General features: G+C 70.8%; 51 protein-coding genes and 6 pseudogenes (1 of these 57 cut by a window edge). 29 read left to right on the plus strand and 28 right to left on the minus strand.

What is annotated here, in order from left to right; translation table 11 throughout:
- Nucleotides 1–363 carry the end of a PAS domain-containing sensor histidine kinase gene (locus ABZ453_RS25800; RefSeq protein ID WP_133044755.1) on the plus strand. 1,104 nt of this gene lie to the left of the window's left edge, so only the last 363 of its 1,467 coding nucleotides appear in the window; its start codon lies off the left edge, out of view; the stop codon is at nt 361–363.
- 189 nt (nt 364–552) lie between these two features.
- Here the strand turns inward: ABZ453_RS25800 and ABZ453_RS25805 are convergent, their stop codons facing one another.
- Nucleotides 553–810, minus strand: coding sequence for a WhiB family transcriptional regulator (locus ABZ453_RS25805; protein WP_006142322.1), 258 nt, complete (start codon nt 808–810; stop codon nt 553–555).
- 320 nt (nt 811–1,130) lie between these two features.
- Entirely contained in the window at nt 1,131–2,099 is a 969-nt protein-coding gene (locus tag ABZ453_RS25810; RefSeq protein ID WP_359018130.1) for a diacylglycerol kinase family protein, read from the minus strand.
- A 171-nt stretch (nt 2,100–2,270) separates the two neighbouring features.
- Between ABZ453_RS25810 and ABZ453_RS25815 the strand changes: the two genes are divergently transcribed.
- Nucleotides 2,271–2,720, plus strand: coding sequence for a hypothetical protein (locus ABZ453_RS25815; protein ID WP_359018259.1), 450 nt, complete (start codon nt 2,271–2,273; stop codon nt 2,718–2,720).
- Between the two features lie 8 nt (nt 2,721–2,728).
- Here ABZ453_RS25815 and ABZ453_RS25820 read toward each other — a convergent pair whose 3' ends face one another.
- From ABZ453_RS25820 to ABZ453_RS25830, 3 genes are all read right to left on the minus strand, one after another.
- On the minus strand, nt 2,729–3,856 hold the full coding sequence (locus tag ABZ453_RS25820) for an RNA polymerase sigma factor SigF (protein WP_359018132.1): 1,128 nt from the start codon (nt 3,854–3,856) through the stop codon (nt 2,729–2,731).
- 17 nt (nt 3,857–3,873) lie between these two features.
- Nucleotides 3,874–4,287 (minus strand): anti-sigma regulatory factor, encoded by a 414-nt coding sequence (locus ABZ453_RS25825; RefSeq protein ID WP_004925829.1) that lies wholly within the window; start codon nt 4,285–4,287, stop codon nt 3,874–3,876.
- A gap of 259 nt (nt 4,288–4,546) precedes the next feature.
- A complete protein-coding gene (locus ABZ453_RS25830) occupies nt 4,547–4,807 on the minus strand; it encodes a UBP-type zinc finger domain-containing protein (protein ID WP_359018134.1) in 261 nt (86 codons plus the stop codon).
- Nucleotides 4,808–4,869: 62 nt separating this feature from the next.
- On the opposite strand from ABZ453_RS25830, the gene ABZ453_RS25835 reads away from it, so the two are divergent.
- Complete coding sequence (locus ABZ453_RS25835) at nt 4,870–6,465, plus strand: Na+/H+ antiporter (RefSeq protein WP_359018136.1); 1,596 nt, start codon at nt 4,870–4,872, stop codon at nt 6,463–6,465.
- Nucleotides 6,466–6,472: 7 nt separating this feature from the next.
- Here the strand turns inward: ABZ453_RS25835 and ABZ453_RS25840 are convergent, their stop codons facing one another.
- Nucleotides 6,473–7,366 (minus strand): pyridoxal-phosphate dependent enzyme, encoded by an 894-nt coding sequence (locus ABZ453_RS25840; protein WP_359018138.1) that lies wholly within the window; start codon nt 7,364–7,366, stop codon nt 6,473–6,475.
- 22 nt (nt 7,367–7,388) lie between these two features.
- Nucleotides 7,389–7,979 carry an N-acetylmuramoyl-L-alanine amidase gene (locus ABZ453_RS25845; protein ID WP_359018140.1) on the minus strand — a complete coding sequence of 197 codons (591 nt, stop codon included), beginning with the start codon at nt 7,977–7,979 and terminating at the stop codon, nt 7,389–7,391.
- A gap of 299 nt (nt 7,980–8,278) precedes the next feature.
- Here ABZ453_RS25845 and ABZ453_RS25850 point away from each other — a divergent pair, with 299 nt between their 5' ends.
- The 3 genes from ABZ453_RS25850 (at nt 8,279) to ABZ453_RS25860 (ending at nt 11,688) form a co-directional block, all read left to right on the plus strand.
- Nucleotides 8,279–9,685: a family 2B encapsulin nanocompartment shell protein gene (locus tag ABZ453_RS25850; RefSeq protein ID WP_359018142.1), complete on the plus strand. Its 1,407-nt coding sequence runs from the start codon at nt 8,279–8,281 to the stop codon at nt 9,683–9,685.
- Between the two features lie 113 nt (nt 9,686–9,798).
- On the plus strand, nt 9,799–10,896 hold the full coding sequence (locus tag ABZ453_RS25855; RefSeq protein ID WP_359018144.1) for a family 2 encapsulin nanocompartment cargo protein polyprenyl transferase: 1,098 nt from the start codon (nt 9,799–9,801) through the stop codon (nt 10,894–10,896).
- 189 nt (nt 10,897–11,085) lie between these two features.
- A complete protein-coding gene (locus tag ABZ453_RS25860; RefSeq protein ID WP_359018146.1) occupies nt 11,086–11,688 on the plus strand; it encodes a GNAT family N-acetyltransferase in 603 nt (200 codons plus the stop codon).
- Between the two features lies 1 nt (nt 11,689).
- Here the strand turns inward: ABZ453_RS25860 and ABZ453_RS25865 are convergent.
- A pseudogene (locus ABZ453_RS25865) lies at nt 11,690–11,904 on the minus strand (TetR/AcrR family transcriptional regulator); the annotation flags it as partial.
- 105 nt (nt 11,905–12,009) lie between these two features.
- Between ABZ453_RS25865 and ABZ453_RS25870 the strand changes: the two are divergent.
- The 5 genes from ABZ453_RS25870 to ABZ453_RS25890 all read left to right on the plus strand — a co-directional run bounded on the left by ABZ453_RS25870 (nt 12,010) and on the right by ABZ453_RS25890 (nt 14,539).
- Entirely contained in the window at nt 12,010–12,204 is a 195-nt protein-coding gene (locus ABZ453_RS25870) for a hypothetical protein (RefSeq protein ID WP_359018148.1), read from the plus strand.
- Nucleotides 12,205–12,349: 145 nt separating this feature from the next.
- A complete protein-coding gene (locus ABZ453_RS25875) occupies nt 12,350–12,763 on the plus strand; it encodes a YciI family protein (RefSeq protein WP_359018150.1) in 414 nt (137 codons plus the stop codon).
- 6 nt (nt 12,764–12,769) lie between these two features.
- Complete coding sequence (locus ABZ453_RS25880; RefSeq protein ID WP_359018152.1) at nt 12,770–13,975, plus strand: sigma-70 family RNA polymerase sigma factor; 1,206 nt, start codon at nt 12,770–12,772, stop codon at nt 13,973–13,975.
- 10 nt (nt 13,976–13,985) lie between these two features.
- The gene (locus ABZ453_RS25885; RefSeq protein ID WP_359018154.1) at nt 13,986–14,300 is read left to right on the plus strand and encodes a DUF952 domain-containing protein; all 315 of its coding nucleotides are present in this window, start codon (nt 13,986–13,988) and stop codon (nt 14,298–14,300) included.
- Nucleotides 14,297–14,539 carry a hypothetical protein gene (locus tag ABZ453_RS25890; protein ID WP_359018156.1) on the plus strand — a complete coding sequence of 81 codons (243 nt, stop codon included), beginning with the start codon at nt 14,297–14,299 and terminating at the stop codon, nt 14,537–14,539. Before ABZ453_RS25885 ends, ABZ453_RS25890 begins: the two co-directional genes overlap by 4 nt.
- Nucleotides 14,540–14,543: 4 nt before the next feature.
- On the opposite strand, the gene ABZ453_RS25895 is transcribed toward ABZ453_RS25890, so the two are convergent.
- Genes ABZ453_RS25895 through ABZ453_RS25905 form a run of 3 tightly spaced genes read right to left on the minus strand, consistent with a single transcriptional unit; the run spans nt 14,544 to nt 16,120 of the window.
- Nucleotides 14,544–15,290, minus strand: coding sequence for a VOC family protein (locus ABZ453_RS25895; RefSeq protein ID WP_359018158.1), 747 nt, complete (start codon nt 15,288–15,290; stop codon nt 14,544–14,546).
- A complete protein-coding gene (locus ABZ453_RS25900) occupies nt 15,287–15,700 on the minus strand; it encodes a VOC family protein (protein ID WP_133044583.1) in 414 nt (137 codons plus the stop codon). The genes ABZ453_RS25895 and ABZ453_RS25900 overlap by 4 nt, the downstream gene beginning before the upstream one ends.
- A 27-nt stretch (nt 15,701–15,727) precedes the next feature.
- On the minus strand, nt 15,728–16,120 hold the full coding sequence (locus tag ABZ453_RS25905) for a helix-turn-helix transcriptional regulator (protein ID WP_359018261.1): 393 nt from the start codon (nt 16,118–16,120) through the stop codon (nt 15,728–15,730).
- 102 nt (nt 16,121–16,222) lie between these two features.
- Here ABZ453_RS25905 and ABZ453_RS25910 point away from each other — a divergent pair, with 102 nt between their 5' ends.
- Genes ABZ453_RS25910 through ppk2 form a run of 3 tightly spaced genes read left to right on the plus strand, consistent with a single transcriptional unit; the run spans nt 16,223 to nt 18,568 of the window.
- On the plus strand, nt 16,223–17,377 hold the full coding sequence (locus ABZ453_RS25910; RefSeq protein WP_359018161.1) for an inorganic phosphate transporter: 1,155 nt from the start codon (nt 16,223–16,225) through the stop codon (nt 17,375–17,377).
- Nucleotides 17,378–17,393: 16 nt separating this feature from the next.
- Nucleotides 17,394–17,627 (plus strand): hypothetical protein, encoded by a 234-nt coding sequence (locus tag ABZ453_RS25915; protein WP_356772988.1) that lies wholly within the window; start codon nt 17,394–17,396, stop codon nt 17,625–17,627.
- 38 nt (nt 17,628–17,665) lie between these two features.
- A complete protein-coding gene (gene ppk2 / locus ABZ453_RS25920) occupies nt 17,666–18,568 on the plus strand; it encodes a polyphosphate kinase 2 (RefSeq protein ID WP_359018163.1) in 903 nt (300 codons plus the stop codon).
- A gap of 199 nt (nt 18,569–18,767) precedes the next feature.
- On the opposite strand, the gene ABZ453_RS25925 is transcribed toward ppk2, so the two are convergent.
- A complete protein-coding gene (locus tag ABZ453_RS25925; protein WP_133049689.1) occupies nt 18,768–18,968 on the minus strand; it encodes a type II toxin-antitoxin system VapB family antitoxin in 201 nt (66 codons plus the stop codon).
- Between the two features lie 103 nt (nt 18,969–19,071).
- Here ABZ453_RS25925 and ABZ453_RS25930 point away from each other — a divergent pair.
- Nucleotides 19,072–19,284 (plus strand): annotated as a pseudogene (locus tag ABZ453_RS25930) (transposase family protein); the annotation flags it as partial.
- Between the two features lie 13 nt (nt 19,285–19,297).
- Here ABZ453_RS25930 and ABZ453_RS25935 read toward each other — a convergent pair.
- Complete coding sequence (locus tag ABZ453_RS25935) at nt 19,298–20,911, minus strand: IS256 family transposase (protein WP_359018166.1); 1,614 nt, start codon at nt 20,909–20,911, stop codon at nt 19,298–19,300.
- 112 nt (nt 20,912–21,023) lie between these two features.
- Between ABZ453_RS25935 and ABZ453_RS25940 the strand changes: the two are divergent.
- A pseudogene (locus tag ABZ453_RS25940) lies at nt 21,024–21,257 on the plus strand (IS5/IS1182 family transposase); the annotation flags it as partial.
- A 183-nt stretch (nt 21,258–21,440) separates the two neighbouring features.
- Here ABZ453_RS25940 and ABZ453_RS25945 read toward each other — a convergent pair.
- The 3 genes and pseudogenes from ABZ453_RS25945 to ABZ453_RS25955 form a co-directional block, all read right to left on the minus strand.
- Entirely contained in the window at nt 21,441–21,899 is a 459-nt protein-coding gene (locus ABZ453_RS25945) for a hypothetical protein (protein ID WP_359018168.1), read from the minus strand.
- Nucleotides 21,900–21,919: 20 nt separating this feature from the next.
- On the minus strand, nt 21,920–22,717 hold the full coding sequence (locus tag ABZ453_RS25950) for a hypothetical protein (protein ID WP_359018170.1): 798 nt from the start codon (nt 22,715–22,717) through the stop codon (nt 21,920–21,922).
- Nucleotides 22,718–23,084: 367 nt separating this feature from the next.
- A pseudogene (locus tag ABZ453_RS25955) lies at nt 23,085–23,654 on the minus strand (tetratricopeptide repeat protein); the annotation flags it as partial.
- A gap of 10 nt (nt 23,655–23,664) precedes the next feature.
- Between ABZ453_RS25955 and ABZ453_RS25960 the strand changes: the two are divergent.
- Nucleotides 23,665–24,070 (plus strand): annotated as a pseudogene (locus ABZ453_RS25960) (tyrosine-type recombinase/integrase); the annotation flags it as partial.
- A 7-nt stretch (nt 24,071–24,077) separates the two neighbouring features.
- Here the strand turns inward: ABZ453_RS25960 and sodN are convergent.
- A complete protein-coding gene (gene sodN, locus ABZ453_RS25965; RefSeq protein WP_004983535.1) occupies nt 24,078–24,473 on the minus strand; it encodes a superoxide dismutase, Ni in 396 nt (131 codons plus the stop codon).
- 145 nt (nt 24,474–24,618) lie between these two features.
- On the opposite strand from sodN, the gene sodX reads away from it, so the two are divergent.
- Nucleotides 24,619–25,050: a nickel-type superoxide dismutase maturation protease gene (gene sodX, locus ABZ453_RS25970; RefSeq protein ID WP_359018263.1), complete on the plus strand. Its 432-nt coding sequence runs from the start codon at nt 24,619–24,621 to the stop codon at nt 25,048–25,050.
- Here sodX and ABZ453_RS25975 read toward each other — a convergent pair.
- Nucleotides 24,936–25,583, minus strand: coding sequence for a CGNR zinc finger domain-containing protein (locus ABZ453_RS25975; protein WP_359018171.1), 648 nt, complete (start codon nt 25,581–25,583; stop codon nt 24,936–24,938). The genes sodX and ABZ453_RS25975 overlap by 115 nt on opposite strands.
- Before the next feature lie 113 nt (nt 25,584–25,696).
- Here ABZ453_RS25975 and ABZ453_RS25980 point away from each other — a divergent pair, with 113 nt between their 5' ends.
- A complete protein-coding gene (locus ABZ453_RS25980; protein WP_359018173.1) occupies nt 25,697–26,470 on the plus strand; it encodes a methyltransferase domain-containing protein in 774 nt (257 codons plus the stop codon).
- A gap of 70 nt (nt 26,471–26,540) precedes the next feature.
- Here the strand turns inward: ABZ453_RS25980 and ABZ453_RS25985 are convergent, their stop codons facing one another.
- From ABZ453_RS25985 to ABZ453_RS25995, 3 genes are read right to left on the minus strand one after another with little or no spacing between them, the layout of a single operon-like run.
- Nucleotides 26,541–27,293, minus strand: coding sequence for an amino acid ABC transporter ATP-binding protein (locus ABZ453_RS25985; RefSeq protein ID WP_165954883.1), 753 nt, complete (start codon nt 27,291–27,293; stop codon nt 26,541–26,543).
- Between the two features lie 50 nt (nt 27,294–27,343).
- The gene (locus tag ABZ453_RS25990) at nt 27,344–28,279 is read right to left on the minus strand and encodes an amino acid ABC transporter permease (protein ID WP_359018175.1); all 936 of its coding nucleotides are present in this window, start codon (nt 28,277–28,279) and stop codon (nt 27,344–27,346) included.
- 32 nt (nt 28,280–28,311) lie between these two features.
- Nucleotides 28,312–29,277, minus strand: coding sequence for an ABC transporter substrate-binding protein (locus ABZ453_RS25995; RefSeq protein ID WP_359018177.1), 966 nt, complete (start codon nt 29,275–29,277; stop codon nt 28,312–28,314).
- Nucleotides 29,278–29,848: 571 nt separating this feature from the next.
- Between ABZ453_RS25995 and ABZ453_RS26000 the strand changes: the two genes are divergently transcribed.
- The 4 genes from ABZ453_RS26000 (at nt 29,849) to ABZ453_RS26015 (ending at nt 33,098) form a co-directional block, all read left to right on the plus strand.
- Nucleotides 29,849–31,072 (plus strand): NADP-dependent malic enzyme, encoded by a 1,224-nt coding sequence (locus ABZ453_RS26000; RefSeq protein WP_356772976.1) that lies wholly within the window; start codon nt 29,849–29,851, stop codon nt 31,070–31,072.
- 172 nt (nt 31,073–31,244) lie between these two features.
- Nucleotides 31,245–32,210 carry a zinc-binding dehydrogenase gene (locus ABZ453_RS26005; protein ID WP_133044595.1) on the plus strand — a complete coding sequence of 322 codons (966 nt, stop codon included), beginning with the start codon at nt 31,245–31,247 and terminating at the stop codon, nt 32,208–32,210.
- 106 nt (nt 32,211–32,316) lie between these two features.
- The gene (locus tag ABZ453_RS26010) at nt 32,317–32,526 is read left to right on the plus strand and encodes an HTH domain-containing protein (RefSeq protein WP_016437953.1); all 210 of its coding nucleotides are present in this window, start codon (nt 32,317–32,319) and stop codon (nt 32,524–32,526) included.
- Complete coding sequence (locus ABZ453_RS26015) at nt 32,526–33,098, plus strand: Clp protease N-terminal domain-containing protein (protein ID WP_359018181.1); 573 nt, start codon at nt 32,526–32,528, stop codon at nt 33,096–33,098. Before ABZ453_RS26010 ends, ABZ453_RS26015 begins: the two co-directional genes overlap by 1 nt.
- Nucleotides 33,099–33,267: 169 nt before the next feature.
- Here the strand turns inward: ABZ453_RS26015 and ABZ453_RS26020 are convergent, their stop codons facing one another.
- Nucleotides 33,268–34,326, minus strand: a complete 1,059-nt coding sequence (locus ABZ453_RS26020) for a helix-turn-helix transcriptional regulator (protein ID WP_359018183.1) — start codon at nt 34,324–34,326, stop codon at nt 33,268–33,270.
- 1 nt (nt 34,327) lies between these two features.
- Nucleotides 34,328–35,356: a DUF4097 family beta strand repeat-containing protein gene (locus tag ABZ453_RS26025; RefSeq protein WP_359018185.1), complete on the minus strand. Its 1,029-nt coding sequence runs from the start codon at nt 35,354–35,356 to the stop codon at nt 34,328–34,330.
- A 206-nt stretch (nt 35,357–35,562) separates the two neighbouring features.
- Here ABZ453_RS26025 and ABZ453_RS26030 point away from each other — a divergent pair.
- Nucleotides 35,563–36,461: pseudogene (locus tag ABZ453_RS26030) on the plus strand (hypothetical protein).
- A 521-nt stretch (nt 36,462–36,982) separates the two neighbouring features.
- On the opposite strand, the gene ABZ453_RS26035 reads toward ABZ453_RS26030, so the two are convergent.
- The 5 genes from ABZ453_RS26035 to ABZ453_RS26055 all read right to left on the minus strand — a co-directional run bounded on the left by ABZ453_RS26035 (nt 36,983) and on the right by ABZ453_RS26055 (nt 43,858).
- The gene (locus ABZ453_RS26035; protein ID WP_003992906.1) at nt 36,983–37,162 is read right to left on the minus strand and encodes a DUF6104 family protein; all 180 of its coding nucleotides are present in this window, start codon (nt 37,160–37,162) and stop codon (nt 36,983–36,985) included.
- Between the two features lie 95 nt (nt 37,163–37,257).
- On the minus strand, nt 37,258–40,899 hold the full coding sequence (locus ABZ453_RS26040; protein ID WP_359018187.1) for a multifunctional oxoglutarate decarboxylase/oxoglutarate dehydrogenase thiamine pyrophosphate-binding subunit/dihydrolipoyllysine-residue succinyltransferase subunit: 3,642 nt from the start codon (nt 40,897–40,899) through the stop codon (nt 37,258–37,260).
- Between the two features lie 291 nt (nt 40,900–41,190).
- Entirely contained in the window at nt 41,191–42,303 is a 1,113-nt protein-coding gene (locus ABZ453_RS26045) for an ATP-binding protein (protein ID WP_358594026.1), read from the minus strand.
- Entirely contained in the window at nt 42,300–43,037 is a 738-nt protein-coding gene (locus ABZ453_RS26050; protein WP_058923261.1) for a response regulator transcription factor, read from the minus strand. The genes ABZ453_RS26045 and ABZ453_RS26050 overlap by 4 nt, the downstream gene beginning before the upstream one ends.
- 143 nt (nt 43,038–43,180) lie before the next feature.
- Nucleotides 43,181–43,858 (minus strand): spermidine synthase, encoded by a 678-nt coding sequence (locus ABZ453_RS26055; protein ID WP_359018190.1) that lies wholly within the window; start codon nt 43,856–43,858, stop codon nt 43,181–43,183.
- 107 nt (nt 43,859–43,965) lie between these two features.
- Between ABZ453_RS26055 and ABZ453_RS26060 the strand changes: the two genes are divergently transcribed.
- The 5 genes from ABZ453_RS26060 (at nt 43,966) to lon (ending at nt 52,335) form a co-directional block, all read left to right on the plus strand.
- A complete protein-coding gene (locus ABZ453_RS26060; protein WP_359018192.1) occupies nt 43,966–47,964 on the plus strand; it encodes an AAA family ATPase in 3,999 nt (1,332 codons plus the stop codon).
- A gap of 76 nt (nt 47,965–48,040) precedes the next feature.
- Entirely contained in the window at nt 48,041–48,415 is a 375-nt protein-coding gene (locus ABZ453_RS26065; protein ID WP_359018194.1) for a hypothetical protein, read from the plus strand.
- Nucleotides 48,412–48,825: a hypothetical protein gene (locus ABZ453_RS26070; RefSeq protein ID WP_359018196.1), complete on the plus strand. Its 414-nt coding sequence runs from the start codon at nt 48,412–48,414 to the stop codon at nt 48,823–48,825. The genes ABZ453_RS26065 and ABZ453_RS26070 overlap by 4 nt, the downstream gene beginning before the upstream one ends.
- A gap of 141 nt (nt 48,826–48,966) precedes the next feature.
- Nucleotides 48,967–49,758 carry a rhomboid-like protein gene (locus ABZ453_RS26075; RefSeq protein WP_359018198.1) on the plus strand — a complete coding sequence of 264 codons (792 nt, stop codon included), beginning with the start codon at nt 48,967–48,969 and terminating at the stop codon, nt 49,756–49,758.
- A gap of 162 nt (nt 49,759–49,920) precedes the next feature.
- Nucleotides 49,921–52,335 carry an endopeptidase La gene (lon, locus tag ABZ453_RS26080; protein WP_359018200.1) on the plus strand — a complete coding sequence of 805 codons (2,415 nt, stop codon included), beginning with the start codon at nt 49,921–49,923 and terminating at the stop codon, nt 52,333–52,335.
- Nucleotides 52,336–52,617: the final 282 nt, after the last annotated feature.

Below are 52,617 nucleotides of genomic sequence, written 5' to 3' on the forward strand. Positions count from 1 at the left end.
ACCGGCCGGCGCAGCGGCCGCTTCGGCATCCTGGACGCCGAGGTCGCCACCCCGCTGTCGATGGTTCTCACCGAAGTCCTGCAGAACGCCCTCGAACACGGCTTCCGCGAGGGGGAGACCGGCACGGTCGAGGTCTCCGCCGTCCGTGGCGGCACCACCAAGGAGGCCCGCCTCCTGGTCACCGTCCAGGACGACGGCGTCGGCCTGCCCGAGGGCTTCGACCCGCACACCGCCGGCAATCTCGGCCTGCAGATCGTACGGACCCTGGTGGAGGGCGAGTTGGGCGGTACGTTCGACATGGTGCCGGCGCCGGAGCGGGGAACCCGGGTGATCTTCGACGTACCGGTGCGGGCGCACAAGTAGTCCGCGGAGGTGAGCGGCGAGCGGCGAGCACAGCAAAAAGCCCCGGATCCGGGGGGATCCAGGGCCAGTCGCTCGTTGCTGCTCTATTGCTAGGCGCACCGGGGATACTGCGCGCTGCGGCTCGGGGGCGGGAGAAGCGCACTCGCTGTGCGCGCCGCCAAGCTCAGGCTGTTTGCGGGGCGGGTGTTGTCAGGCGGAGGCCTGACGGGCCCGGTTGCGGGCGGCGCGGCGCTTCATGGCGCGGCGCTCGTCCTCGCTGAGACCACCCCAGACGCCGGAGTCCTGACCGGACTCGAGCGCCCACTGCAGACACTGATCCATGACGGGGCAGCGACGGCAGACGGCCTTGGCTTCCTCGATCTGCAGCAGCGCAGGACCGGTGTTGCCGATGGGGAAGAAGAGCTCGGGGTCTTCCTCGCGGCAAACGGCGTTGTGACGCCAGTCCATGGCTGCTACCTCTCCTTGGTATTACGTGCAGGTTGCTTGTGAATGTGAACGCTTTCACGAATCCCTCAACAAGTGAAGGGCCGACCGCCGAGTCTTCCCCGGCGTGGACCTGAGATTGAAGAGGGGTTCCGGTGATCTGTGGATGCCGGTGTTGCGGGCTGTCCCGATCGCCACGTAGAGACTCGCAAACCTCAGCGGCGGATACAACCCCTTCCGGAAAGTTTTTTTTGATTCCTCGGTGTCGACTAGGTCACAGCCGTACTTCCATGGGGTGGACCCTGGCCTAAACGTTCGAGTGAAAGGACTTTAGCCCCTTCTGCTCACACAATCACACGCAGTGCACGGCGTACGCCTGTGAACGTCACGCTCGTACGCAGTCCGAGGTGGTCGCCGTCCATCTGGAGGGGGAGAGGCGCCTTCGAATGCAAGGTGAACCCGTCCAGGTCGTGCAGGGACACGACGTGCTTTCCATGGGGTCCCCGCTCGGGGGACGAAGTGAGCAACTGCGTGGCATACCGGGCAGCCGAGACCGTGGACATGCGGCTGACGCCGAGTACGTCGAGCCCGGTATCGAACGAAGCCTTAGGCGACGCGTACACCGGACGATTGCCCAGATAGGTCCAGGGCGAGGTGTTGCAGATTATGGACATCACCAGATCGGTCACCGGTTCCTCGCCGGACCGCTCCAGCGTGATGGTGCCGTGCCGCCGGTGCGGCTCCTGCAGGAACTGACGGGCGACCTGGCGCAGATAAAGGGCGTGGGTGGACTTCTTGCCGAGTTCGCGCTGCTGCTCCACCCGCCCGACCACGCCGGCGTCGAAACCGAGCCCCGCGCAGAAGGTGAACCAGCGCGCCGGCACCGCCTCGTCCTCGGTCCCCGGCGTCCCCGTGGCGAGACCCATGCCGACCGCGCGCTCGCTGCCCTGGTGCAGGGCGTCCAGCACGGCGCCCGTCGCCTCGACGGCGTCGTTGGGCAGGCCCAGGGCGCGGGCGAAGACATTGGTGGAGCCGCCCGGGACCACGGCGAGGCGGGGCAGACCGTCCGGATGGGGGCCGGCGTGCAACAAACCGTTGACGACCTCGTTGACCGTGCCGTCGCCGCCGAGGGCCACCACGAGGTCGATGTCGTCGCTGTCGGCTGCCTGCCGGGCCAGGTCGCGTGCGTGGCCGCGGTACTCGGTGGTGACCGCCTCGAGCTTCATCTCGCTCGCCAGTGCGTGGATCAACACATCGCGTCTGCGTGCGCTGGTGGTGGTTGCCGCCGGGTTGACCACGAGGAGTGCACGCATGAGTTGCAGCGTACCTACTGCCTGGTACTGGGCACAGCGCGAGGTAGGGATCAGGTAAGAGGAGGGGGCGTGAGTCTCGCCACCCGGGGCCGGCTCAACCTCGCCGAGAGGGCCTGCGTCCCCCGCGCCCGCCCCCGCGCCGACCGGCCTCCCCAGGGCTACCCTTCAGGGGTGACCAGTAAGAAGACCCCCGCCACCGAGGAAGACACCGGCCCCCGCCCGCGGCGCCTGACGTACGCCGCCGCCCTCGCCGGGCTGGAAGGGCTCGCGCTGGCCGTCGGGGGCGTCTGGATGCTCGTGGAGGGCCTCGTGGGCGCCCCGGACGACCGGGGCTCCGCCGTCACCGGCGGCGTCACCCTGCTCGTCCTCGCGCTGCTGCCCCTGCTGGCCACGCGCGGACTGCTGGCGTGCAGGAGCTGGAGCCGGGGTCCGGCCGTGATCACCCAGGTCATGGCGCTGCCGGTGGCCTACAACCTGCTGCAGGCCGACAGCGTGGCGATCCCCGCCGGGATCGCGCTGGCGGTCGTCGCCGTCGTCGCCCTGGTGCTGCTGGTCAACCCGGTGACGACCCAGGCCCTCGGGATCAAGGGTCCGGGCCGCGCCCAGGACGGCAAGCAGTAGGCGTACGGCTACTCCTCCACCAGCAGCTTCTCCCGCAGCTGGGCCAGGGTGCGGGCCAGCAGGCGGGAGACGTGCATCTGGGAGATGCCGACCTCCTGCGCGATCTGCGACTGGGTCATGTTCCCGAAGAAGCGCAGCAGCAGGATCCGCTTCTCCCGCGGCGGCAGGTCCTCCAGCAGCGGCTTGAGCGACTCGCGGTACTCCACGCCCTCCAGCGCCTCGTCCTCGGCGCCCAGGGTGTCCGCGACCGCCGGGGACTCGTCGTCGGTGTCGGGGACGTCCAGGGACAGCGTGGAGTAGGCGTTGGCCGACTCCAGGCCCTCCAGGACCTCCTCCTCCGAGATCGCCAGCTTCTCGGCGAGCTCGTGCACGGTCGGGGAGCGGCCGTGCTGCTGGGACAGCTCCGCGGTGGCCGTGGTGAGCGCCAGGCGCAGCTCCTGCAGGCGCCGCGGCACCCGCACCGCCCAGCCCTTGTCGCGGAAGTGGCGCTTGATCTCGCCGACGACCGTCGGGGTCGCGTAGGTCGAGAACTCCACTCCGCGGTCGGGGTCGAAGCGGTCGACGGACTTGATCAGACCGATGGTGGCGACCTGGGTGAGGTCGTCGAGCGGCTCGCCGCGGTTGCGGAAGCGGCGCGCGAGGTGTTCGACCAGCGGCAGGTGCATACGGACCAGTTTGTTGCGCAGCTCCGCGTACTCCGGGCTGCCGTCCTTCAGCCCGCGCAGTTCGACGAACATCGCGCGCGCTCCGCTGCGGTCCTGTGCGTCGTGCTGCGTGGCCTGCTGCACGCTCTGCGCGTCCTGCTGCTCGTCTCGCTCGTGCTCGCTCATCGTCCCGCCCGTTGTCCTTCGCCCAGCCCTCGCCTGCGGCGGGGCCGGGGTGATCCCGTTCGGCCCGTCCGCAGGGGTGCCAGGCGCGGCGCCTTCCCGATCCCGCCGGCCGTCGTCGTCCAGGAAGCCGGTCGCCGCCGCGGGGCCGGCGCCCTCCTCCGGATGCGGCCGGGCCTGCTCGGGGATGCCGCCCATGCCCGCCGGGACCTCGATGCCGGCCCTGTCGCCGACGGGCTCCCCCGTGTGACGGGACCCGCCTGTGCCCTCGGCCGGCAGCTCCCGTGTGCCGCGCTCTTCGTCACGCACCGGCCCGTCCCCTGTCCTCACGCCGGCCCGGGTCCCGCGCCGCGCTGTTTGTAGAGGCTGATCGAAACGGTTTTGTCCTCGTCCACGGCGGAGGAGACCTTGCCCGCGAGAGCGGACAGCACGGTCCAGGCGAAGGTGTCCCGCGAGGGGGCGTGACCGTCCGTGGTCGGGGCCGAGACGGTGACCTCGAGAGAGTCGTCGACGAGCCGGAAGACACAGCTGAGCACCGAGCCGGGCACGGCCTGCTGCAGCAGGATCGCGCAGGCCTCGTCAACCGCGATGCGCAGGTCCTCGATCTCGTCGAGGGTGAAGTCCAAACGGGCCGCGAGGCCGGCCGTGGCCGTACGCAGCACCGACAGGTAGGCACCCGCGGCCGGCAGCCGGACTTCCACGAAGTCCTGGGTCGCGGGCTCGCCTGCGATCTGGGACACCCTCACCTCCATGGTGGTACAAGCTTTACGGGGCCGAGGGTCGCCCCCCGGGGTAACGCGATGTGTGGTTCAGCGGTGACGCTATCGCGCTCTCAACTTTCCTGTCCCCAGGACCCCGACCCCTTGCCGTCACTCACAGTAAAACTGTGGACACGCTCCGTGTCTAGGGGTCTGCGGCTCCCAATGGGAAGAAGGCGCGCCGGGTTGACGTACCCAGACGTCAGACGGTCGAACCGTCCTGGAACCCTGGCGTCCAGGGTCACACAAGTACGTGGTCGACGAAGCACCAACGCCAGTTCTCACCGGGCTCGAACGTGCGCATGATCGGGTGGCCGGAGTCCTTGTGGTGCTCCGTCGCGTGCCGGTTCGGCGACGAGTCGCAGCAGCCGACGTGGCCGCAGGTGAGGCACAGCCGCAGCTGCACCGGGTGCGTGCCGTCGCGCAGACACTCCAGGCACGTCTCGCTGAGCGGACCGGGTTGCGGGAGCGGCAGCGCTTCGGCGTGCGTGCACTGTTTCATGATTGCCAGATTACGACGCCCGTGCGGAGGGCCGCGCGGAAAAACGAGGGTGGGCGAGGACGATGGACGTGATGCCACTGCTGTTGCTGGTGGCGGGCAGCACCGCGGTCGCCGCGGCCGCGCGCCGCACTCCGGTGCCGGCGCCGCTGTGGCTGGTGGCGGTGGGGCTGATTGTGTCGTACGTGCCCGGGGTGCCCGACTACACGCTCGATCCGGACATCGTGCTCCCGCTGGTGCTGCCGCCGCTGCTGCACAAGGAGGCGGTCGAGAGCTCGTACCTCGACCTGCGGAGGAACGTGCGGCCGGTGGCGCTGCTGTCGGTGGGGTACGTGCTGTTCGCCACGTTCGCCGTCGGCTGGGTCGCCTATCTCGTCGTACCGGGGCTGCCGCTGCCCGCGGCGCTGGTGCTGGGGGCGGTCGTGGCACCGACGGACGCGGTCGCGGCGGCCGCGGTCGCCCGGCGGGTCGGGCTGCCCTCCCGGATCACCACGATCCTGCAGGGCGAGTCCCTGCTGAACGACGCGACCGCGATCACCGCCTACCGGGTGGCCGTCGCGGCCGCCGTCGGCGAGGGCGCCTCCTGGATCGGCGGGATCGGAGAGTTCCTGCTGGCCGCGGTCGGCGGTGTGGTGGTCGGACTGGTGCTGATGGCGCCGATCCACTGGCTGCGCACGCATGTGAAGGAGGCGCTGCTGCAGAACACCATGTCGCTGCTCATCCCCTTCGTCGCCTACGCCGTCGCCGAACAGGTGCACGCCTCCGGTGTGCTCGCGGTCGTGGTCGTCGCCCTCTACATCGGGCACCGCGCGTGGGAGGTCGACTTCGCCACCCGGCTCCAGGAGGAGGCGGTGTGGAAGGTGGTCGCGTTCGTGCTCGAGTCGGCGGTCTTCGCGCTCATCGGGCTGCAGCTGCCGGTCGTGCTCAAGGGCCTCGGGGACTACCGGGGCGTCGACGCCGCCTGGTACGCGCTCGCCGTCTTCCTGGTGGTCGTCCTGACCCGGTTCGTCTGGGTGTATCCGGGGACCTTCGTGCCCCGCATACTGTCCTCGCGGATTAGGGAACGCGAGGACAACCCCACCTGGAGAGGCCCGATCGTCACCTCATGGGCCGCGATGCGCGGTGTCGTCTCACTGGCCATCGCCTTCTCGATCCCGCTCACCGTGCACGACGGCGGCCCCTTCCCGCAGCGCAACCTCATCCTCTTCCTGACCTTCACGACGGTCATCGGGACCCTGGTGGTGCAGGGCCTCACCCTGGCCCCGCTGATCCGCCTGGTGCGGTTCCCCGCCAAGGACGCGCAGGCCGAGACCCTCGCCGAGGCCAACGCACAGGCCCAGGCCTCCCGGGTCGCCGAGCAGCGCCTGGACGAACTGCTCACCGACGAGCGCAACACCCTCCCGCCGCCCCTCGCCGACCGCCTCCGCCAGGTCCTGGAGCAGCGCCGCAACGCCGTCTGGGAGCGCCTGGGGCAGACCAACCCGGTCACCGGTGAGTCCGTCGACGACACCTACCGCCGCCTGTCGAGGGAGATGATCGGCGCCGAACGCGCGATGTTCGTACGGCTGCGCGACGGCCGCTACATCGACGACGAGATGCTGCGCACCCTGCTGCGGCGCCTTGACCTGGAGGAGGCGGCGGCCTACCGGGAGACGGCGTAGACGGACGCTACGGGAGGGGCCGCCCGGTGATCACGGCCGCGATCGTCGTCCCGCGCGGGAACGCCCCCTCCTCCGCCAGGGCGACAAGTCCATGGAGCAACTTGGCGACATACAGGCGCTCCACCGCCACGCCATGACGTTCCTCGAAGTCCTCGGCGAAGGTGTCGAGTTCGGTGGGCACGCGCGCGTAGCCGCCGAAGTGGAAGCGTTCGTCCAGGGTCCAGTCGCCGCGGGGGCCGCCGAAGGACCGCTGCTGGAGGGCTCTTATGTCGGCGGTGAGGAAGCCGCCTTTGACGACGGGTATGCCGAGGGCGCGTTGGGCGGGGAACAGGCCTGCGGCCAGGCCCGCCAGGGTGCCGCCGGTGCCGCAGGCCAGGGCGACCACGTCCGCCTGCCCGCGCAGCTCCTCGCCCAGGACCCGGCAGCCTCGCACCGCCTCCGCGTTGCTGCCGCCCTCCGGGACCACGTACGCGTCCTCCGCGCCCGCCGCGCGCAGCATGCGCGCGAGGACGTCCGGTTCGGTCTTGCGGCGGTACGTCGACCGGTCGACGAAGTGCAGCCGCATGCCGTCGGCCGCGCACCGGGCGAGCGAGGCGTTGAGGGGCCGGGTGGCCAGTTCCTGCCCGCGGACCACGCCGACGGTGGGCAGCCCGAGGAGCCGCCCGGCGGCCGCCGTGGCCCGCAGGTGGTTGGAGTAGGCCCCGCCGAAGGTGACGAGCGGCCGGCCGCCGCAGGCCTCGATGTTCGGCACGAGCTTGCGCCACTTGTTGCCGATCAGCTCCGGGTGGATGAGGTCGTCCCGCTTGAGGAGAAGGCGCAGACCACGGCGGTCGAAACGGGGGTCCGACAGCTCCTGTAGAGGGGAAGGGAGGCGTGGTCGCAGGGTGTCGAGGCCGGTCACGGCTCCATTGTGGCCCGGTGCGTCACTTCAGGCGGTCCCGGATGCGCTCGCGCAGCCACGCCATCGTGAAGCCGCGCGGGTCCACTTTGCCCGGCTGCCACTCCAGATGGCCGATCACCGAGCGTTCCGTCCAGCCGTGGTGCCGGCACACCGCTGCCGCCGCCTTCTCCACGGCATCCAGCTGGGCCGGGGGCCAGGGATCGTGCCCGTCGCCGAGGTTCTCGCACTCGAAGCCGTAGAAGTGGCGGTTGCCGTCGGTGTTCGCCTCGTTGTCGGGCGGCAGCGCCTTCTCGGCGATCACCGCGCGCAGCACGTCGTCGTCGCCCAGGCCCGCGTGGTTGGCGCGGCCGTAACCGACGAGGTGGACCGTGCCGTCCTTGGTGATGACCCCATGGCAGAGGGGGCCGGGCAGGCCGGCGTAGCCGTCGCGGCAGAGCTCGACCGTGTGCTCGCTGCCGCTGGTGGCCGTGTGGTGGATCACCACCCCGTGCACCGGGCCCCACGGACCCTTGTGATTGCGGTTGTGATGTTCCCAGTCGCCGACCTCGACGACGGTGAGGCCCTCCGCCACTAGCCCTGCCAGAAAGGCGCCCGCGGACATGGGTGAGGCCATGACCGCCTCCTTCGTGCATGCCGTGCCGACGACCGCCCGACGCGACCGCCCGTGCCAGGTCCTCTTACCTGAAGTGAGTACGCGATTACACATGGCGCTTGCGGCCGCGGTACGGATCCGGCCATTCCGGGCGTCGGGCCGCTGGACGAAAGCCTCCTTTGTGCCCACCGATCCGAAGATCCAACCCCGCTCTTTCGTGTAATAGCACCGCCACGCTCCGTGATGGAAGGCTGGTCCGTGCAGATCGCAATGCGGCGGCTCCGACCGTGCCGCCGCATGACCGGGAGGGCAATTCTCATATGTCGGTAGGCGAAGAGGTCCGTTCGGAACAGGGCAAGCCGCAGCAGAGTCTCGCCACGGCCGCCGCGCGGAACCTGGCCACCACGACCAAGTCCGCACCCCAGATGCAGGAGATCAGCTCCCGCTGGCTGCTGCGCATGCTGCCCTGGGTCAACGTCCAGGGCGGCACGTACCGGGTGAACCGGCGCCTGACGTACGCGGTGGGGGACGGCCGCATCACGTTCGTGAAGACCGGCGACCGGGTGGAGGTCATCCCGGCGGAGCTGGGCGAACTGCCGGCGCTGCGCGACTACGAGGACGACGAGGTGCTCTCGGAGCTGGCCCAGCGCTGCCGGCAGCAGGAGTTCGCGCCGGGCTCGGTGATCGCCTCCTTCGGCGGCGCGACCGACGAGGTCCATCTGCTGGCGCACGGCAGGGTGGAGAAGGTCGGCACAGGCCCCTACGGCGACGACGCGGTCCTCGGCGTGCTCGCCGACGGCGCCTACTTCGGCGACGCGGCACTGCTCCGCCCGGACGCCATCTGGGAGTGCACGGTCCGCGCGGCCACCGCGTGCACGGTACTGACCCTCTCCCGGCAGGACGTCGAACAGGTCGCGGAGCGCTCCGACTCCCTGCGCGAGCACCTCCAGCACGTGCGCTCGATCCCCGAGCAGCACACCAACAAGTACGGCGAGAAGGCAGTCGACCTCGCCGCCGGCCACAGCGGCGAACCGGACATCCCGCACACCTTCGTCGACTACGAGGCCAGGCCCCGCGAGTACGAACTGAGCATCGCCCAGACCGTGCTGCGCATCCACTCGCGCGTCGCCGACCTCTACAACCAGCCGATGAACCAGACCGAGCAGCAACTGCGGCTCACCGTCGAGGCGTTGAAGGAGCGCCAGGAGCACGAGCTGATCAACAACCGCGAGTTCGGGCTGCTGCACAACTGCGAGTACGACCAGCGGCTCCAGCCGCACGACGGTGTGCCCAGCCCCGACGACCTGGACGAGCTGCTCAGCCGGCGGCGCGGCACCAAGCTGCTGCTCGCCCACCCGCGCGCGATCTCCGCGATCGGCCGCGAGCTCAACAAGCGCGGGCTCGTCCCCGAGACCATCGAGGTGGCCGGCAACCGCATCCCGACCTGGCGGGGCGTGCCGATCTACCCCTGCAACAAGATCCCGGTCACCGAGGCCCGTACGTCCTCGATCATCGCCATGCGCACGGGCGAGGCCGAACAGGGCGTGATCGGGCTGCAGCAGGCGGGCATCCCGGACGAGATCGAGCCGAGCCTGTCCGTCCGGTTCATGGGCATCAACGAACAGGCGATCATCAAGTACCTCGTGACGGCGTACTACTCGGCCGCGGTCCTGGTGCCGGACGCGCTCGGGGTCCTGGAGAACATCGAGATCGGCCGCTGGAGGTGACGTTTCTCCATCCGGGAGCCGTGTCCCCGCAGCCCGGCCGGGGTAGATCCCGGTCGTACGCGATCGGCCCGAGCGGAAGCACCACCGTCCGCGGACTGACCGAGGGGGACCCCATGGCCGAGTTCCTGACGGAGGCGAAGCGGCACCCCGCCTGGCGAAGGGAGGGCCTCGAGGGCGGGGGAGGGTTCGACGGGGCCGAGGCGACGGCGATCCTGGAGCGCGCCCGGGCGGCCGTCGACCCCGCCCTGCGCGGTGCCATCGACTCCCTGCCCGGCGCCCTGCGGCGGATCGCGCTCTACCACTTCGGCTGGGAGCACGCCGACGGGACACCGGCGGCGGGCAACGCGGGCAAGGCGATACGCCCCGCGCTCGTCCTCACCGCGGCCGCCGCGCTCGGCGGACCGGGGGCGGACACGGCGGCGGTGCGAGCGGCCGCGGCGGTGGAGCTGGTGCACAACTTCACGCTGCTGCACGACGACGTGATGGACCGCGACACCACCCGTCGTCACCGGCCCACCGCCTGGACCGTGTTCGGCGACGCCGACGCGATCCTCGCCGGGGACGCCCTGCAGGCGCTGGCCCTCGGGCTGCTCGCCGAGGACCCGCACCCGGCGTCCGGGGCGGCCGCGGCCCGGCTCGCGGCCTGTGTCGTTCAGCTGTGCGCCGGGCAGCAGGCGGACACGGCGATGGAGCGGCGCCACCCCGGCGAGGTCACCCTCAAGGAGGTGCTGACCATGGCCGAGGCCAAGACGGGCGCGCTACTGGGGTGCGCCTGCGCACTGGGCGCGCTGTACGCGGGCGCGGCGCAGGAGGACGTCGAGGCGCTGGACGCGTTCGGCCGGCAGGCCGGGCTCGCCTTCCAGCTCATCGACGACGTGATCGGCATATGGGGCGACCCGAGCCGCACCGGCAAGCCGGCCGGCGCCGATCTCGCGGCCCGTAAGAAGTCCCTCCCGGTGGTCGCCGCGCTCACCTCGGGCACCCCGGCGGCGGCCGAACTGGTTGAGCTGTACGGGGGGCCGTACGAGAAGGAGGACCTGGAGCGGACCGTGCTCGCCGTCGAGCGGGCCGGTGGCCGGGACTGGGCGCAGGTCCAGGCGGCCGACCGGATGGCCCGCGCGGTGCAGGAGCTGTCCCGCGCGATCCCCGATCCGGACGCGGCGGGCGGACTGCTCACGCTGGCGGAGTTCGTGACCCGGCGCAACAGCTGAGCCCGGCGCCCACCCAGACCCCGGAGCCCACCGGGGCGACCGCGCGGCTCCTGACCCCGCACGGCCGCCGAGGCTCCGGCGAAGGCGGGTCCCGCACATCCCCACGGTGTGCGGGCCCCGCCGCTTCGTACGTTCCGGATAGGCTCAACCCCCGTACGTTCGAGGTCGGTTGAGACGAGGGGACGGCAGATGGGTGTGGTGATCCGGGCGGCGGGCGCGGACGATCGCGAGACGGTCGTACGGCTGCTGGACGAGGCGTTCCAGGACGATCCGGTCAGCAACTGGGTCTTCCCCGGCGCGGAGCACCGCCGTGCGCGGCACCCCGGGCTGATGGCCGCCTTCACCGACCTGGTCCTCGCCGAGGGCCGCGTCGACCTCACCGAGGACGCCGCCGCCTGCGCGCTCTGGCTGCCGATGCCCGCCGATCCGCACGCCGAGGACTCCGACGAGGACGGCCCCGCCCAGCTCCGTGCCGCCGTCGACCCGGACAACGAGCGCGTCGAGCTGATCGGCCGGCTCACCCAGGACATCCACCCCACGGGCCGCGCCCACGAATACCTGTGGATGATCGGCGTCACCCCGAAGCGGCAGGGCGAGGGCCTCGGCACGGCCCTCATCCAGCACGTCCTCGACCGCTGCGACCGCGAGGGTCTGCCCGCCTACCTGGAGGCCAGCAGCGACCGCAGCCGCGCCCTGTACGCACGCCTCGGCTTCGAACCCGCCGGCGAACCCCTGGCCCTCCCCGACGGCCCCCACATGTGGCCGATGTGGCGCGAACCAGGGGCCTCCTGAGCACGATCCGCCGCACCAGCCCGTCCGGCACCCGCACCCCGGGCAGTGTGCCGTCCAGGACCCCCGGCAGCGTGAGGTGCTCCAGGATCAGGCCGAGCACGGCGAGCCAGAGCACGGCGGCGGTCTCGTCACCCCCGGGTGGCCCGGCGTCCTGGCTTCCAGGCGCATCTCCAGCAGAGCCGGACAGCCCGTGCGGTCGGCGGTCACCCGTTCCAGTCCTCGCGGCCGGTGAAGTAGCCGGAGGCGGTTCCCACCGGCTTCGGTGGCGGCGTGCTCGTCCGTACCTGCGCGCGCGAGCGGTGAGCGGCCTAACCTGAGGGCATGGACGGCTCAGAACACGTCTGTCCCCGGTGTGGGCAGCCCGTGGAGACGGTGGTCGGGCGCCACAAGACACTCGGCGCCTGGGTCCCGGTCTGGGGGCCGGGCCCGTGCCGCAATGCCGAGTGCGATGCGTATGTTCCCCGGAGCGGCGAGCGGAGCGGCGAACGGGAGCGTCCGGCCGCGGGGGAGTCCTGAGGACCGCGCCCAGACCATGCACCGACCGGACGGGGATCCCCGTAAAGGAATTTCATCCGGCCCCGTGTCGAGAAGTCCGGCCCGGCTCCGACGTCCCCCGTGAGAGCCGCCCCCCTCGGGCGGCCCGAGCCGAAGGAGCAGAGTCATGAAGTACCTGGTCATGGTGCAGTGCACGCAGGCTGACTACGAGGGCATGCGCGGCAAGGCCAACGCCACCTCCCCGGCCTGGAGCCAGGAGGACGTCCAGGCGATGTACGCCTTCATGGGCGCCCTCAACGACGACCTCGCCGAGACCGGCGAGATGATCGACGGACAGGGCCTGGTCGAGCCGGCCAGGACCCGGCTGGTCGGCCCGGGCGACGACGGGAAGCCGGTGATCACCGACGGGCCATACGGCGAGACCAAGGAACTGCTGGCCGGCTACTGGGTCCTCGACTGCGCGAGCCTGGAGCGGGTCACCGAGATCGCCGAGCGCGTCCTCGAGTGCCCCCAGCCCGCCGGGGCCCGCAGGTACCCCGTGGTGATCCGGCCCATCGACAGCGGTTCCGCGGACGTCTGAGCCGCCGTGCGTCCCACCGCCGAGACCGAGGACCTGCTGCGGCTGCACGCGCCGCAGGTCCTCGGCGCGCTGGTCAGACGGTACGGCCACTTCGCCGCCGCCGAGGACGCCGTGCAGGAGGCGCTGCTCGCCGCGGCCGGGCAGTGGCCTTCGGCGGGGATTCCGGACAACCCGCGCGGCTGGCTCATCAAGGTGGCCTCGCGGCGGCTGACGGACGCCCTGCGCTCGGAGGAGGCGCGGCGGGCGCGGGAGGAACGGGCGGTGGCGCTGACCGCGCCGCTGGCGACCGGCCCGGACCGCGGGCCCCGCGAGGACGACACCCTCAGCCTGCTCTTCCTGTGCTGCCACCCGGACCTGACCCCGCCCGCCCAGATCGCGCTCACCCTGCGCGCGGTCGGCGGCCTCACGACGGCGGAGATCGCCCGTGCGTATCTCGTGCCCGAGGCGACCATGGCGCAGCGGATCAGCCGGGCCAAGCAGAAGGTGCGGGGCGTGCGGTTCGGGCGGCCGGAGAACTGGGCGAAGCGGCTCCCCGCCGTGCTGCACACCCTGTACCTCATCTTCAACGAGGGTTACACCGCCACCTCCGGCACCAGCCTGCAACGCCGGGACCTGGCCGGCGAGGCGATCCGGCTGACCCGCACCGTCCACCGGCTCCTGCCCGACGACGGCGAGGTGGCCGGCCTGCTGGCGCTGATGCTGCTCACCGACGCCCGGCGCGACGCCCGTACCGGACCGCACGGCGAACTGATCCCGCTCGACGAGCAGGACCGCGACCGCTGGGACAAGGCCGCGATCGAGGAGGGCGTGGCGCTGGTGACGCGGGCGCTGTCCCGGGGGCCGGCGGGCCCCTACGGGCTCCGGGCCGCCATCGCCGCCGTGCACGACGAGGCGCCGTCCGCGCGGGCCACCGACTGGCGGGAGATTCTCGGGCTGTACGAGGTGCTGGTCCGCCAGGTCCCGGGCCCCGTCGAACGCCTCAACCGCGCCGTCGCCCTCGCGATGGTCGACGGACCCGAGGCGGGCCTCGCGGAACTGGCCCTGCTGGAGCCGGGGTTGGGGCACCGCCTGGACGCCGTGCGCGGGCACCTCCTGGAGCGGGCCGGAGCGTACGACGGGGCCCGGGCCGCCTACGAATCGGCCGCCGCGGCCACCCTGAGCCTTCCCGAGCAGCGTTATCTGCAGGGGCGGGCCGCACGTCTGAGGCCGTAGCGTGACCCCCATGACCGACCACATCCTGCACCTCACCGAACGTTCCCTGTGGGAAGCCGCCCGCGCGAAGGGCACGTACGAGATCTCGACGCGCGGCCGGACCCTTCAGGAGGAGGGCTTCATCCACTTCTCCACCCGCGCCCAACTCCCGGGCACCGCCCGCTTCTTCGACGGTCTGGACGACCTGGTGGTCCTGGTCGTGGACCCGGAGCGGCTCGGCATACCGGTGAAGTACGAGGCCCCCGAGCCCGGCGGCGAGGAGTTCCCGCACGTGTACGGACCGATCCCGGTGGACGCCGTGGTGGCCGTGGAGCCGTGGACGTGAGCGACTTAGCGCGGCGGAGGGTGTGGCGCTGGGCCGTGGCGATGTGGCTGGGCGCGGTCGTCGTCGGGGGCGGTCTCACGCTGTGGCTGCGGGAGTCCGAGGAACCCGCGCCGTCGGCGGGATGGGAGCGGAGCAGTCCGACGCCGTCGCTTCCGGAGGGTTGGCGCAGCCAGTGCCCGACCCCCACACCCGACGCCGAAGGCCACGCGGCCGTCCTGTGCTTCATCCGCACGCGCTAGGCAGCTAGGGCACGGCCGGCAGTCCGCCCGTCTCCGGATCGCGGCCCGTCAGGCAGTAGGCTCCGCCCGCTGGGTCGCGCAGCACCGTCCAGCCGGAGCCGTGCGCGACGAACTCCGCGCCCAGACGCTCGTGTTCGGCGCGCGTCCCATCGATGTCGGCGCAGGCCAGGTCCAGGTGGGCGGTGGTCGGGCGTTCCTCGCCGAGCCGCTGGAGGAGGATCCGGACCGGCAGGCCGGGCGGCGGCTTGACCACGTGGAACTCGGGGCGTGAGCCGCGCACGGACTCCCAGTCCGCCAAGAGGGCGCTCCAGAAGGCGACTTCGGCGTCGAACGCGGACGGCGCGAGGTCCAGGCACACCTGATCGAGGCGGCTGCCGCGCACGACCGGCGGACGGATCGACTCACCGCTCCAGGGCACGGTGCAGAACAACTGCCCGGCGGGCGAGCGCAGTACGGCCCAGGTGCCGTGATCGGCGACCAACTCCGCCCGCAGCCGCAGCGCCGCTCCGATGAAGTCCCGTACGTCCTCCACCGGGAAGTCCAGATGGGCGCCGCCCGGCCCCGAGGCGACCGCCTGCGCCTTCACACAGGCGTCGGCCCCGTCGTGCAGGAGGGTGGTGAACTCCTTGTCGTCACCGCGAAGTCCGGACAGCCGCGTACCCGTGACAGCCGTCCAGAAGGCGCAGGCGGCGGCGAAGGTCCCGGCCGGGCGGTCGATGAAGGCGTACGTCCACCGGACCCGTCCGCTCACCCCTTGCGCTCCATGAACCGCAGCATGTTGCCCGCCGGGTCCCGGAACGCGCAGTCGCGCACCCCGTACGGCATGTCCATCGGTTCCTGGATCACCTCGGCACCGGATTCCTGGACGCGGGCGAAGAGGGCGTCGCAGTCCTCGGTGGTGAAGTTGACCCCGCGCAGCACGCCCTTGGCCAGCAGCTGCTCCATCGCGTCCCGGTCGGCGGGGGAGAGGTCGGGGTTCGCCGCCGGCGGCTCCAGCACGATCGACACGTCCGGCTGCAGCGGCGACCCTACGGTCACCCAGCGCATGCCCTCGTACTTGACGTCATTGCGGACCTCCAGGCCCAGGACGTCGCAGTAGAACTCCATCGCCTTGTCGTGATCGTCGACCGCGATGAAACACGTGTTGAGTTTGAGGTCCATTCTTCCAACCTAAGGTCAGTACGGCCGCTACGTCCTGGTCGGGCGGGTGTACACCCGTGCGACACATGGCGGGATCTCCGCGCTCTCCTCGTGCGAGCGGGCCCGGTAGGCGCTCGGCGACTCGCCCACGAGTTCCGTGAAACGGGAGCTGAAGGAGCCGAGGGAGGTGCAGCCGACCGCGAAGCAGACCTCCGTGACCGTGAGGTCGCCCCGGCGCAGCAGGGTTTTGGCGCGTTCGACCCGGCGGGTCATGAGGTAGCTGTAGGGGGTCTCGCCGTAGGCCTCGCGGAACAGCCGCTGGAAGTGGCCGGGCGACATCAGGGCGGTTCGGGCGAGGGCGGGCACGTCGAGGGGTTCGGCGTACTCGCGGTCCATGCGGTCGCGGGCCTTGCGCAGACGTACCAGGTCCTCACGGTTCACCACGTCAGCATCGCACGATCCTCACCGGTCGGGCGCCTGTACCTGGAGCGCACTTTGCCTTGAGTTCGTCTGCTGTACGAAAGCCCTTGCTCCCATGGAGACATGGACCACATCACGTTCCTCGTGGCGGTCGTCATCGTCACGGCCCTGGCCTTCGACTTCACCAACGGATTCCACGACACCGCGAATGCGATGGCCACCTCCATCGCGACCGGCGCGCTCAAGCCGAAAGTGGCGGTGCTGGTGAGCGGGGTCCTCAACATCGTGGGGGCCTTCCTGTCCACGGAGGTCGCCAAGACGATCTCCGGAGGCATAGTCGACGACACCCTCGTCAGTCCAGGGATGATCTTCGCCGGGCTGGTCGGGGCGATCCTGTGGAACCTGCTGACCTGGCTGGTCGGGCTGCCCTCCAGCTCCTCGCACGCCCTGTTCGGCGGGCTGATCGGGGCCGTGTGGGTCGGCGCCGGCTCCCACGGCGTGCACTTCGACAAGGTTGTCGAGAAGATCCTCATCCCGGCCGTCGCCTCGCCGGTCGTGGCGGGCGTCGCCGCCCTGATCGCCACCTACCTCGCGTACAAGCTCACCGCCCGCGCCCGGAAGGAGTCCGTGACCAAGGGCTTCCGGCTCGGCCAGATCGCCTCCGCCTCCCTCGTCTCCCTCGCGCACGGCACCAACGACGCGCAGAAGACGATGGGCGTCATCACCCTGACCCTGATCTCCGCCGGCGCCCTCGGTCACGACGCCGGCCCGCCGGTGTGGGTGATCGCCTCGGCCGGTCTCGCCATCGGCCTCGGCACCTACATCGGCGGCTGGCGGATCATCCGCACCATGGGCAAGGGCCTGACGGAGATCCAGTCCCCGCAGGGCTTCGCCGCCGAGTCGGCCTCCGCGACCGTCATCCTCACCTCCGCCCACCTCGGCTTCGCCCTGTCCACCACGCAGGTGGCCTCCGGCAGCATCCTCGGCGCCGGTCTGGGCAGGCGGCTGGCGGAGGTGCGCTGGGGTGTCGCCGGCCGCATGGTGGCCGCATGGCTGATCACGCTGCCGGCCGCCGCGCTCGTCGGCGGCCTTTCGGCGAGCGCCGTCAAGCACGGCGGCAACTTCGGCACGGTCGTCGTCGCGCTGGTCGGCGCCGCGCTCGCCGGCGGCATCGTCCTGCTCTCGCGTCGCAACCCGGTGCACGCGAACAACGTCAACGACCACCACGAGGTGGCCATCCGCACCGAACCGCCGGCCACCGTCGGCACGGCCGCCTGAGGCAGGGAGAGCTTCGATGGATCTGGACTGGAACGCGCTCGGCAAGGTGACCGGGGTGAGCATCGGCGTCACCGTCGCCGTGGTCGTCGTCTTCGCCCTCGGCGTCCTCGGCCTCGCCCGCTACGAGGGCGCCCGCGAGGAGGGCGGCGGCACGTCGGCCGTCGGCATGGCCCAGGCCGGGCTGTGCTTCCTCGCCTGCGCCGCCGTGGTGGTGTACGGCATCTATCTGATCGTGCCGCAGTTCCACTGAGCCGCCGAGAACCACCACCGGACGCCGAGGAGGACCGCATGACGACCCCGCCCCTGCTGGCCGAGCAGGCCGACCTGAAGGTCGACTACACCGACCCCGACGACCCCGTGCTGATCCGCCCGGACGGCTCGCCCATCGACACCTGGCGGGAGAACTACCCGTACGCACAGCGCATGGAGCGCAAGGAGTACGAGTGGCACAAGCGGCTGCAGCAGATCGAACTGCTGAAGCTGCAGAGCTGGGTCAAGGAGACCGGCCGCCGGCTCGTCATCGTCTTCGAGGGACGGGACGCGGCCGGCAAGGGCGGCACCATCAAACGGTTCACCGAGCATCTCAACCCGCGTGGGGCGAGGGTGGTGGCGCTGGAGAAGCCGACGGAGCGGGAGAGCGGCCAGTGGTATTTCCAGCGCTACGTCGAACACCTGCCCACGGCCGGTGAGATCGTCCTCTTCGACCGGTCCTGGTACAACCGGGCCGGTGTGGAACGGGTGATGGGCTTCTGCTCGGACGACGACTACCGGCGCTTCATGCGCCAAGCCCCCTTGTTCGAGCGGATGCTGGTGGACGACGGCGTCGACCTGGTGAAGTTCTGGTTCTCCGTCTCGCAGAGCGAGCAGCGCACCCGCTTCACGATCCGTCAGGTCGATCCCGTACGGCAGTGGAAGCTCAGCCCCATGGACCTGGCGTCCCTGGACCGCTGGGACGACTACACCGCGGCGAAGGTCGCCATGTTCCGGGAGACGGACACCGAACACGCGCCCTGGACCGTGGTGAAGAGCAACGACAAGAAGCGCGCCCGGGTCGAGGCGATGCGCAGCGTGCTGGCCCGCTTCGACTACTCCGACAAGGACGAGGAGGTCGTCGGCAGCCCCGACCCCCGCATTGTGGGCGCGGCGGCGGGCCTGCTGGAGGCGGGGGAGGACGCCCACGACCGCTGGTGATACCGAAGGGGCCCGTGGACCTGCGATGGTGCACCGATCGCCGGCTCAGGCGAACAGGCTCTGGGCCAGGCCTTCTTGGTCTACTAAGGGCTGTCCCGTAACTGCTGTTCGTCGTCTGTGCCGGTGGACTCTTGGATGCGTCGGCTGGTGGTTTGATCGGCGGCACGCGGCACGCGGCACGCGGCACGCGGCAGGAGGCTCAGCCTTGCGGCTCTTGCGGCTTGACGTCGAGGTCGCGCAGACTTTGGTCCTTGAGCTCGGTGCGGGCCTCCGTGCGGTGGCCGCGGGCGATGTAGTCCCGCACGATCGCCTCGATCGCGTCCTGGGGCGAGCCGATCCCCGCCAGGACCATCACTTCCACCACGAGTTCGGCGTCGAGACTGATATTGACCTTGGCCACCCTGCCCCCTCATCGCGTCGCAGCCGCACTCTAGCTGCTCATGGTTCCGTAGCATGCCCTCAAGGTTCGATCTCAGCGAGGCCCCAAGTGGGATGATCTTGCTGTGGCAGGTGTGATCAGGTCGTCAGAGCCGTCCTGGACAGACCCGTTCACCGGGCTGAGCCCGAATCGGTTCGGCAAGCTGATCACCGCGCTACGGCGTGAGGGCGCGGGCCCGGTCCGCAAGGGCCGGCCATGGAACCTGCCGCTGGAGGACAGGGTTCTACTGGTCGCCGCGTACTGGCGCACGAACCTCACCCTGCGGCAGCTCGCCCCACCGGACGTCGACTTCAAGGCCGGCACCCTCCGCGTCGGGCGGCAGCGCCTCCAGGCCGGGAAGATCGGCCCGCCGAAGACCGCCAAGTCCCGGCGTACCGTCCCAGTCGGTTGTCCATACTGCCTTCGGGGAGGTAGCGGCGGGGGAAGGCGATCCATTCGTCGTGCATCTCGATGAGGACCGCGGTGGTGAGGCGTTCGAGGGCGTCAGGGTTGGAGAAGATCTGGACGACGTCGACACGGCGCTTTATCTCCCGGTTGACCCGCTCCAGAGGCTTCGTCGACTGGATCTTCTTCCAATGTCGCTCGGGGAAGTCCGCGAAGGCGGTGAGGTCTACCTTGGCCTCCAGGAGCATCGCCCTAACCTTGGGGAATTGCCGTCCAAGCATGTCGGCGACGGTCTCGAGCTGGGCGCGGACGGCGTCGGCAGTGGGCTGGGCGAAGATCGTGCGGATGGTCGCGGCCACCCCCATCTCGGCGGCGTCCTTGGGGATCACCGCAAAGACATTCCGCAGGAAATGAACGCGACACCTCTGGTAAGCGGCGCCGAGCATGACCTTGCGGACGGCTTTGACCAGGCCGCTGTGGTGGTCGGCGATGACCAGGCGGACACCGGTCAGCCCGCGCTCGCGCATGGAGCGCAGGAACTCGCTCCAGAACACCTCGCTCTCGCTGTCACCGACCATCAGCCCGAGGACCTCGCGTCCGCCGTCCTCGGTGATGCCGGTGGCGATGACCACGGCCTGGGAGACGATCTGGTGGTTCACGCGGGCCTTGCAGTACGTGGCGTCGAGGTAGACGTAGGGGAAGCGGGTGTGGTCCAGGGGCCGGGTGCGGAACACGCTCAGCTTCACGTCCAGGTCGCCGCAGATCCGGCGCTCGCCCGGTCCTCTGTTCTGGTCCCTGACGCCCTGTCGAACCCGATGGCCCCAGGCGAGTAGAGCCGAGGCGTCGTCGGTCCATTCGGGCGTACCGGTGACCTCGCCGTGCGGCTGCAGCCGTTCGATCAGCGCGTACCAGGCCTCGACGGCGAGGTCACCTCCGAGACCCGCCATGGGACGGAACCCCCACCATGTCGGCTGGTAGGCGACGAGGTACCCCCCCTGGACGCTCGGTGACGGGGAGAGGCCCGGATCGGTGTTGATTTGGCGCTCGGACAGGGTCTTCAGCACCTCCTGCTCGATCCAGCTCTTGCAGGCGGTGAGTTCGGGCGCCAGTTCGTCCACCCGCTGCCAGGTTGCCTCGCTCCAGGGCCCCATCCCCACCGTGGAGCCGAGCACATGGCGCATCCGCTGTGCGCAGGCCTCGTTGACCGTCTGCGCCAGTGCAACCCAGGAGGCCTTCTGCTCACCGCGCCGGATGAGCACCGGGACCCAGATGTGGTCCCGGCCGGCCGACGTCAGTCGGAACGAGTATGTCTCTTCGCCGTCGTGGTTGGAGAAGCCTGCGGACAGTATTTCGGGTAGTGGGATGCGCGCGGTGCGCCATAGCCCCGGGGGTCTGAACCGCCGGGTGATGGTGACCGTCACCCCGTCGAACACCACCCGGGTCCGGAGCGTCCCGGCCTTCAACGGTCGCGGGCCCGGCTCCTGACGAGTCACCTTCGCCGAGGTCTTCTCCTGGGCCAACGTCTCCTCCTGAGGACGGGAGGCACTCCTGGATCACCCGGAGCCCGTATTCATCGGGTTACCCCACATCAGCTCCGGTCATTCGGGCCAGAACTCGGCCCAGTCCCGCCCCCGCAAGCGCGGCATCCGAGCGGTGATTTCGTTCCCGGAGGACCAGCGAGGCCACCGGCTGCGACGAGGCAGGCCACCGGCCCTCGACCGCGAGACCTGCAAGCAGCGCAACACCGTCGAGCGATGCATCAACCACCTGACGTGGCGTGGGCTCGCCACCCGCTGTGAGAAGACCGCAACCATCTACCTGGCCGGACTCCATGTGGCAGGCCTCTTCCTCTGGTCCGCCCGCTGATCCAAACGAAACCGCCTAGTAGTGCTTCGTTAGGTTCTGGTTCTGCCGGTTTTGAGGGGGCGGCCGCAGGTGCTGCAGGTGCCGGTCCAGCACGTCAGCAAGTCTTGTAGTGCGTCGAGGGTCAGATGCCGCAGGCGTGTGTGTTGGGATCAGTGCTCGTCGACGGGTTGTCCTTCCGCGGGGTCAGCGGGGGCCGGCCCAGAAGTGGCGGACGTAGTGGCGGCCGCTGCGCCAGGGGAGGCCGGGGCCTCGGACCCCGTCCTCGTGCCACCAGTGCAATATGGCGTAGACGGAGAGCAGGATGCCGGTCAGGAAGCCGAGGGTGAGGAGGGGCATTGCGTCGCCGTCCGGGCCGGTACCGATCACGCTCAGGGCGCACGTCACGACCAGGGCCAGGCCGAGGCCGGAGGCGAGGAGCCAGCCGAGGCGCCAGAGCTTGGTGGCGGTGAGGCTGAGTACGGTGATCGCGACGGGGTCGCCGCAGGTGGCGCAGGAGAGTGTGGCTCGGTGGGCGCCGGTGGCGGGACGTTCCAGGCCGATGGGATGGTTTCTGTCGACCCGAATCCGGGACGACCCAAAGGCGGAGTCCGACACCAGGTGCACGTACGGCGTCGACGGTACGTGTCTCAGTTTGCGCGGCATGACCTCTCCTTTCGAACGGATCATCTAGTTATCAGCAAGTTCGCCACGGTGTCGACCAGTTCGGGGATTCCGCCCATCTCGACGCGGAGGCCGTCCGCGGTTCGGCCCTCAGATACGGCGCCGCCGCAGGCCCGGACCACGGCGAGGCCCGGAGCGGTCGGGTCCGGGTCCTGGCCGAGGCCGAGGTAGGCGGCGAGATGCTGGCCTTGGGCCACAGAGGCGAGGTCGGAGAGCGGGGACCCGGAGATGCGGAACTCCGGTACGGCCGGGGCGAGATCGGCCAGGAGACGGAGTGCCTGGCTCCGGTCCTCTCCCCCGACCGGGAGGGCGATGGCCAGTGTCTGGGCCGGATCGAGATGCCGGGAGACCAGGGGCGTGGACAGGTCGCCGGGGTGGTCGAGGTCGGGAAGGGTGCCGACGAGACCGGAGGGGCCGAAGCCGATTGCAGAGTCGAGGGTGAGGCGCTCCAGCTTGAGGAGATGGGCGGCCACGATTGTGCCGCCAAGTTCGGCAGCGACGCCGATGGCGTGGTGGGGGCGCACCGCGAAGCGCCATTCGGAGCCGGGGAGCTCGGTGATGCCGTCCAGGGGATTCACCAGCCAGCGGACCTCGTCCGGGACGGCGGGGGCGGTGGCCGCCAGGGACTCCTGGATAGCGGCGGCGCTGACGCGGCGGAGGTTGGCCGCGAGGCTCGTCGTTTCGAGCAAGAGTGCCGCCAGGCGCTGTGGGTCGTCGCCGATGTCCGAGGTGAGGGCGTTGTGTCCGGCCTCGGCCGCACTCAACACAGCCAGGTGGAGCGTGTTCAACAGGTCTTCCACTGTGCACTCCTGACGGACTGGGTTTGGCCGGCAACAGTCAACCGCAGGGCAACTCCTCGCTTCGCCAAGGTGTGTGCGAACTGCCCGCGCGACGTTCCGTTGGCGAGACGACGGCCGCCGGGCAGGGCGGTTGCAGGTTCCGGGGGCGTGCGCCTGCTCGGGTTGTGACCCGTTGGGGCGCATGGCAGGGCAGGCATGGGCTTCGTGATCATTGTGGTGTCTAAGTGGTCAAGTTTAAAAGTCCTTGACTGCGAAGTCGGTGTTGTGGGTGTCGCCTGGTCAGATGCCGTGGGTGGCGAGGTGGAGGTGGCTGGCGCAGTCAAGGGCGTCGGGGCGCCAGCGAGGATGCCGTTGGGCAGGTCTTCGTGGGCGCGGCGGTGTCGGCGAGGTAGGCCGTGACCGTGGTCAGGCCGTGGCCGCCACCGAGGCGTTCATCAGCCGCATTGAAGGCTGCGGTGATCTGCCGTACGACTTCCACGTCCTCGATCCCGACCAGCGAGCTGCCGGTGCGGGCCCGCAACATCCGGGCGGTGGCCTCGTGGTCGTAGAAGAGCGGCATGGCCACCCCGGCCGTGATGAAGGCAGCCACGGCTGGGAAACGGCGGCGTTCGACGTCGGCACGGCCTAGATCGGTGGCGGCCAGAACAGGATCGGGCTCCTGCGCCACCGTAGTTTCGGGTGCTCGAAGGCCGATCTCGGCCAGAGTGATGGGGCGGCCTGCCCGTCGGGACAGCGCCTCAGCGAGGTACTGGCCGGTCCGTCCGGTCGGCTGGGGTGTGCCGTTCACCCAGTGCGAGACGGCCGACTTCTTGGTCTGGAGGATCTCGCCGTTCTCGGCCGCGATACGCCGGATGTCCTTCGCCAGAGCCTCGAAGGTGCAGCCGATCCCCTGGATCACCTCACGCAGGCGGGAGTTGGGACCTCTCGGCGCTGCCACGATCGCCTCCGCCCTCCTCACGCACCTCGCCGCACGCCCCTCCAAGGAGTGCTGTTCACGATGGAGGAGGGCGAGCCCCTCAACTACCGTCGCTGGAAGACGGAGTGGAACTGCGCTCGCAGGACGCTCCACTCAGCGGAGAACGAGGCGGCCGAGCGCGAGGGCCGCAAGCCCGTCGAGCTGCCGCACATGGTGACCCACGACCTGCGCCACTTCTACGCCTCCGCCCTCATCGCCGGCGGTGCGAGCGTCAAGCAGGTCCAGCTGGTCCTCGGCCAGTGCGGATCTACGCACACCTGTGGCCAGGCGAAGAAGACCGCACCCGGACCGTCATGGACGCCGTTCTCGGCGGCCTGCGGACCGGGTGCGGACAGATAGGCGATGTGACCCGAGAAACCGCAGGTCAAACGGCCTAGCCATAGATCAAGCCTTCTTGGTCTCCCAGAAGATCTTGTCGATCTGGGCGATGTAGTCGAGGGCCTTCTGGCCGGTGGCCGGGTCGGTGGACGCCTTGGCGGCCGACAGGGCCTTCAGGGTGTCGTTGACCAGCTGGTGCAGCTCCGGGTACTTCTCGAAGTGCGGGGGCTTGAAGTAGTCGCTCCAGAGCACCGAGACGTGGTGCTTCGCGAGCTCGGCACGCTGCTCCTTGATGACGGTGGCACGCGCCTGGAAGTGCGGGTCGTCGTTGCCGGCCATCTTTTCCTGGACGGCCTTCACGGACTCCGCCTCGATGCGGGCCTGGGCCGGGTCGTACACACCGCAGGGCAGGTCGCAGTGCGCGCTGACCTTGACCTTGGGGGCAAACAGGCGGGAAAGCATGAAGCGTTCCTTCCTCGTGATCGTCTTCTCAGGTGCGACATTACTCCTTGGAGAAGGCGATTTGGCGAGTGCCCCCCGGGGCTTAGGACAAAAGTCCGGGGTCAGACTGAGACTGGTGGAGGAACGGACAGGGGAGGTGCCGGGGATGCCGGAGCTGTCGCAGGACATCGAGCGCGGAAGGCCGCTGCTGCCCTTCGGGGTGGCCGAGGTGACCGGCCCCTCGATGGTGCCCACGCTGCATCACGGGGACCGCCTCGTGGTCCAGTACGGAGCCAGGATCCGCCCCGGCGACGTGGTGGTCCTGCGACACCCCTTCCAGCAGGACCTGCTCGTCGTCAAGCGGGCCGCCGAGCGCCGCGAGGGCGGCTGGTGGGTGCTCGGCGACAACGCCTACGCGGGTGGCGACAGCACGGACTACGGCACCGTCCCGGAGGACCTGGTGCTGGCCAAGGCGCGCTTCCGCTACCGCCCGCTGCCCCCTCGGCGCTCGCCGCTCGCGCTCGTGCGCTGGGCGTGGTCGGCCGCGAGGCCCGTCCTGTCCGACCGGTCGGCCTCCAGGCGTTTGCGGGCGCGGTAGGCCGCCACGTTCGCCCGGGTGGCGCACCGGTCCGAGCAGTAGCGCCGCGAGCGGTTGGTGGAGGTGTCCAGGTAGGCGTTGCGGCACGGCGTCGCCTCGCACAGGCCCAGCCGGTCCACGCCGTACTCCGTGAGATGGAACGCCAGCCCCATCGCCGCGATCGCCGCGTACCCCGCGGTCGCGTTGGAGGGGTGGTCCGCCAGGTGCATGTGCCACAGCGGACGGCCGTCGTCGTCGCGGTGGTCGTGCCCGGAGATCTGCGGGCTCACGGGGAACTCCAGCAGCAGCGAGTTCAGCAGGTCCACCGCCAGCGTCTCGTCGCCCTTGTCCGCCGCCTCGAACACCGACCGCAGCCGCGCCCGGACCGAACGGAAGCGGGTGACGTCGGCGTCGGTGGCCCGCCGGGCCGCCGACTGGTTGGCGCCGAAGAGGTCGCGGACCGCCTCGATGGAGGTCAGGGAGTCCTTGCCCCGGGCCGGCTCCTCGGTGTTCACGAGGCGTACGGCGTAGTCCGAGTAATAGGCCAGTTCCACTTGTAGTCCTTACCGAGGCGCTCTATGGTCATGGGTGGGATAAGTAACGGCTGCCTACGCTCCCAGGGTATTACGCGACGGGCGTTCCGCGGCTGAACGGAGAAGGGGACTCCATGACCACCACGACCGGAACCGGTACGACGGGCACCGACTGGCAGGCCTGGCAGCAGAGCTGGGACCGGCAGCAGGAGTGGTACATGCCGGACCGCGAGGAGCGCTTCCGGACCATGCTGGACATGGTCGAGGCCTTCGTCGGCCGTGAGCCGCGCGTCCTCGACCTGGCCTGCGGCACCGGCAGCATCACCGCCCGCCTGCTCGACCGCTTCCCGAACGCCAGCAGCACCGGCGTCGACCTCGACCCGGCCCTGCTCACCATCGCCCGCGGCACCTTCGAGGGCGACGACCGCGTCACCCTCGTCGAGGCCGACCTCCAGGACCCGCGCTGGCCGGAGCGGCTGCCGTACGACACCTACGACGCGGTGCTCACCGCCACCGCCCTGCACTGGCTGCGCAGCGACCCCCTGACGGTCCTGTACGGCCGGATCGCCGGACTCGTCCGCCACGGCGGTGTGTTCATGAACGCCGACCACATGCCCGACGACACCACACCCCGGATCAACGCGACCGAGGCCACCCACAGCCGCGCCCGCATGGAGCGGGCGATGCGCGACGGCGCCCTCGACTGGGCCGAGTGGTGGGCCCTGGCCGCCAAGGACCCGGTCCTCGCCGCCCCCACGGCCCGCCGCTTCGAGATCTACGGCGCCCACGCGGACGGCGAGATGCCGTCGGCGGCCTGGCACGCGCGCGTGCTGCGCGAGCAGGGCTTCGGCGAGGCCCGCGCGGTGTGGGCGTCACCCTCGGACACGCTGCTGCTGGCCCTGAAGTAGCCGGCCAACGAGAAGGGGCGGTACGGGAGTTCCGTACCGCCCCTTGGCCGTCGTACCGCCGGAAGGACCCTCAGAGCACCTTGGACAGGAAGGACTGCGTCCGTTCGTGCTGGGGGTTCGTCAGGACCTCGCGGGGGTGGCCGGACTCGACCACCACACCGCCGTCCATGAAGACGAGGCTGTCGCCGACCTCGCGGGCGAAGCCCATCTCGTGGGTGACGACGACCATCGTCATACCCGACTCGGCGAGGTCGCGCATGACGTCGAGGACGTCACCGACCAGCTCCGGGTCGAGGGCCGAGGTGGGCTCGTCGAAGAGCATCAGCTTCGGGTCCATCGCGAGCGCCCGGGCGATCGCGACACGCTGCTGCTGGCCGCCGGAGAGCTGCGAGGGGTAGCTGTCGGCCTTGTCGGCCAGGCCCACCCGGTCAAGGAGCTGCCGGGCGCGTTCCCGGGCCTCCGCCTTGTTCTGCTTCTTGACCTGGACCGGCGCCTCGATGACGTTCTCCAGCGCGGTCATGTGCGGGAACAGGTTGAAGCGCTGGAAGACCATGCCGATGTCCCGGCGCTTGAGGGCCACCTCGCGGTCCCGCAGCTCGTACAGCTTGTCGCCCTGCTGGCGGTAGCCGACCAGCTCCCCGTCGACGTACAGCCGGCCCGCGTTGATCTTCTCCAGGTGGTTGATGCAACGCAGGAAGGTCGACTTGCCGGAGCCGGAGGGGCCGATGAGGCAGAACACCTCGCCCGACCGCACCTCCAGGTCGATGCCCTTGAGGACCTCGAGCGGGCCGAAGCTCTTGTGCACGCCCTCGGCCTTGACCATCGCGGTGGATCCGTCGCGGGGGACGGCGTCCGTCTTGCTCGGCTCGTCGGTCATGCCGTGACCTTCCTGCTCGAGAAGGTCGTCAGGTGCGCCCTGACCTTCTGCCACGGGGTCGGCGGCAGGGCGCGGCTCGACCCGCGCGCGTAGTACCGCTCGATGTAGTACTGGCCCACGCTGAGCACGGACGTCATGATCAGGTACCAGGCCGCGGCGAGGAAGTACATCTCCACCGGGGCACCGGAGTTCTGGCCGATGTCCTGGGCGTAGCGGAACAGCTCCGGATACTGGACGGCCGCCACGAGCGAGGTCGTCTTCAGCATGTTGATGACCTCGTTGCCCGTCGGCGGCACGATCACGCGCATCGCCTGCGGAATCACGATCCGGCGCAGTGTCTTGCCGTAGCTCATGCCCAGCGCGTGGGCCGCCTCGCTCTGGCCCTCGTCGACGGCGAGCAGACCGGCGCGGCAGATCTCCGCCATGTACGCGGCCTCGTTCAGGCCGAGGCCGAGCAGCGCCGTCAGCAGCGGCGTCATGAAGTCGGACCAGTAGTTCTTGTAGATCGGCCCGAGGTTGACGTACTCGAAGACCAGGCCCAGGTTGAACCAGAGGAACAGCTGGACCAGGACCGGGGTGCCGCGGAAGAACCAGATGTAGAACCAGGCGATCGACGAGGTCACCGGGTTCTTCGACAGCCGCATGACGGCGAGGATGATGCCGCCGACGATGCCGATCACCATCGACAGGACCGTCAGCAGCAGGGTCTTGTAGACGCCGGTGAGGATGCGGTGGTCGAAGAAGTAGTCCGGTACCGCGTGCCAGTTGATCTTGCCCTGGCTGAACGCGTAGATGATCGAGACGAGGATCGCGATCGCGATGACGGCGGTCACGTACCGCCCGTAATGCCGGACCGGGATGGCCTTGATGGCCTCCGGCCCGGCTGACGGCGAACCCTTCGGTCCGGCCGTCCTGTCGATATCAGAAGTCACGGGTATTGCCTCTCAGTGCCCGCTGGGCGCGATCACTTGCCGCCGTTGATCACGGACTCCTTGACGGCGCCGTCCTGTGCGCCCCACTTGGCGAGGATCTTCTCGTACTCGCCGCTCTTGATGACCGCGTTCATCGCGGCCTGCAGCGCGTCCCGCAGCTGGGTGTTGCCCTTGCCGACCGCGATGCCGTACGGAGCCGCCTCGACCTGGTCGCCGACGATCTGGAAGTCCTTGCCGCCGCCGGAGGTCTTCACCGCGTACGCGGCGACCGGGAAGTCGGAGGAGGCCGCGTCCGCGCCGCCCGAGCGGAGTCGGGTCTGGGACTGCTGGTCGTCGTCGAAGGGCTCGATGGTGAGCTTCTTGCCGCTCGGACACTTCTTCGCCTCGGCCTTGGCCAGGTCCTCGGAGACGGTGCCGCGCTCGACGGCGAGCTTCTTGCCGCACAGGTCGGACCAGGAGGTGATGCCCTTGGTGTCGCCCTTGCGGGTGTAGATCGACACACCGGCGGTCAGGTAGTCGACGAAGTCGACGCCCTCGCCGACCTTCTTGCCGGTGTCGGGGTCGACACCCTCCTGCCGGTTCTTGTTGTCCGTCATCGCGGACATCGCGATGTCGTACCGGTTGGAACGGATACCGGTGAGCAGGGCGTCGAACGTGCCGTTCTGGAATTCGAACTTCACGCCCAGCTGCTTGCCCATGGCGGCCGCCAGGTCCGGGTCGAGACCGACGACGTTGCCGGAGCTGTCCTTGAACTCGACCGGCGCGTAGGCGATGTCCGAGCCGACCCGGATGACGCCCTTGTCGCGGATGGAGGCGGGAAGCTTGCTCGCCAGCGGGGCGGAGCTCGCCTGCGCGCTGTTGCTGCTGCCGCCCTTGTCCTTGTTCTTGGTCTGGTCACCGCAGCCGGTGAGAATCAGGGCGCCTGCGACCGCGATCGCACCGACCGCGGCCAGACGGTGGTGCGCGGCGGTCGTACGACGGGTGGAGCGTGCGGTCATCTTGGGTTCCTCCGGCGGATGGGTGGAGTTGCCGATGGGTCGACGAGAACACACACCTTCGGGTGTCGCGACCTCGTGGGTTTACCGCATCCTGCCATTCGGACGGAGCCGTTCAGGGGGCCGATGATGTCAAAATCGGATAACGGGTGACCCCCGAACCGCACCAGGTCAGGACAACACGGCAGGACCATCTACGGGAATCCCTCATTCCGGCCGGAGGATCTCCGGCGTGTCTCGGGATGCGGAACAGGGCCGCGAGGTGTTGATCACTGCTCCACCGCCGGTCAGGCGATCGTCGAGGACGTGTAGGCACAATTCGTGACGATTCTCTTCGCCTGCGCGTGACCTTCGGTGCCCGAAGTGTGACCTTGCACTTAATGGACTCGTCCTCGACGCGGTCGTCCGGTAAGAAGGTTCTTTACACCCCTCATCCGGGGCTCGAGGCGCGTGTGCGGCGCGCCCGTCGCGTATGACCCGTACGCATCAACAGATCGGGGCATGCGCGGTCCCGCCCACTTCTCACCAGGAGTGGCCACCCTCAAACCAATGAAGATTTAAGGGGTAAAACAAAGTGGCAGCGGAGATCGTCAATCCTCGCAGCGACAGCAGTACGGACCAGGACGGCGGGGCCGAGCCCCTCGATTCCTTCGATCCGGCGTTCGCGCTGCACCGTGGCGGCAAGATGGCCGTGCAGGCCACCGTGCCCGTCCGGGACAAGGACGACCTGTCCCTCGCATACACACCCGGCGTCGCGCGCGTGTGCACCGCGATCGCGGAGAAGCCGGAACTGGTCCACGACTACACATGGAAGTCGTCCGTGGTGGCCGTCGTCACCGACGGTACGGCCGTGCTCGGGCTCGGGGACATCGGCCCCGAGGCCTCCCTCCCGGTGATGGAGGGCAAGGCGATCCTGTTCAAGCAGTTCGGCGGCGTGGACGCCGTGCCGATCGCGCTGGACACCACCGACGTCGACGAGATCGTCGAGACCGTCGTGCGGCTCGCTCCGTCCTTCGGCGGGGTCAATCTGGAGGACATCTCGGCACCCCGGTGCTTCGAGATCGAACGCAAGCTCCAGGAGCGGGTCGACATCCCGGTCTTCCACGACGACCAGCACGGCACGGCGGTCGTGACGCTGGCGGCGCTGCGCAACGCGGCCCGGCTCACCGGGAAGGGCCTCGCGGACCTGCGGGCCGTCATCTCCGGTGCCGGCGCGGCGGGTGTCGCCATCGCCAAGATGCTCGTCGAGGCCGGTATCGGCGATGTCGCCGTGGCCGACCGCAAGGGCGTCGTCTCGGCGGACCGGGACGACCTGACGGACGTCAAGCGCGAACTCGCCTCCTTCACCAACAAGGCCGGTCTCACCGGGTCGCTGGAGGCGGCTCTGGAGGGCGCGGACGTCTTCATCGGCGTCTCCGGCGGTACGGTCGCGGAGGAGGCCGTCGCCTCGATGGCCGAGGGCGCGTTCGTCTTCGCCATGGCCAACCCCAACCCCGAGGTGCACCCCGACGTCGCGCACAAGTACGCGGCCGTGGTGGCGACCGGGCGGTCCGACTTCCCGAACCAGATCAACAACGTGCTGGCGTTCCCGGGGATCTTCGCGGGCGCGCTGCAGGTGCGGGCCTCCCGGATCACCGAGGGGATGAAGATCGCCGCCGCCGAGGCGCTGGCGGGTGTGGTGGGGGACGACCTCGCCGCTGACTACGTCATCCCGTCGCCGTTCGACGAGCGGGTGGCCCCGGCGGTCACGGCCGCGGTGGCCGCCGCGGCCCGCGCGGAGGGCGTCGCCCGCCGCTGACGTGCCGTCGGCCCTGAATGGCCTCGCCCGTTCGGGCGGGGCCGTTTCTTTGCCCACGTGCACGCCCAGTCGGGTGATGGCGGGTGGCGCCGACCGGCGTTCCTGGCAAGAGGGTGTGTGTCACAGGGCCGCACGGTTCCGTCGGTTCGGGTCGGCGCCTATCGTCAAGGTCATGTTCGCCGTCTACGCCGCCCGAATCGACCGCGACCAGCCGCTCAACGGCCTTGAACTGGGGGAGCGTCCGGCTCCCGAGGCCCGGCCCGGCTGGAGCACCGTCAACGTCAAGGCCGCCTCCCTCAACCATCACGACCTCTGGTCGCTTCGGGGCGTCGGCCTCCCGGAGGACCGGCTGCCGATGATCCTCGGCTGCGACGCCGCCGGTGTCGACGAGGACGGCAACGAGGTCGTCCTGCACTCCGTGATCGGCCAGAGCGGGCACGGAGTCGGCCCCAGGGAGCCCCGCTCCATCCTCACCGAGCGCTACCAGGGCACCTTCGCCGAGCAGACCGCCGTGCCCACGTGGAACGTCCTGCCCAAGCCCAAGGAGCTCTCCTTCGCGGAGGCCGCGTGTCTGCCGACGGCCTGGCTGACGGCCTACCGCATGCTCTTCACCAACGCCGGTGTACGGCCTGGTGACTCGGTCCTCGTGCAGGGCGCCGGCGGTGGTGTCGCGACCGCCGCGATCGTGCTCGGCAAGGCCGCGGGACTGCGGGTGTTCGCGACCAGCCGGGACGAGGCCAAGCGGAAGCGGGCCGTGGAGCTGGGGGCCGTGGAGGCGGTGGAGTCGGGGGCCCGGCTGCCCCAGCGCGTGGACGCCGTCATCGAGACCGTCGGTGCCGCCACCTGGTCGCACTCCGTCAAGTCCCTGCGCCCCGGCGGCACGCTCGTCATCTCCGGCGCCACGAGCGGCGACCGGCCCTCGCACGCCGAACTGACCCGCATCTTCTTCCTCGAACTCAAGGTCGTCGGCTCGACGATGGGCACCAAGGACGAGCTGGAGGACCTGCTCTCCTTCTGCGCCGCGACGGGCGTGCGTCCCGTCATCGACGAGGTGCTGCCGATGGACCGGGCCCGGGAGGGCTTCGAGCGGATGGAGTCCGGCGAGCAGTTCGGAAAGATCGTGCTCACCAACGACTGACGGTCTCTGTCGCTTCGTCAGCCGACGGCCGGCCCGAATCGGGCCGGCCGTCGGCGTTTGTCAACCGGGGTTGACGTGCGCCGTGCTGTCAACGTAAGTTGACAGCATGACCGAAGCAACGGATCTCGCCGAGCGCGCCGGCGACCGCGATCCACGGGTCGGACTGCGCGCCGTCGCCGCTCTGCGCAGGCTGCTGGAGCAGTTGGAGGCGGTGCAGGTGCGCAGTGCGCGCAACCAGGGCTGGTCGTGGCAGGAGATCGCCGCGGAACTCGGAGTCAGCAGGCAGGCCGTGCACAAGAAGTACGGGAGGCATTGATGTTCGAGCGGTTCACGAGGGACGCCCGCGAGGTGGTGCAGAACGCGGTCGAGCACGCGGAACGGACGGGGGCACGGACCGTCGACCCCGACCATCTGCTGCTCGCGCTGCTGGACAGGGAGGGCAGCAGGGGCTCGTTCGCGCTCACCTCGCTCGGGTTGGACGGTGAGCGCAGGGAGTCGGTGCGGCGCGCGGTGACCGAGGCGCGTCGGCGGGCGGGCCTGTCCCGGGCCGAGGCCGACGCCCTCGCCGGGCTGGGCATCGACGTGTCGGAGATCGTCGCCCGGGTCGAGGAGGTGCACGGCGTCGGGGCGATGTCCGGCGACCGCAGTGACAGGGGCTGGTGGTCGCAGGGGCGCCGCACCTTCGGGCGGGCCGCCAAACAGGTCCTCGAACGCGCCCTGCGCTCGGCCGTCGCCCACGGCGACCGGCACATCGGCGATGAACACCTCCTGCTGTCGCTGACCCTGCTGCCGGGCGTCCCCGCCGAGGTCCTCGCCGACCACGGAGTGACGTACGAGGCGCTGTCCCGGATCCTCCACGGCGGGCCCGGCGAGGCGAAGGCCGGCTGAACGGGGCGCCGGTCAAGCCTCCCTCTCGCCTGACGCCTGACGCCTGACGCCTGACGCCTGACGCCTGACGCCTGACGCCTGAGGCCTGACGCCCGGCGGCAAGGTGGCCCGCTTCCTCTGGCAGTGCGGCTCAAGTCGGCCCTGCCCGAGGGAGGCGGTCCGTCGGATCTCAGCTTCTCGGCGAGCGCAGTATCGCCCCGATGTGCGCCGCCGCCGTGGACAGATGGCGGCGGGCGTCGCGGAACTGGTCGTCCGTGACGCCGTGGTCGCGGGCGGCGTCACGGATGTCGTCCCGGAAACGGTCGAGCAGACGGTCGAGGTCGCGGGCTGGTTCCCCGGTGGCGTCCTCGTGCGCCCAGGCCGGCTCGTACTCGGCGGGGAAGTCCTCCGGTGTGTGCGAGTACTCCGGGCGTGGCGCGGAGGCGCCGCTGCCGCCTCGTCCGAAGCCCAGGTCCTTGCCGAACTCCTTGCCGAAGTTCATCCCGAAGTCGCCGAACTCCTTGGCCAGTTCGGTCAGTCCCTCGCGCACCCCGGCCGGCCAGTCACCCCGCGCGAAGTGGTCCTGCACCTGATCCTGCACCCGCTTGGCGATGCGCTGCACCTCCTCCTGTGCCTGTGCCCGGGCCCGCTCCTGCGCCTCCTTGGCCTGACGCCGGGCCCGCTGGGCCTCCTCACGCGCCCGCCGGCTCTCGTCCTTGGCGCGCCGGGCCTGCTCCTTCCACTCCTGCTTGACCCGCCGCATCTCCTCCTTGGCGGCCTGCCAGGACTCCTTGTCGGAGTACTCGGCGAAGTCCCCCGGCGGACCCTCCTGTCGGCCGCGCCCCCTGCCGCCGGGGCCGCCGCGTGCCTCCGAGGCCGCCGCGCGCATCTCGCGCCGCAGATCGCCCGCGGCGCCGCGCACATCGGCCTGGATCTCGGCGGCGAGCTCCGCCACCGACTCCCGGATCTCCAGCTCCAGATCGGCCAACTCGCCGCTGCGGTCGGCCAGTTCGGCGCGACCGGCGTCCGTGATGGCATACACCTTGCGGCCGCCCTCGGTGGTGTGGGTGACCAGGCCCTCGGCCTCCAGCTTGGCGAGGCGGGGGTAGACGGTGCCGGCCGACGGTGCGTACAGGCCCTGGAACCGCTCCTCGAGGAGACGGATCACCTCGTAACCGTGGCGCGGCGCCTCGTCCAGCAGCTTCAGCAGGTAGAGACGCAGGCGGCCATGGGCGAAGACGGGGGGCATGTCAGAGCACCTTCTTGTCGGTCGTGCCGTCGGCCGGGGCGTCGCTCGCGCCGTCACCCTGGCCGGAAGCGGAATTATCCCCCGAGTCGCTGTGTCCTCCGGCCTCGGAGGTGTCCGCGGGGCCGGTCCGTCCGCTCGCGTCCGAGGTCCCGGGGCCGGCCTTCGGTGGCGTGTCCTCGACCAGCGGGCCGATGTCCTCCGGCTCCACGTCCCACGGCTCCTCCTCGACCGGCGGCCGTCGCAGCAGCGCGATCGAGCCCGAGACGGTCGTGGCCTTGAGCCTGCCGTTGCCCGCGCCGAGCCGGCCGGTGATCCGCTTGGCGCCCCACTGGCCGCTGACCCTCAGGTCCTCGAAGGCGTTGGAGACCGAGCCGCTCGCGGTGTTCGCCTCCACCTCGGCGTCCGCCGGGTGCGGCAGCCGGATGGCGATCTCGCCCGAGACGTTCGCCAGGGTGATGTCGGTCGGCCGGCTCGTCGGGTCCAGGTCGACGATCATCGAGCCGCTCACCGAGTCCGCCTTGACCGAGGAGCCCGCCTCCACCACGGTCAGATCGCCCGAGACGGAGTTGAAGCGGAGGTCGCCGCGCAGGGCCTGCGCCTCCACGTTCCCCGAGACGGTGTCGGCGCGCACCGCGCCGGTGAGCCGCACGAGCGTGGTGTCGCCGGTGACGCCCTTGACCTCCGTGCGTCCCTCGATGCCGGAGACCACGGCCGCGGCGCCCACCACGCCCACCTCCACGCGCGTGTCGGCCGGCACAGCGAGGGAGACGACGGCGCTGCGCCGCCAGCCCTTGCGGTCGAGCCACTTGAGGAAGCCCTTCCAGGGGAGGTCCTCGTAGGCGACGGTGAGGGTGCCGCCCTGCTGGGTGACCACCAGGGGCGGTCCCTCGATCTCGGAGACCTCCAGGCGTGCGGAACCTTCGTCCGTGCCCACCACGTTCACCGTTCCGTTGACGATGCGTACGTGCAGTTCCCTCACGGGCTTGTCGAACGTGAGCTTCCTCGGCTCCCCGACGGACCACTCGGACATGATGCGGACCTCCCCGTCCCAACGCGCCATATCGCGTCTTCTGCTATTCACGATATATCGCGGGCACGGAAAGTCAAGACACCCTTTCGGGGGAGTGGCCGGCACGGCGACAGGTGACAGGGCGACAGGTGACAGGACGAGAGGCGAGAGGGTGGCGGTCCGGCTCACAACAGGACCGAAGGGTCGAACCGCTCTAGCGTGTGACCATGTCGACGGAAGCCTTCCGCACCGGTCCGGCCGCCGTGTCCGCGCCCGGCGCCCTCCTGCTGTGCCGCGCCCGGCCGGAGTCCGTCGTCCCCGTGGCACAGCTCCTCCACGAGCACATGCTGCTCACCCGGGCCGGTGACGACTGGAGCGTCCTGGTCCCCGAGGGCACGCCCTGGCTGAACGGCGGGGAACCCGTCGACCGTGTGCTGACCGGCTGGGCCACCGCCCTCGCCGTGGGCGCGCCCTGGCCCGTGCTCGCCCTGTGGTGGGACGCCGACCGGGCCGGTTACATCCTCGGGTCGGGCTTCCGCCGCCCCGTCGGCTACGTCTGGCTCGCCAACGGCACACCGGCCGGCGAGGACGAGGCGATGCGCACCTTCGCCGGCCGCCTGGGCCTGGATCCGGTCCTGGACGTCCAGGCGCTGGACCACCTCACCAAGCCCGACCGGGTCGCCGACGCCCGGGCCCGGCTGCGCGCCCTGCTCGCCGTCCTCACCCGCGCGGGAGTGTCGTTGCCGGAGGGGATGGCACCCGGCGAACCCGCGGACCGCCTGCGCGAGGCGGCCCGCGCCCGCTCGGACACCCGCCCGGTCGACCGGCGGGACTGCACGGGGCAACCGACACGCGCCCGGAGGGGACCGACGCGCGCCCGGCGGCGGCCAATGAGGCGACCGACACGCGCCCTGAGGTGACCGAGGGTGGCCGCCAGGCCCCTCGCCTGCCCTGGCCCGGCCTGCCCGGCCCCCGCGCCCTGGCCCTTGCTCAGGTGGCGGCAGGCATCCCGCTCACGGCCTGGGGCCTACGGCGCCGCAACGGTGGCTGGATCGCGGCGGGTGCGCTGCTGCTGGCGCACGGGGCGCTGGGGCTGACGTACGCAACGGTGTGGCCGTGGGACTGAGGACCCAGGGAGACCACGAACGCGCACCATGCGGCGGCTCCGCACGCAGGGCAGGCCCGGCTACCCGTCGCCCTCGCTCAACACCCCCGCGTCCGCCGGCACACGTCGTCGTCCACGAGCACCGCGACCGATGACCAGCCGTCGTCCTCGGGAACGAGAGCCGCACGGCGGCTGCCGGTCGTGTTGGCTCACGTGCCGTGTGCCGTGTGCCTGGCGGCTGCCGGTCGCTCTCGCCCATGAGCTGGTCGTCCTCGCCCACGAGCCATGCGCCTGGCGGCTGCCGGTTGTCTTGGCTCACGTGCCGTGTGCCCGGCGGCTCTCGCCCACGAGCCATGCGCCGGTGGCCGGTCGCCCTCGCCCACGAGCCGTAGGCACTCGTTCACGAGCCATGCGCCCGTCGGCGTCCGATCGTCCCCGTCCACACGTTCGGCACCCACCGGCGACAGGTCGCCCCCGTCGACGAGCCCGCGCCCCGCGGCCACGCGCCGTCCCCACCCGTGAACGACCCCCGCGACCCGTGGCTACTCGTCGTCCTCGTCGTCGAGGCGGGCCAGCCATGTGGCGAGGCGTTCCACCGGTACCTCGAAGTCCGGGTTCAGGTCGACGAACGTTCGCAGCTGCTCGGCGAGCCACTCGAAGGTGACTTCCTCCTCGCCGCGCCGCTTCTCCAGTTCTTCGATGCCTCGGTCCGTGAAGTACATGCTGCCAAGGATAGAGGCGCGCGGGTGCGCAAACGGCAGGGCCGCACCCCCCCACCAGGGGGTGCGGCCCTGCCGCGTGCTGTCCGCAGGAGCGGTTACGCCTCGAACACCTCGCGCACCAGCTGCTCCTGCTCCGCCTGGTGCCGCTTGGCGGAGCCGACGGCGGGCGAGGAGCTGTGCGGGCGGGAGATCCGGCGCAGGCGCTCGCCCGCCGGGATGTCCGCGCCGACCGCCAGGTCCAGGTGGTCGATCAGGTTCAGGGCGATGAACGGCCAGGCGCCCTGGTTGGCCGGCTCCTCCTGGGCCCAGAGGTACTTCTCGGCGTTCGGGTACTTGGCGATCTCCGCCTGGAGCTCGGCACCCGGCAGCGGGTACAGGCGCTCGATGCGGATGATCGCGGTGTCCGTGACGCCGCGCTTGGCGCGCTCGGCCTCCAGGTCGTAGTACAGCTTGCCCGCCACGAAGACGACCTTGCGGACCGCGGCCGCGTCGACCGTGGAGTCGCCGATGACCGGGCGGAACTGACCCGAGGTGAACTCCTCCGTCTTCGACGCGGCGGCCTTCAGACGCAGCATCGACTTCGGGGTGAAGACCACCAGCGGCTTGTGGTGCGGGTTGTGCACCTGCCAGCGGAGCAGGTGGAAGTAGTTCGACGGGAGCGTGGGCATCGCGACCGTCATGTTGTTCTGCGCGCACAGCTGGAGGAAGCGCTCGACGCGGGCCGAGGAGTGGTCCGGGCCCTGGCCCTCGTAGCCGTGGGGGAGCAGGAGGGTGACGCCGGACGTCTGGCCCCACTTCTGCTCCGCCGCCGAGATGTACTCGTCGACGATGGTCTGCGCGCCGTTGACGAAGTCGCCGAACTGGGCCTCCCACAGCACGAGCGCGTCGGGCCGGGCCAGCGAGTAGCCGTATTCGAAGCCCATGACCGCGTACTCGGAGAGCAGGGAGTTGTAGACGTTGTAGCGGGCCTGGTCCTCGGCGAGGTACTGCAGCGGGGTGTACTCCTCGCCCGTCTCGCGGTTGATGAGGACCGCGTGGCGCTGGCCGAAGGTGCCGCGCTGGGAGTCCTGGCCGGAGAGGCGGACCGGGGTGCCTTCCAGCAGCAACGACCCCACGGCGAGCGTCTCGCCCATGCCCCAGTCGATCGTGCCGTCCTCGACCATCGCCGCCCGGCGCTGCAGCTGCGGCAGCAGACGCGGGTGGACGTGGAAGGTGTCGGGGATGTTGACCTGGGACTCGGCGATCCGCTTCACGGTCTCCGTGGAGATCGCGGTGTTCACGGCGACTGGGAACTCCGCCTGCGGGTCCGACACCGGGCCGGTGGCCGGCTGGGAGGTGACGGCCTCGCGGACCTCCGTGAAGACCTTCTCCAGCTGCCCCTGGTAGTCCTGCAGGGCCTGCTCGGCCTCTTCCAGGGTGATGTCGCCGCGACCGATCAGGGACTCGGTGTAGAGCTTGCGCACCGAGCGCTTCTTGTCGATCAGGTCGTACATCAGAGGCTGGGTGAAGGCCGGGTTGTCCGACTCGTTGTGACCGCGGCGGCGGTAGCAGATGAGGTCGATCACCACGTCCTTGTTGAACGCCTGGCGGAACTCGAAAGCCAGCCGGGCAACGCGGACGACCGCCTCGGGGTCGTCGCCGTTCACGTGGAAGATCGGGGCCTCGATCATCCTCGCCACGTCCGTCGCGTACATCGACGAGCGCGAGGACTCGGGGGCCGCGGTGAAGCCGACCTGGTTGTTGATGACGATGTGGACCGTGCCGCCGGTGCGGTAGCCGCGCAGCTGCGACATGTTCAGGGTCTCGGCCACCACGCCCTGGCCCGCGAAGGCCGCGTCGCCGTGCAGGGCGACCGGCAGGACGGTGAAGTCCGTGCCGCCCTTGTTGATGATGTCCTGCTTGGCGCGGGTGATGCCCTCGATGACCGGGTCGACCGTCTCCAGGTGGGAGGGGTTCGCGGCCAGCGAGACCTTGATCTGCTCGCCGTCCAGACCGGTGAAGGTGCCCTGGGCGCCCAGGTGGTACTTCACGTCGCCGGAGCCGTGCATCGACTTCGGGTCGAGGTTGCCCTCGAACTCGCGGAAGATCTGGGCGTACGACTTGCCGACGATGTTGGCCAGGACGTTCAGCCGGCCGCGGTGGGCCATGCCGATGACGACCTCGTCCAGGCGGGATTCCGCCGCGCTGTCGAGGACCGCGTCCAGCAGCGGGATGACGGACTCGCCGCCCTCCAGGGAGAAGCGCTTCTGGCCGACGTACTTGGTCTGCAGGAAGGTCTCGAAGGCCTCCGCCGCGTTCAGCCGGCGCAGGATGCGCAGCTGCTCCTCGCGCTCCGGCTTGGTGTGGCCGCGCTCCACGCGGTCCTGGATCCACTTGCGCTGCTTGGGGTCCTGGATGTGCATGAACTCGATGCCGGTGGTGCGGCAGTACGAGTCGCGCAGCACGCCGAGGATGTCGCGCAGCTTCATCATCGACTTGCCGGCGAAGCCGCCGACGGCGAACTCGCGCTCCAGGTCCCACAGGGTGAGGCCGTGCTCGGTGATGTCCAGGTCGGGGTGCTTGCGCTGGCGGTACTCCAGCGGGTCGGTGTCGGCCATGACATGGCCGCGGACCCGGTAGGAGTGGATCAGCTCGAAGACACGGGCGGCCTTGGTGACGTCGTCGTCGTGGCTGGCGTCGATGTCCTTGAGCCAGCGGACCGGCTCGTAGGGGATGCGCAGGGCCTCGAAGATGTCGTCGTAGAAGCCGTTCTCGCCGAGGAGGAGGTTCGCGACGGCGCGCAGGAACTCGCCGGAGGCGGCGCCCTGGATCACCCGGTGGTCGTAGGTCGACGTGAGCGTCATGACCTTGGAGATGCCGAGCTTGTTCAGGGTGTCCTGGCTGGTGCCCTGGAACTCCGCCGGGTAGTCCATGGAGCCGACGCCCATGATCACCGACTGGCCGGGCATCAGACGCGGCACGGAGTGGACCGTGCCGAGGCCGCCCGGGTTGGTCAGGGAGACCGTGACACCGGTGAAGTCGTCCATCGTCAGCTTGTTGTCGCGGGCGCGACGGACGATGTCCTCGTAGGCCTGCCAGAACTCGAAGAAGTTCAGGGTCTCGGCCTTCTTGATGGCGGCCACGACGAGCTGGCGGTCACCGTTGGGCTTCACCAGGTCGATGGCGAGGCCCAGGTTGACGTGCGCCGGCTTGATCAGGGTCGGCTTGCCGTCCTTCTCGCCGAACGACCAGTTCATCGACGGCATGGCCTTGATGGCCTGCACCATCGCGTAGCCGATCAGGTGCGTGAAGGAGATCTTCCCGCCCCGGGCGCGCTTGAGGTGGTTGTTGATGACGATGCGGTTGTCGAACAGCAGCTTCACCGGGACGGCGCGGACCGAGGTGGCGGTCGGCAGCTCCAGGGAGGCGTTCATGTTCTTCGCGACGGCGGCGGCGGGACCGCGCAGCGTCACCAGCTCCGGGCCCTGCGGGGCGGCGGCCTCGGCCTTGGCGGCCGGAGCCGGGGTGGCGGGCGCCGGAGCCGCCGCGGTGGTCTCCGCGGGAGCCGGGGTGGCGGCCGCCCCTGGCTTGTAGTCGGCGAAGAAGTCCCACCAGGCTCGGTCAACCGAGTTCGGGTCCTGGAGGTACTGCTGATAGATCTCGTCGACGAGCCACTCGTTCGGACCGAACGCGGCAGCGGGGTTCTTCCCGGCTTGGTCGGTCGAGATGCTCGAGTTACTGGGGGACTGTGGCGACACGGCGGCAACCGCCCTCTTCCGCTTCACAAGGTGATGGACAGCGGAAATAAAGGCTACGCCCCCATGGCCGGTCAGGTCAGGCCGAGCAAGGTCATCGTCGCGTAAGTCACATCTCAAAGCGGGTTTCGGGCCGTGAAATGGCGGGAAACAAGTGTGGTTCCGCTTTGAATCAGGTGCGTCGGGGTGCGACGACGAGGGCCCTGCACACGGCGTGTACGGGCGGGTGCCTGATCACACGTGTCCGTCAGCCCGGACGCAGGTGGATCTTGACGCTCCGGTTCGGACTTTACGTCAACTTGGCACGGATGTCTCTCCCGGAAGGGTGACAAGAATCCGGCAACCCCGCTCGGATTCGGCCACTCCGATCCGGCCTCCGTGCAGATCGACCGCCCAGCGGGCGATCGCGAGCCCGAGACCCGTACCGCCGTCCCCGCCCTGCCCGTTGGACGCGCCCGCGCCGCCGCGGTTGAAGCGTTCGAAGACGCGGTGCCACTCCGAGGGCGGGATGCCCGGGCCCTCGTCCAGCACCTCCAGTTCCAGCGACTCCGGCAGCGCGCCGCGCCGCGCCTTCACGGTCACACGGCCGTGCGGCGGGCTGTGCTTGACCGCGTTGTCGATGAGATTCGCCACAACCTGGTGAATGCGCTCGGGGTCCGCGTGCGCGGTCAGCTCCGGCGGGGTGACGTCGAGGTGCAGATGGACGTCCGTACGGGTGTGGCTGCCGGAGCCCGAGGCGATGCCCGCGCGCGCGGGCACGGCCATGTTGGCCTCCTTCAGCACGCCCGAGAGGTACGGCCACACCTCGAACCGCCGCTTGCGCAGCGGTACGACGCCGTTGTCCAGCCGGGACAGATCCAGCAGCGTCTCCACCAGCCGCCCGAGCCGCTCGGTCTGCTTCAGCGCCGTGCGCATGGTCTCCGGGTCGGCGGTCGTGACGCCGTCGACGATGTTCTCCAGCACCGCGCGCAGACCCGCGATGGGGGTGCGCAGCTCGTGCGAGACGTTTGCCACCAGCTCCTTGCGTTGCCGGTCCTGGGCCTCCAGGTCGTCCGCCATGCGGTTGATCGTCTGGGCGAGGTCGCCCAGCTCGTCCCGGCGGCTCTCGCGCACCCGGCGGGTGTAGTCGCCGTGCGATATCGAGCGGGCGACGGTGTTCATGTCGTCCAGCGGCGCGGTGAGCGAATGGGCCACGAACTGCGTGATGAGCAGTGTGGCGATCATCGAGAAGACCGTGATGAAGCGCAGCTCCGTCGCCGTGCGCATGGCGATCATCATCAGCCCGGTGGTGATGAGGACCGCGATGACGACCAGTGCGCCCAGCTTGGTCTTGATCGAGAACGGGCGCAGACCGCCCCAGGGTTCGGGCTCCCCGGGGCCTCTCCGTGCGGCCGGCCCGTCACTCATGGCGTCGGGGTCTCCAGCGCATAGCCCACGCCGTGCACCGTGCGGATCCGCTCGGCGCCGATCTTCCGGCGGAGCGCCTTGATGTGGCTGTCCACGGTCCGGGTGCCGGAGGCGTCCGCCCAGTCCCACACCTCCGCCAGCAGCTGCTCCCGGGAGAGCACCGCGCGGGGCGTGTTGGCGAGGCACACCAGCAGGTCGAACTCGGTCGGCGTGAGGTGGACGTCCTCGCTGCGGACCCGTACCCGCCGCTGCGCGTGGTCGATCTCCAGCTCGCCGAGCCGCAGGATGCCGCTTCTCGGCGTCGCGGCGGCCAGCGCGGCCCGCTCGACGCGCCGCAGCAGGACGTGCACCCGCGCGGCCAGCTCCCGCATGGAGAACGGCTTGGTCATGTAGTCGTCGGCGCCGACACCGAGTCCGACCAGCATGTCGGTCTCGTCGTCGCGCGCGGTGAGCATCAGCACCGGCACCGGACGGGCGGCCTGCACACGGCGGCAGACCTCCAGCCCGTCGAAGCCGGGCAGCATGATGTCGAGGATCAGCAGATCGGGCTGCCAGGCCTCGGCGGTGTCGACGGCGGCCGGGCCGTCACCCGCGGTCTGCACGAGGAAACCCTCGGCGCGCAGGCGGGCCGCGATGGCGTCCACGATGGTCGGGTCGTCCTCGACCACCAGGACCCGGCGCTGTGCGCCCGGGGTCGCCGTCGTGCCGTTGTGGGATGTGTGGGTCTGCTCCATCGCCCGCCCCTGAGTTGCTTTCCGGAATGCGTGGGGTCATTCCTTCTGACTGGCTATGCCTGGCTGTGCCTGCGCATGCTTGCGATTGACGCTTGAATGATCTGCGTCAGGGAAGCAGAGTACGGGGAGTGACCGTCCCTCGGCTATCCAGGTCGGACGCCGAGATGCACGACGTCGGGAACGCCCCGGGCAACCGGGATCTCTTCGGTACGCACCTGTTGGAACCCGGCATTCCACAGTGTTCCTTCAAATTCCGGAGAGGGCTGTGCCGACCACACCGCGAGCACCCCGCCGGGTTTCAACACCCTTGCGCAGCTTGCGAGTCCGGCCCGCGCGTACAGGCCGTCGTTGCCCTCCGTGACAGTCCAGTCGGGACCGTTGTCGATGTCCAGGCACAGGGCGTCGTACGTGGCGCATGTCTCACGCAGGAATGTCAGCAGATCCGCTTCCACGATCTCGGTACGGGGATCGGCGAGGGCCCGCGCGGAGATGTCCGTGAGCGGACCGTCACGGTGCCAGTCGATGACGGCCGGTTCCCGTTCCACGACGGTGATCGCGCCCCAGCGTGGATTCGCCGCGGCGTGTGCGAGCGAGAAACCGACGCCGAGGCCGCCGATCAGCACGGCCGGGTCCTCGCGGGCGTCCAGGGCCCGCAGCGCGGCGTCGACCAGCAGCCGTTCCGAGCGGCCGTCCGAGGTGTCCATGAGAAAGCAGCCGTTGGCGATGATCTGCAGCAACTCGCCGTGCCGGCGCAGCACGACCTCGCCGTACGGGCCCTCGCGACGGTCCAGGACCACAGGAGTGTCGTAGGTGGTGGTCATGGACCCATCCTGCACGAAGCGGTGTTGACGGCCGGGCGAATTACGGGTGGCTGCCGCACACCACCAGTGCCTACGCTCGAAGCACGGACGGTCCGGGAAGAGCCCTGGTGGACCTCTGGAAGAGCGTGGTGGTTGCCGCCATGACCGCGAAGTACCCGTTCGTGGGACGCGAGGACGTGCTGGGGGAACTCCGTGCCGCCCTGGACCGGGCGGCGGCGGGCCGGGGCGGGCTGGTCACGCTGACGGGACCGGCCGGGGCGGGCAAGACGCGTACGGCGGAGGAGGCCACCGAGCGCGCCGAGGGGTTCCGCACGCTGTGGACCTGGTGCCCGCCGCAGACCGCCGCTCGGGCGTTCCGCCCCTGGTCACGGCTGGTGCGGGAGTTGGTCGCGGACGACGCGGCCTGTGGGCGGCTGGTCACCGCGTCACCGCCGCTGCGGGCGCTGGTCGCCGGCGCCGGTCCCGGCGCCCTGCGCGGCGCGGACCCCGAGGCGGCCCGGCTGCGCCTCACCGGCGACCTGACCGACCTCCTCGCCACGGCCGCCCGCCCCCGACCCCTGCTCCTCGTCCTGGACGACCTCCACGCCGCCGACGCGTCCTCGCTCCGCCTCCTCCTGGAAACGTCCGACGCCACCCGCACCCTGCCGGTCCTGCTGCTGACCACTACCAGGGAGGAGGGGGTGGTGCGGCGGAACCGGCGACGGGACGCCGGCGACGGGAAGGGGGATGGCGGAGGCGCCGGACGTGAGGTCGAAGGGGAGCAGGGCTCTCGGGCGCGTGCGGGTGGGGCCGGGTGGGAGGAGCGGGGATGGGTCTGGGGGCAACTGCTGCGGCGAGGGCGGGTGTTGAGGGTCGGGCCGTTGGGGGAGCGGGACGTCGCGGAGCTGGTCGAGGCGGTGACGGGGACGGCGCCGGAGGCGGATGCGCTGCGGTCCTTCGTCCAACGCACCGGTGGTGAGGCCTTCTTCGTCACCGAGTCGCTGAGGGCCGGGAGTTGGAGCGTGCCGCCGGCCGTCGACGGTACCGGCGCCTCCTCCGTCACCGTACGGGCCGCCGTAGAGGAGCGATTGGCGGATCTGTCACCGCGGGCGGCACGCGTGCTGGACGTCGCCGCGGTGCTCGGCACGCGGTTCCGGCTGGACGTGCTGGCCGAGACGGCGGAGGTGCCGTTGGCGGAGGTGCGGGCGCTGCTCGGCGAGGCGGCCGAGGCCGGGCTGTCGGCCGGGGCGGCGGTGGACCGGGGCGCCTTCCGGCACGACCTGCTGCGGGACGCGGTGTACGACACCCTCACCCCCGCCGACCGTTCCGTCCTGCACCACACCGCAGCCGACGTCCTGGCCGGCTACGCCCGCCGCGGCCGGGACACGGGCCCCGCGGAGGTCGCCCACCACCTGTTCCTCGCCGGCCCCGAACACGCCCCGCGGGCAGCCCGGTTCGCCCGCGAGGCCGCGGCGCGGGCGGAGGCGCTGTACGCGTTCGAGGACGCGGCACGCTGGTACGAGCGGGCGGTGGAGGCATGGGGGCATGGAGCCGTCGAGACCGACGAGAACGAGGGCCCGTCCCCCGGTGAACGGGCCGAGTTCGCCGAGGTGTTGATCGGGCTCGGGACCGCTCGGTTCGGGGCCGGGGAGCCGGGGGCCGCGCGGGAGGCGTTGCTGCGGGCGGCGCGGGTGGCACGGCAGCTCGGACGGGGGGACCTGCTGGCGCGGGCCGCGCTCGGACTGGGGACGGGGCCCGTGGGGTTCGAGGTGGACCTTTCGGACCGGGAACAGGTCGACCTGCTGGTCGAGGCGCGGGACGCGGTGGCAGGCGAGCCCGCTCACGCCGGTCTCCGGGCCGCCGTCACCGCCCGTCTGTCGCTCGCCGGCGGGCTGGTCGAGACCGAGGCGCATCGGGTCGCCCTCGCCGAGGAAGCCGTCCGTCTCGCCGAGGAGACCGGCGACCCGGCGGTTCTCGGACCGGCCCTCGCCGCCCTCTGCGACGCCCTCTCCGGTCCCGACCACTGCCGCGACCGGCTCGCCTGGTCCGCGCGGATCGTGACGACCGCCCGCGACCTGCGCGACCCGGTCCTCGAACTCCTCGGCCGGCGACTGAGGTTGGTGGCCCTGACGGAGACGGGCGCGTTCGCCGCGGCCGACGCGGAAGTGACGGCGTACGAGGCGGTCGTACGACCGCTGCGGCGGCCCCTGTACGCCTGGTACGTACCGCTGTGGCGCGGCTCGCGCGCCCTGATGGAGGGCCGTTACGACGACTGCGCGGCCGCCCTCGACGAGGTGGAGGCACTCGGCCGCGAGGCCGGCAGCGCCAACGCCGCGCTGCTCGCCGGCACCCAGCGCTGGTGTCTGTACACCGACACGGGCGACCTCGACGGCGTGACGCGGCTCCTCGCCGTGATGCCGCCCCTCGACCGCCTCCCCGGTCTGTGGCCGCTGGTGTCGCTCGCGCTTCTCGCCGCGCAGTTCGGCCGCCTGGAGGAGGCCGCGCGCCGTCTGTCGGCGGTGGCGCCCCACCTCGGCACGGCACCCCGCGACAGCGAGTGGCTGCCGATGGTGGCCCAGGCCGCGGAGACGGTGGCCGCGACCGGCTCCCACCCCTGCGCGTCCGCGCTCTACGACCTCCTCGCCCCCTACGCCGGCCTGTACGTGGTCGAGGGCATCGGCGCGGCGGTACGCGGCCCCGTCGACCGCCACCTCGCCCTGCTGGCGGCGGCCATGGGCGACGACCGGCGAGCCCACGCCCACAGGGAGGCCGCACTACGGTCCGCCGAGGCAACGGGCGCGCTGACCGTGGCCGACCGGATCCGAGGTGAGACGGGGGAAGGGTCGGCGGGGGCCCGAGCACGGCGGACGGGCGATGAGGAAGCGGACGGGGAGGGGGCGGCGGGAGCCTGGGCACGGCGGACGGGCGATGAGGAAGCGGACGGGGAGGGGGCGGCTTCTGCGGGGGCCCGTGCGCGGCGGACCGGCGGCGAGGAAGCGGGCGGGGCGAGGGGTGCCGCGAGCGTGGGTGACGGGGCAAGGGGCGGTGTGTCCGGCGTCGGCACGGTGGAGGAGGTAATGGGCGGCGCATCCGGCGGCATGATGGCCGATGCGGCCGGCGGTGCGTCCGCCGAGGGCGCGGTCGACGATGCGGCCGGCGTTGTGTCCGGGGGCGCGGTAGATGATGCGGCGGGCGGTACACCGGGCGGTGGCGCGGTGGAGGGCGCGGGTGGGGGTGCGTCCGCCAGTGGCGTGTTCGGTGGCGGCGTGGTGGACGAGGCGATCAGCGATACGTCGGGCGGCGGGGTGGCCGATGCGGCCGGGGGTGCGTCCGCCGGGGGCGCGGTAGATGATGCGGCGGGCGGTACACCGGGCGGTGGCGCGGTGGAGGGCGCGGGCCGGGGTGCGTCCGCCAGTGGTGGGGTGGAGGGCGCGGTCAGCGGGGCATCCGTCGGCGGCGCGGTGGCCGGAGTGTCCCGGACGCCCCCTCGGGAGGTACCTCCGCATCCCTCTCGGGACGCCCAACCGCATCCCCCTAGGGACGCCGTTCCCCCCGCACCTCCCGTCACCCCCCTCTTCCACCGCGAAGGTCCCCTCTGGCATCTCCGTTACGCGGGTCGTGACGTGCGGATCCCCGACAGCAAGGGGCTGCATGACATCGCCGTCCTGCTCGCCCGCCCCGGCACCCCCGTCCCGGCCGTGGAGCTGGCGTCGCCCGGGGTGTCCGAGGCGGTCGGGGAGCGGTCGGCCGGCCTTCACGCCGAGGGCGACACCGGCGAGGTCATCGACGCCACCGCACGGACCGCGTACCGGCGCAGGCTGCGGGAGCTGGAGGAGGAGGCGCGGGACGCCGACGCCGCCGGGGACGCCGACCACTCCGCCCGGATCGCCGTCGAGCGGGACGCCCTGGTGGCGCAGCTCGCCGCCGCGTACGGCATCGGCGGCCGGGTCCGTCGTACCGGATCCCCCGCCGAACGCGCCCGCACCGCCGTCACCGCGCGCGTCCGGGCCGCCGTACGCCGGATCGGCGAGGTGCATCCCGAACTCGGGCGGCATCTGGAGACCGCCCTGCGCACCGGCACCCTCTGCGTCTACCGGCCCGAAGACCCGCCGGCCTGGGAGCTGTGAGGCGCCGCCGCACATCGTGCCACGCGACCTCACGCCTTCTGTGTCGAAGCGACCACGACGAAGGAAGGCGGACACCATGCCACGCACATCCAAGGCCGAGGCGGAGCTCCAGATGGACGAGCCCGTCATGGAGGGCCGGTACGCCCAGGTCGGGCCCTACACCGTCGGCTACGAGACCGTGAAGCAGGACATGGACCCCGCGCCGCTGTTCCGGGGTCTGCCCGACGACCGCTGTCAGTGCCCGCACTGGGGCCAGGTCCTCACCGGACAGCTGGTGTTCCGGTACGCCGACCACGACGAGGTCTTCCACGCCGGTGACGCCTACTACGGCGCCCCCGGGCATCTGCCCCTCGTCTTCGCCGGAACCGAGATCGTCGAGTTCAGTCCCACCGCCGAGCTGAACGCCACGATGGCGGTCGTCGCCGGCAACCTCGAAGGAGCGCGGTCATGAGCACGCAGACCGACGCCCGGGTCAAGGAACTCGCCGAGCTCTTCGTACGGTTCCTGGAGACCAACACCGCCCCCGACGGGCTGTTCACCGACGACGTCCTCCTCGATCTGACGATCCCGCAGTGGCGGCTGCAGTCCCGGGGCCGCGACGAACTCGTCGCCTTGCGCCGCCGCAGTCACCCCTTCCTCGGCACGGTGCCCCGGTACCGCGTCGACCCGACTCCCACCGGCCTTGTGCTGGAGTTCGAGGAGAGCTGGGAGGACGAGCAGGGCACCTGGTACTGCCGGGAGTTGATGCGCGCCGAGATCCGTGACGGGGCCATCGGCGAGGCGTCCGTGTACTGCACGGGCGACTGGGATCCGGCGACGCGGGAGACGCACGCGAGGGAGGTGAGCCTGCTGCGTCCGTGAACGCCGGTGGACCGTACGGTGGCTGTGAGAAGTTCGTCAACACGCTGAGAAGGCGCTGAGAATCGGCCTGGATGTGGCGTCCGTCATGGACAGTTGCCCGTGGGGGCCCGAAAGGTGGGGGAAACGGAAGGAGCACCTCACGTGGAGCACACCGCGACGGCCGGCACGACGCCCTCGGCCGCGCCTCTTCCCGAGGTCTCCGACCTGCTGGACGGCCTGCCACGTCAGCGTGGCGCGACCACCGCACCCGCGGTGCCGGCACCGGTATCGGTCCCGGCACCGCCGTCCCGTCCTCGCGCCCTCCGCGTCCGGCGGATTCTCCCCACCCCCACCGGCACGCCGTTCACCTTCGGTTACGCGGTGCTGCTGGCCGTCACCTCGACGATCGCCACCTGTGCCTCGCCCTCCCTGCGCCACGCGATCTACCAGGCCTCCAGTACGGACGTGGCGCACCTGCTGCGCACGCCCGTGCAGGTGCTGATCGCGAGTGCGCTGTGGGTCGCGGGCGGGTTCACCTCGCCGTACGTGATCTGCTTCCTGCTGGTGCTGACCGCGTTGGAGCGGCGGCTGGGCGGGGCGCGTACGGCGGTCGTCTTCCTGCTGGGCCACATACTGGCCACCCTCGCCACCGAGGGCACCGTGGGCGTCGCCGTGCTGGCCGGCCATCTGCCCGACAGCTCGCTGCACCGCCTCGACTACGGCATCAGCTTCGGCGTGGCCACCAGCGTGGGCGCCCTGGCGGGGCTGCTCCCGCCGTGGGTGCGCTGGCCGATGCTCACCGTCTTCGCCGGCATGCTGCTGGAGGACCTGAGCGCCTTCACGGACCCGATGACGGACTGGGGCCATCTGATCTCCCTGACGATAGGCATCACCACCTGGCCTCTGATCCGCCGCTGGCACCGCGAGCGAAGCGGGCAGCTTCAGCCCGGGTGACCAGCACGCGAAGCCCTGTTGTCCCTCAGCCCTGATCCAGTTCTGATCCAGCCCTGACCCAGCCCTGATCGCCCACAGCGAACGACGCGCGAACCCGGGAACATCCGCGGAGCGCCGCGCATTGAGTCGGCATAGCTCAACTTGACTGCCGAAAGGGAGATCATGGCTTCGACGTCCACACCGCTCACCCTCCCAGTGCTGCCGCTCGACGACGAGGTCGTGCTGCCCGGAATGGTGGTTCCGCTGGACCTGAACGACGCCGACGTACGCGCAGCGGTGGAGGCCGCCCAGGCCGCCGCCCGCTCCGAGCCGGGCAAGCCCAGAGTGCTCCTGGTCCCGCGCGTCGACGGCACCTACCCCGGCACCGGCGTGCTCGGCACCGTCGAGCAGGTCGGCCGCCTCGCCGACGGCGACCCCGGCGCCCTGATCCGCGGTCGCGGCCGCGTCAAGATCGGCGCCGGCACCACCGGACCGGGCGCGGCGCTGTGGGTCGAGGGCACACGCATCGACGAGACCGTGCCCGAGCCGCTGCCCGGCCACGTCACCGAACTGGTGAAGGAGTACAAGGCCCTCGCCACCGCCTGGCTGCGCAAGCGCGGCGCCTGGCAGGTCGTGGACCGTGTCCAGGCCATCGACGACGTGTCCCAGCTCGCCGACAACTCCGGTTACTCCCCCTTCCTGACCACCGAACAGAAGATCGAGCTGCTGGAGACCGCCGACCCGGTCGCCCGCCTCAAGCTCGCCACCCAGCACCTGCGCGACCACCTGGCCGAGCAGGATGTCGCCGAGACCATCGCCAAGGACGTCCAGGAGGGCGTCGACAAGCAGCAGCGCGAGTTCCTGCTCCGCCGCCAGCTGGAAGCCGTCCGCAAGGAACTGCGCGAGCTGAACGGCGAGAAGGACGGCGAGGAGTCCGACGACTACCGCGCCCGCGTGGAGGCCGCCGACCTGCCGGAGAAGGTGCGGGAAGCCGCCCTGAAGGAGGTCGACAAGCTGGAGCGGTCCAGCGACCAGTCGCCCGAGGGATCGTGGATCCGGACGTGGCTGGACACCGTCCTCGAACTCCCCTGGAACGAGCGGACCGAGGACGCCTACGACATCCAGGGCGCCAAGGCGGTCCTGGACGCCGAGCACTCCGGCCTTCAGGACGTGAAGGAGCGGATCACCGAGTACCTGGCGGTGCGCAAGCGCCGTAGCGACCGGGGCCTCGGTGTCATCGGCGGGCGCCGCGGCGGTGCCGTCCTCGCGCTCGTCGGCCCGCCCGGTGTCGGCAAGACCTCGCTCGGTGAGTCGGTCGCCCACGCCATGGGCCGCAAGTTCGTCCGCGTCGCCCTCGGCGGTGTGCGCGACGAGGCCGAGATCCGCGGTCACCGCCGTACGTACGTCGGCGCGCTGCCCGGCCGGATCGTCCGGGCGATCAAGGAGGCCGGTTCGATGAACCCGGTCGTCCTGCTCGACGAGATCGACAAGGTGGGCTCCGACTTCCGGGGCGACCCGGCGGCCGCCCTGCTCGAGGTCCTCGACCCGGCGCAGAACCACACCTTCCGCGACCACTACCTGGAGGTCGAACTCGACCTGAGCGACGTCGTGTTCCTCGCGACGGCGAACGTCCTGGAAGCCATCCCGGAGGCGCTGCTGGACCGTATGGAGCTGGTCCGCCTGGACGGCTACACCGAGGACGAGAAGGTCGTCATCGCCCGTGACCACCTGCTCCCGCGCCAGCTGGAGCGGGCCGGCATCGACAAGGGCGAGGTCACCCTCGAGGAGAGCGCGCTGCGCAAGCTCGCCGGCGAGTACACCCGCGAGGCGGGCGTGCGCACCCTGGAGCGCTCGATCGCCCGGCTGCTCCGCAAGGTCGCGGCGCAGCACGAACTGGGCGAGCGGGAGCTGCCGTTCACCATCAGGGACGAGGACCTGCGGGCCCTGATCGGGCGGCCGCACCACGTGCCCGAGTCCGCCCAGGACCCGGCCGAGCGCCGTACCGCGGTGCCCGGTGTGGCCACCGGCCTCGCGGTGACCGGCGCGGGCGGCGACGTGCTGTTCGTCGAGGCGTCCCTCGCGGACCCGGAGACGGGCGGCGCGGGCCTGACCCTCACCGGTCAGCTGGGCGACGTGATGAAGGAGAGCGCGCAGATCGCCCTGTCCTTCCTCCGCTCGCACGGCGCGGAACTGGAGCTGCCGGTCGCGGACCTCAAGGACCGCGGCGTGCACATCCACTTCCCGGCGGGCGCGGTGCCCAAGGACGGTCCGAGCGCCGGTGTCACGATGACGACGGCCCTGGCGTCGCTGCTCTCCGGCCGTCTGGTCCGCACGGACGTGGCGATGACCGGTGAGGTCTCGCTGACCGGCCGGGTCCTGCCCATCGGCGGCGTGAAGCAGAAGTTGCTCGCCGCGCACCGCGCCGGGGTGACGACCGTCATCATCCCCAAGCGCAACGAACCCGACCTGGACGACGTGCCCGCGGAGGTGCTGGACAAGCTCGACGTCCACACCGTCACGGACGTCCGCCAGGTCCTGGAGCTGGCCCTCGCGCCCGCCACGAGCGACGCGGAGTCGGAGGTTCCGGCAGCGGCGTGACGGACGCTGCCGGACAGGCAGGGCCCGGGTCCCGTGAGGGAGGCCCGGGCCTTCGCCGTACGTCACGTCATCCGTTGGCCAAGGCCTGCACCGGGTCCAGCGCCCCGTTGCGGTATGTCCCGGGGGATGACCCCCGGACCCCCAGCCGGGGTGGTGTGGTTCTAGCCGTTGGCCAAGGCCTGCACCCGGTCCAGCGCCCCGTTGCGGTATGTCCCGGGGGATGACCCCCGGACCCCCAGCCGGGGTGGTGTGGTTCTAGCCGTTGGCCAAGGCCTGCACCCG

Origin of the sequence: Streptomyces sp. NPDC005799 (assembly GCF_040630525.1) — a bacterium.
Classification (GTDB): Bacteria; Actinomycetota; Actinomycetes; order Streptomycetales; family Streptomycetaceae; genus Streptomyces; species Streptomyces griseorubiginosus_B.

Bases quoted from the DNA above. Each gene is read 5' to 3' on its own strand.
- ABZ453_RS26005 (WP_133044595.1), top strand. From the start codon at position 31,245: ATGTTCGCCGTCTACGCCGCCCGAATCGACCGCGACCAGCCGCTCAAC.
- ABZ453_RS25805 (WP_006142322.1), bottom strand. From the start codon at position 810: ATGGACTGGCGTCACAACGCCGTTTGCCGCGAGGAAGACCCCGAGCTC.
- ABZ453_RS25875 (WP_359018150.1), top strand. From the start codon at position 12,350: ATGAAGTACCTGGTCATGGTGCAGTGCACGCAGGCTGACTACGAGGGC.
- ABZ453_RS26065 (WP_359018194.1), top strand. From the start codon at position 48,041: ATGCCACGCACATCCAAGGCCGAGGCGGAGCTCCAGATGGACGAGCCC.
- ABZ453_RS25885 (WP_359018154.1), top strand. From the start codon at position 13,986: ATGACCGACCACATCCTGCACCTCACCGAACGTTCCCTGTGGGAAGCC.
- sodX (WP_359018263.1), top strand. From the start codon at position 24,619: ATGCCGGAGCTGTCGCAGGACATCGAGCGCGGAAGGCCGCTGCTGCCC.
- ABZ453_RS25945 (WP_359018168.1), bottom strand. From the start codon at position 21,899: ATGCCGCGCAAACTGAGACACGTACCGTCGACGCCGTACGTGCACCTG.
- ppk2 (WP_359018163.1), top strand. From the start codon at position 17,666: ATGACGACCCCGCCCCTGCTGGCCGAGCAGGCCGACCTGAAGGTCGAC.
- lon (WP_359018200.1), top strand. From the start codon at position 49,921: ATGGCTTCGACGTCCACACCGCTCACCCTCCCAGTGCTGCCGCTCGAC.
- ABZ453_RS26045 (WP_358594026.1), bottom strand. From the start codon at position 42,303: ATGAGTGACGGGCCGGCCGCACGGAGAGGCCCCGGGGAGCCCGAACCC.
- ABZ453_RS25845 (WP_359018140.1), bottom strand. From the start codon at position 7,979: ATGGCCTCACCCATGTCCGCGGGCGCCTTTCTGGCAGGGCTAGTGGCG.
- ABZ453_RS25980 (WP_359018173.1), top strand. From the start codon at position 25,697: ATGACCACCACGACCGGAACCGGTACGACGGGCACCGACTGGCAGGCC.
- ABZ453_RS25915 (WP_356772988.1), top strand. From the start codon at position 17,394: ATGGATCTGGACTGGAACGCGCTCGGCAAGGTGACCGGGGTGAGCATC.
- ABZ453_RS25910 (WP_359018161.1), top strand. From the start codon at position 16,223: ATGGACCACATCACGTTCCTCGTGGCGGTCGTCATCGTCACGGCCCTG.
- sodN (WP_004983535.1), bottom strand. From the start codon at position 24,473: ATGCTTTCCCGCCTGTTTGCCCCCAAGGTCAAGGTCAGCGCGCACTGC.
- ABZ453_RS25860 (WP_359018146.1), top strand. From the start codon at position 11,086: ATGGGTGTGGTGATCCGGGCGGCGGGCGCGGACGATCGCGAGACGGTC.
- ABZ453_RS26025 (WP_359018185.1), bottom strand. From the start codon at position 35,356: ATGTCCGAGTGGTCCGTCGGGGAGCCGAGGAAGCTCACGTTCGACAAG.
- ABZ453_RS26020 (WP_359018183.1), bottom strand. From the start codon at position 34,326: ATGCCCCCCGTCTTCGCCCATGGCCGCCTGCGTCTCTACCTGCTGAAG.
- ABZ453_RS25850 (WP_359018142.1), top strand. From the start codon at position 8,279: ATGTCGGTAGGCGAAGAGGTCCGTTCGGAACAGGGCAAGCCGCAGCAG.
- ABZ453_RS26015 (WP_359018181.1), top strand. From the start codon at position 32,526: ATGTTCGAGCGGTTCACGAGGGACGCCCGCGAGGTGGTGCAGAACGCG.
- ABZ453_RS26010 (WP_016437953.1), top strand. From the start codon at position 32,317: ATGACCGAAGCAACGGATCTCGCCGAGCGCGCCGGCGACCGCGATCCA.
- ABZ453_RS25855 (WP_359018144.1), top strand. From the start codon at position 9,799: ATGGCCGAGTTCCTGACGGAGGCGAAGCGGCACCCCGCCTGGCGAAGG.
- ABZ453_RS25835 (WP_359018136.1), top strand. From the start codon at position 4,870: ATGGACGTGATGCCACTGCTGTTGCTGGTGGCGGGCAGCACCGCGGTC.
- ABZ453_RS25985 (WP_165954883.1), bottom strand. From the start codon at position 27,293: ATGGTCAAGGCCGAGGGCGTGCACAAGAGCTTCGGCCCGCTCGAGGTC.
- ABZ453_RS25995 (WP_359018177.1), bottom strand. From the start codon at position 29,277: ATGACCGCACGCTCCACCCGTCGTACGACCGCCGCGCACCACCGTCTG.
- ABZ453_RS26050 (WP_058923261.1), bottom strand. From the start codon at position 43,037: ATGGAGCAGACCCACACATCCCACAACGGCACGACGGCGACCCCGGGC.
- ABZ453_RS26035 (WP_003992906.1), bottom strand. From the start codon at position 37,162: ATGTACTTCACGGACCGAGGCATCGAAGAACTGGAGAAGCGGCGCGGC.
- ABZ453_RS25900 (WP_133044583.1), bottom strand. From the start codon at position 15,700: ATGGACCTCAAACTCAACACGTGTTTCATCGCGGTCGACGATCACGAC.
- ABZ453_RS26055 (WP_359018190.1), bottom strand. From the start codon at position 43,858: ATGACCACCACCTACGACACTCCTGTGGTCCTGGACCGTCGCGAGGGC.
- ABZ453_RS26070 (WP_359018196.1), top strand. From the start codon at position 48,412: ATGAGCACGCAGACCGACGCCCGGGTCAAGGAACTCGCCGAGCTCTTC.
- ABZ453_RS25870 (WP_359018148.1), top strand. From the start codon at position 12,010: ATGGACGGCTCAGAACACGTCTGTCCCCGGTGTGGGCAGCCCGTGGAG.
- ABZ453_RS25830 (WP_359018134.1), bottom strand. From the start codon at position 4,807: ATGAAACAGTGCACGCACGCCGAAGCGCTGCCGCTCCCGCAACCCGGT.
- ABZ453_RS25810 (WP_359018130.1), bottom strand. From the start codon at position 2,099: ATGCGTGCACTCCTCGTGGTCAACCCGGCGGCAACCACCACCAGCGCA.